This is a genomic window from Guyparkeria hydrothermalis, from assembly GCF_023555385.1.
GTDB lineage: Bacteria > Pseudomonadota > Gammaproteobacteria > Halothiobacillales > Halothiobacillaceae > Guyparkeria > Guyparkeria hydrothermalis_A.
This window is the reverse complement of sequence record NZ_JAJSED010000001.1, coordinates 1,371,686-1,427,406: the sequence shown is the minus strand read 5'-3', so window position 1 is coordinate 1,427,406 and position 55,721 is coordinate 1,371,686. Positions and strand designations below refer to the sequence as shown.

56 protein-coding genes (2 of these 56 running past the window's edge) are annotated in these 55,721 nt (G+C 66.0%); 41 read left to right on the top strand and 15 right to left on the bottom strand.

Annotated features, from left to right (window positions below; all coding sequences use genetic code 11):
- Positions 1–466, top strand: partial view of a universal stress protein gene (locus LV476_RS06550; RefSeq protein WP_250074587.1) — the 3' portion only. Its footprint begins 398 nt before the window's first position; 466 of the gene's 864 nt are visible here — the last part of the coding sequence; its start codon lies off the left edge, out of view; the stop codon is at positions 464–466.
- Positions 467–547: 81 nt separating this feature from the next.
- Here the strand turns inward: LV476_RS06550 and bioD are convergent, their stop codons facing one another.
- Entirely contained in the window at positions 548–1,258 is a 711-nt protein-coding gene (gene bioD / locus LV476_RS06545) for a dethiobiotin synthase (RefSeq protein WP_250074585.1), read from the bottom strand.
- A complete protein-coding gene (locus LV476_RS06540; RefSeq protein ID WP_250074582.1) occupies positions 1,255–2,172 on the bottom strand; it encodes a phosphoribosylaminoimidazolesuccinocarboxamide synthase in 918 nt (305 codons plus the stop codon). Before LV476_RS06540 ends, bioD begins: the two co-directional genes overlap by 4 nt.
- A 94-nt stretch (positions 2,173–2,266) precedes the next feature.
- Between LV476_RS06540 and LV476_RS06535 the strand changes: the two genes are divergently transcribed.
- Positions 2,267–3,634, top strand: a complete 1,368-nt coding sequence (locus tag LV476_RS06535; RefSeq protein ID WP_250074581.1) for a TlpA family protein disulfide reductase — start codon at positions 2,267–2,269, stop codon at positions 3,632–3,634.
- 8 nt (positions 3,635–3,642) lie between these two features.
- Here LV476_RS06535 and mutM read toward each other — a convergent pair whose 3' ends face one another.
- From mutM to rpmB, 3 genes are all read right to left on the bottom strand, one after another.
- Positions 3,643–4,467 carry a bifunctional DNA-formamidopyrimidine glycosylase/DNA-(apurinic or apyrimidinic site) lyase gene (gene mutM / locus LV476_RS06530; protein WP_250074579.1) on the bottom strand — a complete coding sequence of 275 codons (825 nt, stop codon included), beginning with the start codon at positions 4,465–4,467 and terminating at the stop codon, positions 3,643–3,645.
- 111 nt (positions 4,468–4,578) lie between these two features.
- On the bottom strand, positions 4,579–4,734 hold the full coding sequence (rpmG, locus tag LV476_RS06525) for a 50S ribosomal protein L33 (RefSeq protein ID WP_058574604.1): 156 nt from the start codon (positions 4,732–4,734) through the stop codon (positions 4,579–4,581).
- 36 nt (positions 4,735–4,770) lie between these two features.
- Positions 4,771–5,007 carry a 50S ribosomal protein L28 gene (gene rpmB, locus LV476_RS06520; protein ID WP_058574603.1) on the bottom strand — a complete coding sequence of 79 codons (237 nt, stop codon included), beginning with the start codon at positions 5,005–5,007 and terminating at the stop codon, positions 4,771–4,773.
- A 315-nt stretch (positions 5,008–5,322) separates the two neighbouring features.
- Between rpmB and LV476_RS06515 the strand changes: the two genes are divergently transcribed.
- A complete protein-coding gene (locus LV476_RS06515) occupies positions 5,323–5,937 on the top strand; it encodes an HAD family hydrolase (protein ID WP_250074577.1) in 615 nt (204 codons plus the stop codon).
- Positions 5,938–6,009: 72 nt separating this feature from the next.
- On the opposite strand, the gene LV476_RS06510 is transcribed toward LV476_RS06515, so the two are convergent.
- Positions 6,010–6,798: a TIGR01458 family HAD-type hydrolase gene (locus LV476_RS06510; RefSeq protein WP_250074575.1), complete on the bottom strand. Its 789-nt coding sequence runs from the start codon at positions 6,796–6,798 to the stop codon at positions 6,010–6,012.
- 175 nt (positions 6,799–6,973) lie between these two features.
- Between LV476_RS06510 and trpS the strand changes: the two genes are divergently transcribed.
- The 22 genes from trpS to LV476_RS06400 all read left to right on the top strand — a co-directional run bounded on the left by trpS (position 6,974) and on the right by LV476_RS06400 (position 28,590).
- Entirely contained in the window at positions 6,974–7,996 is a 1,023-nt protein-coding gene (gene trpS / locus LV476_RS06505; protein ID WP_250074573.1) for a tryptophan--tRNA ligase, read from the top strand.
- Between the two features lie 4 nt (positions 7,997–8,000).
- A complete protein-coding gene (locus LV476_RS06500) occupies positions 8,001–9,593 on the top strand; it encodes an NAD(P)H-hydrate dehydratase (protein WP_250074572.1) in 1,593 nt (530 codons plus the stop codon).
- Positions 9,580–10,074, top strand: coding sequence for a tRNA (adenosine(37)-N6)-threonylcarbamoyltransferase complex ATPase subunit type 1 TsaE (gene tsaE / locus LV476_RS06495; RefSeq protein ID WP_250074570.1), 495 nt, complete (start codon positions 9,580–9,582; stop codon positions 10,072–10,074). The genes LV476_RS06500 and tsaE overlap by 14 nt, the downstream gene beginning before the upstream one ends.
- 226 nt (positions 10,075–10,300) lie before the next feature.
- Complete coding sequence (locus LV476_RS06490) at positions 10,301–11,557, top strand: N-acetylmuramoyl-L-alanine amidase (protein WP_250074568.1); 1,257 nt, start codon at positions 10,301–10,303, stop codon at positions 11,555–11,557.
- 94 nt (positions 11,558–11,651) lie between these two features.
- On the top strand, positions 11,652–13,463 hold the full coding sequence (gene mutL / locus LV476_RS06485) for a DNA mismatch repair endonuclease MutL (protein ID WP_250074566.1): 1,812 nt from the start codon (positions 11,652–11,654) through the stop codon (positions 13,461–13,463).
- Between the two features lie 2 nt (positions 13,464–13,465).
- Entirely contained in the window at positions 13,466–14,419 is a 954-nt protein-coding gene (gene miaA / locus LV476_RS06480) for a tRNA (adenosine(37)-N6)-dimethylallyltransferase MiaA (RefSeq protein ID WP_349666001.1), read from the top strand.
- Between the two features lie 202 nt (positions 14,420–14,621).
- Entirely contained in the window at positions 14,622–14,873 is a 252-nt protein-coding gene (hfq, locus tag LV476_RS06475; protein WP_250074563.1) for an RNA chaperone Hfq, read from the top strand.
- A gap of 5 nt (positions 14,874–14,878) precedes the next feature.
- Positions 14,879–16,231 carry a ribosome rescue GTPase HflX gene (gene hflX, locus LV476_RS06470; RefSeq protein WP_250074561.1) on the top strand — a complete coding sequence of 451 codons (1,353 nt, stop codon included), beginning with the start codon at positions 14,879–14,881 and terminating at the stop codon, positions 16,229–16,231.
- Between the two features lie 147 nt (positions 16,232–16,378).
- Positions 16,379–17,521 carry an FtsH protease activity modulator HflK gene (gene hflK / locus LV476_RS06465; RefSeq protein WP_250074559.1) on the top strand — a complete coding sequence of 381 codons (1,143 nt, stop codon included), beginning with the start codon at positions 16,379–16,381 and terminating at the stop codon, positions 17,519–17,521.
- Positions 17,518–18,420: a protease modulator HflC gene (hflC, locus tag LV476_RS06460; RefSeq protein ID WP_250074557.1), complete on the top strand. Its 903-nt coding sequence runs from the start codon at positions 17,518–17,520 to the stop codon at positions 18,418–18,420. The genes hflK and hflC overlap by 4 nt, the downstream gene beginning before the upstream one ends.
- Positions 18,421–18,432: 12 nt before the next feature.
- On the top strand, positions 18,433–18,615 hold the full coding sequence (locus tag LV476_RS06455) for a DUF2065 domain-containing protein (RefSeq protein WP_250074555.1): 183 nt from the start codon (positions 18,433–18,435) through the stop codon (positions 18,613–18,615).
- Between the two features lie 151 nt (positions 18,616–18,766).
- The gene (locus LV476_RS06450; protein WP_250074553.1) at positions 18,767–19,957 is read left to right on the top strand and encodes an ATP phosphoribosyltransferase regulatory subunit; all 1,191 of its coding nucleotides are present in this window, start codon (positions 18,767–18,769) and stop codon (positions 19,955–19,957) included.
- Positions 19,950–21,245 carry an adenylosuccinate synthase gene (locus LV476_RS06445; protein WP_250074551.1) on the top strand — a complete coding sequence of 432 codons (1,296 nt, stop codon included), beginning with the start codon at positions 19,950–19,952 and terminating at the stop codon, positions 21,243–21,245. Before LV476_RS06450 ends, LV476_RS06445 begins: the two co-directional genes overlap by 8 nt.
- Positions 21,246–21,449: 204 nt before the next feature.
- Complete coding sequence (gene rpsP / locus LV476_RS06440) at positions 21,450–21,716, top strand: 30S ribosomal protein S16 (RefSeq protein WP_250074548.1); 267 nt, start codon at positions 21,450–21,452, stop codon at positions 21,714–21,716.
- A 3-nt stretch (positions 21,717–21,719) separates the two neighbouring features.
- Positions 21,720–22,241: a ribosome maturation factor RimM gene (gene rimM / locus LV476_RS06435; protein ID WP_250074545.1), complete on the top strand. Its 522-nt coding sequence runs from the start codon at positions 21,720–21,722 to the stop codon at positions 22,239–22,241.
- Positions 22,241–23,017, top strand: a complete 777-nt coding sequence (gene trmD, locus LV476_RS06430; protein ID WP_250074543.1) for a tRNA (guanosine(37)-N1)-methyltransferase TrmD — start codon at positions 22,241–22,243, stop codon at positions 23,015–23,017. Before rimM ends, trmD begins: the two co-directional genes overlap by 1 nt.
- A gap of 16 nt (positions 23,018–23,033) precedes the next feature.
- Positions 23,034–23,381 (top strand): 50S ribosomal protein L19, encoded by a 348-nt coding sequence (gene rplS, locus LV476_RS06425; RefSeq protein WP_250074542.1) that lies wholly within the window; start codon positions 23,034–23,036, stop codon positions 23,379–23,381.
- Between the two features lie 233 nt (positions 23,382–23,614).
- Entirely contained in the window at positions 23,615–25,498 is a 1,884-nt protein-coding gene (gene htpG / locus LV476_RS06420; RefSeq protein WP_250074539.1) for a molecular chaperone HtpG, read from the top strand.
- 180 nt (positions 25,499–25,678) lie between these two features.
- Complete coding sequence (gene lpxC / locus LV476_RS06415; RefSeq protein ID WP_250076279.1) at positions 25,679–26,596, top strand: UDP-3-O-acyl-N-acetylglucosamine deacetylase; 918 nt, start codon at positions 25,679–25,681, stop codon at positions 26,594–26,596.
- 196 nt (positions 26,597–26,792) lie between these two features.
- A complete protein-coding gene (locus LV476_RS06410; RefSeq protein ID WP_250074537.1) occupies positions 26,793–27,296 on the top strand; it encodes a response regulator in 504 nt (167 codons plus the stop codon).
- A 59-nt stretch (positions 27,297–27,355) separates the two neighbouring features.
- Positions 27,356–27,913 carry a flavin reductase family protein gene (locus LV476_RS06405; RefSeq protein WP_250074535.1) on the top strand — a complete coding sequence of 186 codons (558 nt, stop codon included), beginning with the start codon at positions 27,356–27,358 and terminating at the stop codon, positions 27,911–27,913.
- An 86-nt stretch (positions 27,914–27,999) separates the two neighbouring features.
- Positions 28,000–28,590 carry a DUF2846 domain-containing protein gene (locus LV476_RS06400; RefSeq protein WP_250074533.1) on the top strand — a complete coding sequence of 197 codons (591 nt, stop codon included), beginning with the start codon at positions 28,000–28,002 and terminating at the stop codon, positions 28,588–28,590.
- 6 nt (positions 28,591–28,596) lie between these two features.
- On the opposite strand, the gene LV476_RS06395 is transcribed toward LV476_RS06400, so the two are convergent.
- Positions 28,597–29,049 (bottom strand): DciA family protein, encoded by a 453-nt coding sequence (locus tag LV476_RS06395; protein WP_250074531.1) that lies wholly within the window; start codon positions 29,047–29,049, stop codon positions 28,597–28,599.
- 146 nt (positions 29,050–29,195) lie between these two features.
- Here LV476_RS06395 and secA point away from each other — a divergent pair, with 146 nt between their 5' ends.
- From secA to LV476_RS06360, 6 genes are all read left to right on the top strand, one after another.
- Positions 29,196–31,997 carry a preprotein translocase subunit SecA gene (gene secA, locus LV476_RS06390; RefSeq protein ID WP_250074529.1) on the top strand — a complete coding sequence of 934 codons (2,802 nt, stop codon included), beginning with the start codon at positions 29,196–29,198 and terminating at the stop codon, positions 31,995–31,997.
- Positions 31,998–32,110: 113 nt separating this feature from the next.
- Positions 32,111–32,863, top strand: a complete 753-nt coding sequence (locus LV476_RS06385) for a hypothetical protein (RefSeq protein WP_250074527.1) — start codon at positions 32,111–32,113, stop codon at positions 32,861–32,863.
- Positions 32,864–32,952: 89 nt separating this feature from the next.
- Positions 32,953–34,275: a DUF945 family protein gene (locus LV476_RS06380; RefSeq protein ID WP_250074525.1), complete on the top strand. Its 1,323-nt coding sequence runs from the start codon at positions 32,953–32,955 to the stop codon at positions 34,273–34,275.
- A 30-nt stretch (positions 34,276–34,305) separates the two neighbouring features.
- Positions 34,306–35,535 carry a bifunctional glutamate N-acetyltransferase/amino-acid acetyltransferase ArgJ gene (gene argJ / locus LV476_RS06375; RefSeq protein ID WP_250074523.1) on the top strand — a complete coding sequence of 410 codons (1,230 nt, stop codon included), beginning with the start codon at positions 34,306–34,308 and terminating at the stop codon, positions 35,533–35,535.
- A 2-nt stretch (positions 35,536–35,537) separates the two neighbouring features.
- On the top strand, positions 35,538–36,521 hold the full coding sequence (locus tag LV476_RS11190) for a thiamine phosphate synthase (protein ID WP_349666000.1): 984 nt from the start codon (positions 35,538–35,540) through the stop codon (positions 36,519–36,521).
- 17 nt (positions 36,522–36,538) lie between these two features.
- A complete protein-coding gene (locus LV476_RS06360; RefSeq protein WP_250074521.1) occupies positions 36,539–37,045 on the top strand; it encodes a hypothetical protein in 507 nt (168 codons plus the stop codon).
- A 1-nt stretch (position 37,046) separates the two neighbouring features.
- Here LV476_RS06360 and LV476_RS06355 read toward each other — a convergent pair whose 3' ends face one another.
- Positions 37,047–37,595, bottom strand: coding sequence for a Smr/MutS family protein (locus LV476_RS06355; RefSeq protein ID WP_250074519.1), 549 nt, complete (start codon positions 37,593–37,595; stop codon positions 37,047–37,049).
- A gap of 158 nt (positions 37,596–37,753) precedes the next feature.
- On the opposite strand from LV476_RS06355, the gene surE reads away from it, so the two are divergent.
- The 6 genes from surE to LV476_RS06325 all read left to right on the top strand — a co-directional run bounded on the left by surE (position 37,754) and on the right by LV476_RS06325 (position 42,586).
- Positions 37,754–38,494: a 5'/3'-nucleotidase SurE gene (surE, locus tag LV476_RS06350; RefSeq protein ID WP_250074517.1), complete on the top strand. Its 741-nt coding sequence runs from the start codon at positions 37,754–37,756 to the stop codon at positions 38,492–38,494.
- Positions 38,495–38,504: 10 nt separating this feature from the next.
- Positions 38,505–39,158, top strand: a complete 654-nt coding sequence (locus LV476_RS06345) for a protein-L-isoaspartate(D-aspartate) O-methyltransferase (protein ID WP_349665999.1) — start codon at positions 38,505–38,507, stop codon at positions 39,156–39,158.
- A gap of 33 nt (positions 39,159–39,191) precedes the next feature.
- Positions 39,192–39,773 (top strand): YqaA family protein, encoded by a 582-nt coding sequence (locus LV476_RS06340; protein ID WP_250074515.1) that lies wholly within the window; start codon positions 39,192–39,194, stop codon positions 39,771–39,773.
- Positions 39,774–39,776: 3 nt separating this feature from the next.
- Complete coding sequence (locus LV476_RS06335) at positions 39,777–40,556, top strand: peptidoglycan DD-metalloendopeptidase family protein (protein ID WP_250074513.1); 780 nt, start codon at positions 39,777–39,779, stop codon at positions 40,554–40,556.
- Positions 40,557–40,860: 304 nt separating this feature from the next.
- The gene (gene rpoS / locus LV476_RS06330; RefSeq protein ID WP_250074512.1) at positions 40,861–41,862 is read left to right on the top strand and encodes an RNA polymerase sigma factor RpoS; all 1,002 of its coding nucleotides are present in this window, start codon (positions 40,861–40,863) and stop codon (positions 41,860–41,862) included.
- 202 nt (positions 41,863–42,064) lie between these two features.
- Entirely contained in the window at positions 42,065–42,586 is a 522-nt protein-coding gene (locus LV476_RS06325; RefSeq protein ID WP_250074510.1) for a MarR family winged helix-turn-helix transcriptional regulator, read from the top strand.
- Positions 42,587–42,660: 74 nt separating this feature from the next.
- On the opposite strand, the gene LV476_RS06320 is transcribed toward LV476_RS06325, so the two are convergent.
- Together LV476_RS06320 and LV476_RS06315 are read right to left on the bottom strand one after the other, a co-directional pair.
- A protein-coding gene (locus tag LV476_RS06320; RefSeq protein ID WP_434062819.1) for an IS3 family transposase occupies positions 42,661–44,033 on the bottom strand; the annotation gives its coding sequence in 2 pieces (ribosomal slippage) (positions 42,661–43,562 and positions 43,562–44,033; 1,374 coding nt in all).
- A 105-nt stretch (positions 44,034–44,138) separates the two neighbouring features.
- Positions 44,139–45,662 carry a leucyl aminopeptidase gene (locus LV476_RS06315; protein ID WP_250074509.1) on the bottom strand — a complete coding sequence of 508 codons (1,524 nt, stop codon included), beginning with the start codon at positions 45,660–45,662 and terminating at the stop codon, positions 44,139–44,141.
- A gap of 176 nt (positions 45,663–45,838) precedes the next feature.
- Here LV476_RS06315 and LV476_RS06310 point away from each other — a divergent pair, with 176 nt between their 5' ends.
- The gene (locus tag LV476_RS06310) at positions 45,839–46,144 is read left to right on the top strand and encodes a hypothetical protein (RefSeq protein WP_250074507.1); all 306 of its coding nucleotides are present in this window, start codon (positions 45,839–45,841) and stop codon (positions 46,142–46,144) included.
- A gap of 110 nt (positions 46,145–46,254) precedes the next feature.
- Here the strand turns inward: LV476_RS06310 and LV476_RS06305 are convergent, their stop codons facing one another.
- The 3 genes from LV476_RS06305 to LV476_RS06295 all read right to left on the bottom strand — a co-directional run bounded on the left by LV476_RS06305 (position 46,255) and on the right by LV476_RS06295 (position 50,350).
- Entirely contained in the window at positions 46,255–48,015 is a 1,761-nt protein-coding gene (locus LV476_RS06305; protein WP_250074505.1) for a sodium:solute symporter family protein, read from the bottom strand.
- A 21-nt stretch (positions 48,016–48,036) separates the two neighbouring features.
- On the bottom strand, positions 48,037–48,297 hold the full coding sequence (locus LV476_RS06300) for a DUF4212 domain-containing protein (RefSeq protein WP_058574563.1): 261 nt from the start codon (positions 48,295–48,297) through the stop codon (positions 48,037–48,039).
- Positions 48,298–48,463: 166 nt separating this feature from the next.
- Complete coding sequence (locus LV476_RS06295) at positions 48,464–50,350, bottom strand: DUF294 nucleotidyltransferase-like domain-containing protein (RefSeq protein WP_250074502.1); 1,887 nt, start codon at positions 50,348–50,350, stop codon at positions 48,464–48,466.
- 89 nt (positions 50,351–50,439) lie between these two features.
- Here LV476_RS06295 and LV476_RS06290 point away from each other — a divergent pair, with 89 nt between their 5' ends.
- Positions 50,440–50,946 (top strand): GlcG/HbpS family heme-binding protein, encoded by a 507-nt coding sequence (locus LV476_RS06290; protein WP_250074501.1) that lies wholly within the window; start codon positions 50,440–50,442, stop codon positions 50,944–50,946.
- 7 nt (positions 50,947–50,953) lie between these two features.
- Here the strand turns inward: LV476_RS06290 and LV476_RS06285 are convergent, their stop codons facing one another.
- Positions 50,954–51,847 (bottom strand): cation diffusion facilitator family transporter, encoded by an 894-nt coding sequence (locus tag LV476_RS06285; RefSeq protein WP_250074499.1) that lies wholly within the window; start codon positions 51,845–51,847, stop codon positions 50,954–50,956.
- 31 nt (positions 51,848–51,878) lie between these two features.
- Positions 51,879–52,742, bottom strand: coding sequence for a thioredoxin (gene trxA / locus LV476_RS06280; protein ID WP_250074496.1), 864 nt, complete (start codon positions 52,740–52,742; stop codon positions 51,879–51,881).
- 196 nt (positions 52,743–52,938) lie between these two features.
- Here trxA and parE point away from each other — a divergent pair, with 196 nt between their 5' ends.
- Together parE and LV476_RS06270 are read left to right on the top strand one after the other, a co-directional pair.
- Complete coding sequence (parE, locus tag LV476_RS06275) at positions 52,939–54,843, top strand: DNA topoisomerase IV subunit B (RefSeq protein ID WP_250074494.1); 1,905 nt, start codon at positions 52,939–52,941, stop codon at positions 54,841–54,843.
- A gap of 105 nt (positions 54,844–54,948) precedes the next feature.
- Positions 54,949–55,721: the 5' end (the start) of an autotransporter assembly complex protein TamA gene (locus tag LV476_RS06270; protein WP_250074493.1), read on the top strand. 907 nt of this gene lie beyond the right edge of the window; only the first 773 of its 1,680 coding nucleotides appear in the window; it begins with the start codon at positions 54,949–54,951; its stop codon lies off the right edge, out of view.

Sequence of the window (55,721 nt, the reverse complement as noted above, 5' to 3'; positions counted from 1 at the left end):
GGAAGGCGATGCCGTGGCCATGCATGTCGGCAGCCATCTGGCCGGCATCCTGTCGATGATCCACAAGCCGACGCTGGTCACGCCGCTCGAGTTCCAGCGCCCCGAGAGCTTCCTGATTGCCTACGACGGCAGCCCGACGGCCTACAAGCTGGTCGAGATGGCCGCGCGCACCCCGCTGCTGCAGGGCCTGCCCGTGCATATCCTGATGGTCGGCGAGGAGAAGCAGGGCAACTGGGACAAGCTCCAAGTGGCCAACACGCGCCTGCAGAAGGCGGGTTTCGACACGCAGGTGGCCATCCGTCAGGGCAAGGTCGACCGCGCGGTCTCTGGCTACATCGACGAGAAGGGCATCGATCTCCTGGCCATGGGCGCCTACGGCCACAGCCCGATCCGCTATCTGGTGCTGGGCAGCACCACCACCAAGATGATCATGAAGGCCAAGGTGCCGCTGCTGGTGGTCCGCTAGGCGGCGGGACGCCTGTGGCAGTGCGAAAGCAGAAGGCCGCGCCGTTGGGCGCGGCCTTTCTCGTTTGGGGTATCGCTGAGCTCAGTCGGTCTGGCCGAGCAGGGGGGCGAGGCGCTGCACGTCGTTGTCGAACCGCAGGACAGGAGGTGGGTGCGCTACCAATCGCGGCAGCCACTCGGCGAGCGAGCTGAGATTGTCCGGCGTGTCGGCATCGTCCGGGTCCTCCGGACGGCGGTTGAGGATGATCGCCGCCACGCGAATGCCGCGATGCTGGAGGGATTCGACCGCCGATAGTGTGCTCGACAGGGTGCCGAGCTGATCCGGGGTGACCAGCAGGGCCGGCAGGCCGGTGTGTTCGGCCAGACGGGTGTTGAGGGCATCCTCGGCCAGCGGTGAGAGCAGGCCGCCGGCGCTCTCGATGATCACGCGCTCGTCGTCGGCCAGATCACTGAGCGACTGGTCGAGAATCGGGACAAGGTCGCGTCCGAATTCCAGCGTCTCGCCTTCGCGCCGCGCCGCCTCGGGGGCGGCGACCGGCGTGAGGTAGCGGATCGGGCAGACGGTCGCCAGCGGTTCGCGCCCACCGCCGGCCTCGTGCAGGGCGGTGCCGTCGGCGGGCAGGCGCTCGCCGTCCCGGACCTCGCAGCCGGTCTCCACCGGCTTTCGCACCCGGGCGTCGAGGCTGTGCTCGCGCAGGAGCCGGGCCAGCGCGCAGGAGACCACGGTCTTGCCGACGCCGGTGTCGGTGGCCAGCACCACCCAGCCGCGCGGATCGCGAGTCGGTGTGCTCATGCGATGCCGGGCAGGTCCTCGCCGGTCAGCCGGCGGTAGGCGGTCAGGTAGCGCTCGCGGGTCTGGGCGACGATCTCGTCGGGGATGGCCGGCCCGGGGGCGGTCTTGTCCCAGTCGAGTGTCTCCAGCCAGTCGCGGATGAACTGCTTGTCGAACGACGGCGGGCTGATGCCCGGGCGGTATTCGTCGGCCGGCCAGAAGCGCGAGGAGTCCGGCGTCAGGGCCTCGTCGATCAGGTGCAGCGTGCCATTTTCGTCGAGGCCGAACTCGAACTTGGTGTCGGCGATGATGATGCCGCGCTCGGCCGCGTAGTCGGCGGCCATGCGGTACAGGCGCATGGCGGTGTCGCGCACCTGGGCAGCCATTTCCGGGCCGACCAGTTGTTCGGTCTCGGCGAAGTCGATGTTCTCGTCGTGATCACCGACATCGGCCTTGGTCGCCGGCGTGTAGATCGCCTCGGGCAGCTGGTCGGCCAGTTGCAGCCCGGCGGGCAGGGTGATGCCGCAGACCGCGCCGCTGGCCTGGTAATCCTTGTAGCCCGAGCCGATCAGGTAGCCGCGGACCACCGCCTCGATCGGCAGCGCCTTGAGGTTGCGTACGATCACGCTACGGCCCTCGAGCTGGGCGCGCTGGCCCGCGTCGGTCACGATGCTGCTGAGATCCTGGTTCTCGCAGAGGTGATTGGGAACCAGGTCGCGGCTTTTCTCGAACCAGAAGCGCGAGATCTCGGTCAGGACCCGGCCCTTGTCGGGGATCGGCGTCGGCAGGATCACGTCGAAGGCCGAGACCCGGTCGGTGGTGACGATCAGCATCCGCTCGTCGTCGATGCGGTAGAGATCGCGCACCTTGCCGCGATGGATCAGTTCCAGGTCGTCGATCTGCGTCTCGAAGACGGCGGGGGCCGAGTGTGTCATTGGGTGCTCAACTGCTAGCATGCTAAGGAATTTCCCGTCCGGCCATGCCGGCTCGAACGGGTGGGTATTGTACGAAAGCGCGAGGCGTGACGCGATGTATCCGGAAAATGACCCGAATCCGAGCCGCAAGGCCACGAGGCGGAGGGCATGGCAGGGGCTGCTGGCCGCCCTGCTGCTCCCTCTCGTCGGCCCGACTGCCCAGGCGGCGGACATTGCCGTTCCGGTGGGCGAGGGCGGTGATCGGCTCGAGGTGCAAGTCATCGCGCCCGCGGACGGCGCGGCGACGGACGGGCCGCTGGTGCTGTGGATGGTCAACCAGTACGGCGACATGCCCGGTCCGACCAGTATCGCCCACGCCCTGGTGCGGCAGGGGGCGACGGTCTGGATGGTGGACCTGCTCGACTCGCTGTTCCTGACCCGTTCCGACACGGTGGTGCGCGAGCGCGACGGGACGGCCGTCGCCGCGCTGATCGGCGAGGCGGTGAAGCGCTTCGGCGGTGAGCGCGATATCGCCATCGTCGGCAGCGACCGCATGGCCGTGCCGATCCTGCGCGGCATGCGGGCCTGGCAGCAGGGCGTGAGCGACACGTCGGCGCTGGCCGGTGCCGTGTTGCTGTTCCCGAATCTCTATCGCGGCACGCCCGTGGCCGGTGAGGAGCCGGAGTTCTTCGGCATCGTGGATGCCACCAACCTGCCGGTCATGGTCTTCCAGCCGGAGCGGGGCGTGTACATGAATCGCGTCGACCGGCTGTGGCAACGCCTCCTCGATGGTGGCAGTGACGCCTTCGTACGCGTGATTCCCGAGACCAAGGACTACTACTTCATCGAGATGGAGGCGGCGCGCACCGAATCGCTCGACACGGTCGCCGAAGTCTTGAAAAGCCCTGACGACGCCGCGGCGGTGCGGGCATTGCCGCGGCAGATACGCGAGTCGATTCCCCTGCTGGCCGGCGCCCGGCATCCGGCCCAAGCGGCCGAGCTGGACGGCGGGCGGGCCGAGCCGCTGGAAAAGCAGGTGGGCCTGACGCGCGTCGAGCCCGAGCCCGCCCCCGACTTCGAGCTGACCGACCTGCAGGGGCGCACCCAGCGCCTCGACCCGGACTTCGACGGGGTGCAGATCGTCAACTTCTGGGCCACCTGGTGCCCGGCCTGCGTCGAGGAAATCCCGTCGATGGAGCGCCTGGCGCAGCGCTACCCCGATCGGCTGCGCATCTATGCCATCGACTTCAAGGAGTCCCCGGAGCATGTCCGGGACTTCATGCAGGACTTCGATATCTCGTTCCCCGTTTCCACCGATGTCGATGGCGAGGTCGCGGAGCGCTACGGGGCCTTCGCGTTCCCGACCTCCTTCATGGTCGCCCCGGACGGGCGCATCCACTACTCGGTCAACGCCGGCATCATCTGGGATACGCCGGAAGTGGACGCGATCATGCGTGAACTGCTGGCGATCGAGCCGGACTGAGCGGGAGGTTAGCCGTCCTTCGGCTGGCAGTTCGGGCAGAACCAGGTCGAGCGCTGGCCGATCACGAGGCGTTCGACGGGTGTGCCGCAACGCCGGCAGGGTTCTCCGGTCCGCTCGTAGACATTGAGCGTCTGGCGGAAGTAACCCGGGTCACCCGAGGGCGAGAGGAAGTCGCGCAGGGTGGTGCCGCCCTGGGCGATGGCCGCCTCAAGTACCTGGCGGATGGCAGCGGCGAGCGCGGCGCATTCCTCGTGATCGAGGCTGCCGGCCGGGCGCTGCGGGTGGATGCCGGCGATGAACAGCGCCTCGGAGGCGTAGATGTTGCCCACGCCCACCACGATGGCCGCGTTCATGACGGCCTGCTTGATCGCCACCCGTCGCCCGGCGAGGCGTTCGGCGAGATAGTCGCCGTCGAAGGCCGGGTCGAGCGGCTCGGGGCCGAGCGCGGCCAGCCGCACGTGGGGTGTGTCGACCCGATCGGTGAGCACGGCGCCAAAGCGACGCGGATCGTGCAGGCGCAGTGCCTGCCCGCTGTCGAGCAGCCACTCGACGTGGTCGTGCTTGCGAAATGGGCTGGCCGGGTCGTCGAGACGCAGGCTGCCGGACATGCCCAGATGGATCAGCACCCGGTCGCCACGGTCCAGCAGGAGCAGCAGGTACTTGGCGCGCCGCGCGACCGACTTGATCAGGCGGCCGGCGAGAAACTCGGGCAGATCCTCGCGCACCGGCCAGCGCAGGCGCGGATCGCGCACGGTCACCGCCTCGATGTGCCGGCCGGCGAGATGGGGCTCGAGGCCGCGGCGGGTGGTTTCGACTTCGGGAAGTTCGGGCATGGTCCGCTCGGTCGGGTTGTCGCCACGAAGAAACCCCGCGGGAAAATTCCTCGCGGGGTCCAGGTGCCGATCAGGACAAGACGGCGGCCGCCGCAGCGGCCGAGGCACGTCTTACTTGATCTTGGCTTCCTTGTAGATGACGTGCTTGCGTACTACCGGATCGTACTTCTTGATCTGCATCTTTTCCGGCATGTTCCGCTTGTTCTTGTCGGTGGTGTAGAAGTGGCCGGTGCCGGCGCTGGATACCAGTCGGATCTTGTCGCGCATATCGTATTACCTGTTAGACGTTATGGTGAGCGGTGTTCAGACCTTCTCGCCGCGCGCACGCATCTCGGCGATGACCGTGTCGATGCCGACCTTGTCGATCGTGCGCAGGCCGTGGCTGGAAACACGCAGGCTGACAAACCGCTGCTCGCTCTCTACCCAGAACCGCTTCTTGTGCAGGTTGGGCAGAAACCGACGCCGGGTCTTGTTGTTCGCGTGCGATACGTTGTTACCGACCGCCGGGCGCTTCCCGGTTACTTGGCAAACTCGGGCCATGATTGTCTCCTGAGCGACTCGTCTTGTTTGCGCGCGTACCGAGAATACGGTGCCTGTCAGGCGGCCGGCACGCGGGCGGGTCAATTCAAAGGTCGCGTAGGATAAAAGAACCTTGCCGGCTTGGCAAGCACCGCCCGTGTGGATGGCATCAAGGCTCGCGCGATCGGCGATCGGCCATGGACGGGCGGGGGCGGCACCGGAGTTTCGGGCTCTGGTCCGGCGGCGGAATGCGAGCAGGCCGATGCTAAGTCCTGGATATTTGGCCATCGGGTGGACCCCGCGCCATGAGGTCCGAAGGGGAGGTCGAGGAGAGCCATGGAGAAGAGTGACGTGCGATGCGTCTTGTTTGATTTCGGTGGGGTGATCGCCGAGGAAGGCTTTCGTCGCGCTCTGGTGGCTGCCGCGCAGCGGCATGGCCTCGACCCGGAGGCGCTTGTCCGGCAGGCGATGGATGCGGTCTACGACTCGGGTTTCGTGCTCGGGACGGGCGGGGAGGCGGCCTTCTGGCAGGTATTGCAGGAAAAGATGCCCTTTCCGGAGCGTTTCGAGGCCTTTCGTGCCGAGGTGATGCGCAGTTTCGTGCTGCGCCCCGAGATGATCGCCCTGGTCGACGAGCTGCGCTCGGCCGGGCTGACCGTCGCCATCCTCTCCGATCAGACCCACTGGCTGGACGAGCTCGATCAGCGCGACGGTATCTACCGTCACTTCGATCGCGTGTTCAACAGCTACTACCTCGGCAAGGGCAAGCGCGATCCCAGCATCTTTCGTGACGTGATCGGCGAACTGGGTTGCCGCGCCGCCGAGGCGCTGTTCGTCGACGACAGCGAGGGGCACGTGAGGCGGGCCCGGGGTGAAGGGTTGCAGGCCATCCATTGCCAGGAGCCCCGAGCATGCATCGATGCGGTGCGTCGCGCGGCGGTGGCGGGGTGAACTTTTTCGAGGTGGTCGTCCTCGCGTCACCCCGGTCCGGCTGAGGCGGTCGCGCTTTACCTGCGCTTGTCGTCAGCTCGATCCGTCGCGTCGCTGCCACCATCTCGGCAGCTCGGCGATACTCTCGAGCACGTCGTCGGGCGTGATGCCCCGCTCCAGGTCGTCGGGGTGGAACTTGCCGGTGCGTACCTGCAGCCCCGTCAGTCCGGCCCGCTGGGCGCCGCGGATATCGCCGGCAATGTCGTCGCCGATCATGACCGTCTCCGCCGCACCCACGCCCAGTGCTTCCAGCGCGGTATGAAAGAAGGCCGCGCTGGGCTTGCCCAGCACGACGGCCTCGCGACCCAGCGCGTACTCCAGCCCGCGCACGAACGGGCCGACGTCCAGCCTGGGGCCGTCCTCGGCTTGCCAGAAGCGCGTCATGCCCAGTGCCACGAGCGTTGCTTCGGGGTTGGCCTGCAGCCAGCGGAAGGCCCGGTTGTAGGTGGCGAAGTCCCAGCCCTCGCCGAGATCGCCCATGACCAGGGCGCCGATGGGTTCGTCGACCGAGTGGGCTTCAGCCAGCCGGCCGAATTCGATGGCGGTGGCTTCGGGTACGAACAGGGCGACTGGTTCGCCGTCGTTGGTCGACAACCACTGCCGGGCGGCTACTGGCGGGGTGAGGATCTCGTCGATGGTCGCCTCGATGCCCATCGCGGCGAGCTTGTCGACCAGCGCATCGCGTGGTTTGGAGGTGGTGTTGGTGACGAAGCGGAACGGGATGCCCTCGCGGCGGCACCAGCCGAGGGTCTCCGTGGCACCTTCGATCGGCCGGTCGCCGACGTAGAGCACGCCGTCCATGTCGAAAAGAATCGCTTTCATCGGCGGAGGTCCAGCGGTTGGCGTTCGGTCGCGGTTCCTCTTTCTATAGCAGGAACCGGCCCTGACGACCGGCACGCAGCCTTTGCTATGATGAGCCGCCTTGTCCGGCCGGGTGAAGGATGCGTCCCGGTCGGCGCCGAATACGTCGCAATCACCCCTTACAAGAAATCACCTTATGTCCAAGAACGACAAGCCGCCGGTGGTGCTCTCCGGCATCCAGCCTTCGGGGCAACTGCTGATCAGCCACTACGTCGGCGCGATCCGCAACTGGGTCAACATGCAGGACACGCACGATGCGCTGTTCATGCTGGTTGACCTGCACGCGATCACCGTGCGCCAGGACCCGGCCGAGTTCCGCTCGCGCTGCTACGACTTCCTCGCGCTTTACCTCGCCTGCGGACTCGACCCGGACAAGAGCACGCTGTTCGTCCAGTCGCACGTCCCGGCGCATGCCGAGCTCGGGTGGGTGCTCAACTGCTACACCTACATGGGCGAGCTCGAGCGCATGACCCAGTTCAAGGACAAGTCGCAGCGCCACCAGGCCAACATCAACGCCGGCCTGTTCGACTACCCCGTGCTCATGGCCGCCGACATCCTGCTCTACCAGGCCACCCACGTGCCGGTCGGCGCCGACCAGAAGCAGCACCTCGAGCTGACCCGTGATCTCGCCATGCGCTTCAACAAGCTCTACGGCGACATCTTCACGGTGCCCGAGCCGTTCATCCCCAAGGCGGGCGCGCGCGTGATGTCGCTGCAGGACCCGACCGCCAAGATGTCGAAGTCCGATCCCAGCGAGGCGAGCTACGTCGCGCTGCTCGACGAGCCGAAGAAGATCCTCAAGAAGTTCAAGAAGGCGGTGACCGACTCGGACATGGACATCCGCTTCGACCCGGAGAACAAGCCGGGCGTCTCCAACCTGCTGACCCTGCTGTCGATCTTCGGCGACGAGTCGATCGAGTCGATCGAGAGCCGCCTGTCGGGAGAGGGCTACGGCAAGCTCAAGGTCGAAACCGGCGAGGCGGTCATCGCCCACCTCGAGCCGATCGTGGCGCGCTATCGCGAGATCCGCGCCGACGAGGCGGGCCTCGATGCGATCCTCGCCCAGGGCGCCGAGCGCGCCGCGGCCCGTGCCCGCCCGACGCTGCAGCGCGCCTTCGACGCGCTCGGTTTCCTGCCACGCCCGGACATCCTGGGCTAAAGCGATGCCGGCCCGCGCGCCACAGCTGATCCGAACGCCGGTCGCGCCCGGCCTGATGCGGGCCTGGTCGGTCGAGGCGGTCCAGGCCCACGAACGCGAGCTCTTCGCCGGCGGGGTGGATGCCTACGGGCTGATGGAGCGTGCCGGCGAGGCGGCCTTCCTTGAGCTGCGCCGTCGCTGGCCCGAGGCCGGGCGGCTGGCGGTGCTTATCGGCCCGGGGCAGAACGGCGGTGACGGGCTGGTGATCGCCCGCCTGGCACATCAGGCCGGTCTCGATGTGAGTTTGCTGGGCTGGCAGCAGCCCGAATTTCACGGCAGCGCCGCGCATGCCTGGGCCGCACTGCGGGAGGCCTTGCCGGCGATCGAGGTTGCAGTGGCCCCCGAGGCTGTGGCCAGCGCGTTCGAGCGGGCCGAAGTGGTGGTCGATGCTCTGTTCGGCGTCGGCCTGTCGCGGCCGATCGCCGGCGATGCGGCCGAGTTTCTCGAGCGGGTCGGAGACGAACTCGACGGCCTGCGGCAATGCCCGGGCGTGCTGGCGGTGGACCTGCCGTCCGGCGTGAATGCCGATACCGGTGCGCTCGACCCGTTGACACTGACCGCGGATGTCACCGTGACCTTCCTCGGCATCAAGCGCGGGTTGACCACTGGGCCGGCACTGGCCGCCTGTGGCGAGCGCGTGCTGGCCGAACTGGGCCACCCGGTGAGTGAGCGGGCAGGGGGCGTGCCATTGCTGCCGGGTGGTCTGCGTCTGGCAGCGCGCCCACGTGACGGGCACAAGGGGAGCTTCGGCACGGTGCTGATCGTCGCGGGCAATCGCGGCATGCCCGGCGCGGCACGGCTCGCGGCCGAGGGTGCATTGCGGGTGGGGGCTGGCAAGGTCATCGTCGCCACTCACCCCGCGCATGCGGCAACCCTCAATATCGGCCGTCCCGAACTGATTGTCCACGGCATCGAGAATGCCCGCGACCTGCTGCGGCTGGCGGGTGAGGCCACGGCCGTGGTTGTCGGGCCGGGGCTGGGACGCGATCGCTGGGCTGTTGAGGCCTGGCGGGCGCTGCGGGACTGCCCGTTGCCGCTGGTCGTCGATGCCGATGCCCTGCGACTGCTGGGACCGCAGTCGCTCGAGGGACGCGAGGCGATTGTCACACCGCATCCGGGCGAGGCGGCTGCAATGCTCGAGTGTGGCGCGACCGACATCAATGCCGACCGCCTGCGCTCTGCGCGCGCGCTGTCGGAGCGATTCGGTTGCGCGGTAGTGCTCAAGGGCGCCGGTACCGTGCTGACCGGCGGCGAGCGTCTGGCCGTATGCCAGCGCGGTACGGCCGCTCTGGCGACCGCCGGCAGCGGCGACGTGCTGGCCGGCGTGCTGGGCGCCTTCGTCGGCATGGGCATGGCGCGATTCACGGCGATGGAAGCGGCGGTCTGCGTGCACGCCGAGGCTGGCGAAATCGAGGCCGAACGTCATGGCGAATGGGGCATGGCAGCCGGCGAGCTGGGCGATTCGATTCGTGCCGTCGTCAACGGCCGATCGGCTGCGGCCGGCGGCTGGCGCATCCTTCAATCGACCTCGGACGAGGGTGGCGATGGCGACGGCTGAGAATCGCCGCGAGGCCCAGGCCCTGGAGCAGGCGGCCGTCGAGGATCTGGCTGCCCGCCTGGCTTCCCTGGCGCCACCTGCCGGCATCCTGTCGCTGCGCGGGGAGCTGGGCGCGGGCAAGTCGACCTTCGCGCGGGCCTTCCTGCGCTCGCTGGGTGTCACGGGCACCATTCGCAGCCCCACCTACACGCTGATCGAGCCCTACGACGTCGATGCGCCGACCGGCGGCCCCGCACGGGTATTGCACCTTGATCTCTATCGCCTGGCCGACCCCGAGGAGCTCGACTACCTCGGCCTGCGCGACGAGCTCGACGAGGCCCTGCTGCTGATCGAATGGCTTGGGCAGGCGCAGGGCGAACTGGTCGCCGATCTCGAGCTCTCGCTGGCCGGGGAGAGTACCCAGCCGACCTGTCGCGATGTCGTCCTGCAGGCCAAAACGCCGCGCGGCGAGGCCTGGATGGCGCGGCTAGGCGACATCTGAGTCGGCTTGCCGTCCCGAGTGTGGTGTTTTTTCAACGTCACGCAAACCACATCATCTAGTGCTTTTCTTGATGCGTTGGCGCCACATTTGGTGAATCGGGATCGTGTATCGGGTTTAGGAATGCCCGCTATCCTCTTGCATTTGTTGAAAAAATTCCCTTTTGGCGCACACTGTAAGGGCCGTGTGATGAAACACGATCTTGGGGCTGTGTTGCCAGAGGTGGAACATGAACAACTCAACCCAATCTGCCCGTGAAGCGCTCGCCTTGCTGGACGCCGAGCGTCGACGTTTTCTGCGTTCCGCGATCGGAAGCGGGGTAGCCGCCTTCGGCCTGCCGTTCGCCGGTTCGGCGTTCGCGGCGAGGTCGGTGGCGGTCTCGCGCGTCCAGGCCGGGCGCCACGAGCGTTTCACCCGCTATGTATTCGCGATCTCCTCGCCGGTCGATTTCGACACCCTGCTGCTCGACAATCCCGCGCGTGCCGTGATCGACGTGCGTTCCGCGCATCTGACCGGTGCCTCGCTGCCGTCGGCGCCGGACTCGCCGGTGGTCAAGGGGCTGCGGGCCGGCGTGCGCAACGGTCACGACCTGCGTCTGGTATTCGACCTCAAGAAGCGGGCCCGTCCCCAGATCATCATTTTGCCGCCGACCGACGGCGGTGATTATCGGCTCGTGGTCGACCTGCCGCATGGCGGTGGCGAGGAGACCGTAATTGCCGAGCGTCCCGATGTGCCGCAGCAGGAATCCGCGGCGCAATCCGGTTCCGGCGCATTCCGCGACCTGGTGGTCGCGATCGATCCCGGTCATGGCGGCAAGGATCCGGGCGCGATTGGCCGTCGCGGCACCCGCGAGAAGGACGTCGTCCTCAACATCGGTCTGCAACTGCGCGACCTGATCGCCGCCACGCCGGGCCTCACGCCGGTGATGACGCGCGACGACGACCGCTACATTCCCTTGCGCGGGCGCACCGAGATCGCCCGCAAGCACGAGGCGGACCTGTTCATTTCGGTGCACGCGGATGCCTTCCGCCTCTCCTCGGCCAAGGGAGCATCCGTCTATTGCCTGAGCCAGAACGGCGCAAGCTCAGAGGCGGCCCGCTGGCTGGCGGCCAAGGAGAACAGTGCGGATTTCGTCGGTGGGGCGTCGCTGGCGGCTCACGACAAGGACGTCGCCTCGGTGCTGCTCGACCTGGCACAGACCAAGACACTGGAATCCAGTCTCGATTTTGGTGATCGCGTGCTGCAGCACATCGACAGCGTCGCGGAGCTGCACAAGGAAACCGTGCAGCAGGCCGGTTTTGCGGTGCTCAAGTCGCCGGACATTCCCTCGATTCTCGTCGAGAGCGCCTTCATCAGTAATCCGCACGAGGAAAAGCGTCTGCGCAGTTCCTGGTATCAGCGCAAGATCGCCGAATCGATCCTCGAGGGTGTGAACAGCTACTACACGGCACACGCGCCGCAGGGCACCCGTTACGCCATGCTCTGACGGCGTCGGCCGAGGGCCGACGTCGCGCTTGTCACCGCGCCACCGGGCGGGGGACAATGAGGGTTTCGCTTCGTGCAGAGCCCTTGGGAGTCCCATGCCCGAAATCCGCCAGTTGCCCCAATCCCTGGTCAACCAGATCGCCGCCGGCGAGGTGGTGGAGCGGCCGGCCAGCGTCATCAAGGAGCTGGTGGAGAACGCCCTGGATGCCGGCGCCGACCGGATCGACGTCCAGGTCGCCGGCGGCGGGGTCAAGCAGCTGTCCGTTCGCGACAATGGCCACGGTATGACGCCCGAGGAAATGCCGCTGGCGATCGCGCCGCATGCCACCTCCAAGATTCGCGACCTCGACGACCTAGAGGCGGTTGCCAGCTTCGGTTTCCGCGGCGAAGCGCTCGCGAGCATCCAGTCCATCTCCCGTCTGCGGCTGGTGTCGCGTACGGCCGACATCGACCACGGCTGGGAGCTGACCCCCGGGGTGATTGACGAGCCTCGGCCAACGCCGGCGAAGCCCGGCACGCTGGTCGATGTGCGCGATCTCTTCTTCAACGTGCCTGCCCGGCGCAAGTTCCTGCGCACTGAACGCACCGAGTTCGGTCACGTCGACCAGTTGTTGCGCAAGCTCGCGCTGGCCAACCCCTCGGTGGCCTTTCGCCTGATCAACAACGACAAGGGCGTGCTCGACCTGCCGGCGGCGGATGCCGATGCCATCGAGGCGCGCATTGCCAAGGTCCTCGGACGCGCCTTTCTCGACCAGGCCCGCGAGATCGACTCGGCCGCTTCCGGCTTCGCGCTGACCGGCTGGGTGGCCAGCCCGCAATACGCGCGTGCCTCGACCGACCAGCAGTTGTTCTTCGTCAATGGCCGGGTGGTGCGCGATCGCCTGATCGCCCACGCGGTGCGTCGCGCCTACAGCGATGTGCTGCACCACGGTCGACATCCTGCCTACGTGCTCTCGCTCACGCTCGACCCGGCGGCGGTGGACGTCAATGTCCACCCGACCAAGGCGGAGGTGCGCTTTCGCGACGCCCGCAGCGTGCACGACTTCCTGTTCCAGACGGTGCACCGGGCACTGGCAGCCCCGGGCGGTGCGTCGGCCGCTGTCGAATCGGTCCCGCACGCGCCCTCGACGAGCGTGCCGGGTGGCGAGATGTCGGCGGCCCGGCCGGCATTCGGTTCCCCGGCGGGCGGTGCGACGACGGGCCGGGGCTCGCAGGGCTACCTGTCGCTGCTCGCCCACGGTCAGCAGCCGCAGGGCGTCCCGTCGGGCCTGGGTGTCGCCGAGCCGTTGCCGGCGGACGAGGAAATCCCGCCGCTGGGCTACGCGGTCGAACATCTGGGCGAGATCTACATACTGGCGCGCAACCGTGACGGGCTGGTGATTGTCGACGCCCACGCGGCCGCCGAGCGGGTCACCTACGAGCGTCTCAAGAGCACCTATCGAGAGCGGGGCCTGTCCGGCGCGCCGCTGTTGCTGCCGGTCGATCTGGCCGTGTCGCCGTCGGAGGCCGAGGCGTTCGAAAACTGGCAGGAGGCGTTCAGTGCGGCCGGCGTGATGATCGACCGGATCGGTCCGGAACGGGTCCGGGTGCGAGAGGTGCCGGCCATGCTGCGCGAGGCGGATATCGAAACCCTGGTGCGCGAGATGCTTGCCGAACTGCGGCGGGTACCGATGGCGGAGGACACTGTGCCACGGGCCATCGTCGACGAACGCATCGACGAGATTCTCTCGACCATGGCCTGTCACGGCTCGGTGCGCGCCAACCGCCGCCTGACGGTCGCCGAGATGAACGCGCTGCTGCGCGACATGGAGCGCACCGAGCGTTCGGACCAGTGCAACCACGGCAGACCCACCTGGCGGACGCTGTCGATCGACGAGCTCGACCGCTGGTTCATGCGGGGGCAGTGAGGGTGGCGTCGATCGACCGTTCCCCGCCCATCGTCGCCATCGCCGGCCCGACGGCTTCGGGCAAGACCGCGCTTGCCATGCGACTGGCCGATCGCTTGCCGGTGTCGATCATCTCGGTCGACTCGGTGATGATCTATCGCGGCATGGACATCGGCTCGGCCAAGCCGTCGCCCGACCTGCTGACTCGCTACCCGCACGAATTGGTCGATATCTGCGACCCGGCCGAGGCCTACAGCGTCGAGCGGTTCACACGCGATGCGCTCCATGCCATCGCCGCGGCGCGGGCAGCCGGCCGGGTGCCTCTGCTCGTCGGTGGGACCATGATGTACTTTCAGGCATTGCTGCGCGGCTTGTCGCGTCTGCCGCCGACCGAACCCGCGGTCCGCGAGGCTGTTCGCGAGGAGGCCGAGCGGGTGGGCTGGCCGGCGATACACGCGCAGCTCGCCGAGGTCGACCCCGAGGCCGCCGCCCGCATTCATGCCACCGATCCGCAGCGTATCGGCCGGGCGCTCGAGGTCCATCGGGCCACCGGGCAGAGCCTGACCGAGTGGCAGCGCCGTCATCCGCCGGTCTCGCCACTGGCCGACGAGCAAACGCTGCCGATCGCCCTGTGGCCGCGCAGCACCGCCCACACCCGTCAGGCAGTCGCCGAACGATTCGACGCGATGCTGGCCGCGGGTTTTCTCGACGAAGTCGAGGCGCTCTACCAGCGAGGCGATCTGCATGCCGGCATGCCGTCCGTGCGCGCGGTCGGTTATCGGCAGGCCTGGGCCTATCTGGCCGGCGAGACCGATCGGGCGACGATGCGCGAGCGCGCGATCACCGCCACGCGCCAGCTGGCCAAGCGCCAGCGCACCTGGCTGCGAGGCGCGAGCGAGTGGCAGGCGATGGATGCCGAGGCGACCGTCGCCGCCGAGGAGCGGATACTGAATTTTGTCGACCTGTGCCAATCTTGACGGGCCGGCGTGCATGGCCGAGTCGGGGCGCTACACTAGGCTCGCTGGCGGTGCGGGATTGAAAATGTCGGGCGTGCCCCCACTTCTAGGGGCTGAGCCAGGCGTCCGTGCCGCAAGGCGAGGATTGCCGGTTGTCGAAAGGCCGCCGAGAACGGCCCACCGGCCGACGGTATCGGTCGGAAGAATCACAAGAGGAAGAATCATGGCCAAAAGCCAGTCACTACAAGAACCGTTTCTCAACACGTTGCGTCGTGAGCACATTCCTGTGTCCATATATCTTCGCAATGGTATCAAACTCCAAGGTCAGATCGACTCGTTCGACAACTTCGTCGTGCTGCTGAAGAACAACGTCAGCCAGCTGGTCTACAAGCACGCCATCAGCACCATCGTGCCGACCCGGCCGGTCAACATCGACCCGGAGCCGAAGGGGCGTGACAACGGGGGTGACGAATAACCCCGATGGAGTTCTTCGAGCGCCACAAGGGCGGTGAACGGGCCGTGCTGCTGCACGTCGAGCAGCGGGCGGTGGATTCCAACGAGGATCTTTCCGAATTTCGTGAGCTGGCTCATTCGGCCGGAGCCGAGGTTCTCGCCGAGAGCACGGTCAACCGGCAGACGCCGGACCCGCGCCTGTTCATCGGCAAGGGCAAGGCCGAGGAGCTCGCGGAGATGGTCGCCGCTCACGAGGCCGAGCTGGTGATCGTCAACGCTCAGCTATCGCCGTCCCAGGAGCGCAACCTCGAAGCGCTGGTCAAATGCCGGGTGCTCGATCGCACCGGCCTGATCCTCGATATCTTCGCCCAGCGGGCACGCTCCCACGAGGGCAAGCTTCAAGTGGAGCTCGCCCAACTGAATCACCTTTCCACCCGGCTGGTGCGCGGCTGGACCCACCTCGAGCGCCAGCGCGGCGGCTCGATCGGTCTGCGCGGCCCGGGTGAAACCCAGCTGGAGATGGACCGCCGCCTACTCGGCGGTCGCATCAAGCAGCTCAAGGAGCGCATCGCGCGCGTCCGTCGGCAGCGTGCCGAGGGGCGCAAGGGGCGTCAGCAGTCCGATGTCCCGACGGTGGCGCTCGTCGGTTACACCAACGCCGGCAAGTCGACACTGTTCAACGCGCTCACCGTGGCCGAGTCCTTTGCGGCCAACCAGCTGTTCGCCACCCTGGACACCACCCTGCGTCGCGTCGAGATGACGCCGCAGTTGACGGTGGTCTTTGCCGATACGGTCGGCTTCATCCGCCACCTGCCGCACGAACTGGTCTCGGCGTTTCGCTCGACCCTCGAGGAAACGCTGGAGGCCGACCTGCTGCTGCACGTTGTCGACGCCGCCTCTCCCGAGCGCGACCGGCAGATCGAGGATGTCGAAGCGGTGCTCGAGGAAATCGGCGCGGGCAAGCTGCCGATGCTGACCGTGATGAACAAGATCGACCGCCTCGACGATGGTGCCGTGCGGATCGATCGCGACGCGACCGATGCGCCGACCCGCGTCTGGGTGTCGGCCAAGGAGAGCCTTGGGCTGGACGAGTTGCGCGAGGCGCTCGGCGAGCGGCTCGAGCCGAGCACCGTCAACCGTCGGCTGTTCATCCCCATGGCCGATGGCCGGCTGTACGCGATGCTGCAGGGCGAGGGCGGCGTGATCAGCGAAGAGGTCGACGAGAGCGGCTGGCACCTCGAGATCGGCCTGCCCGTCGCCCGCTGGGGGCAGATGCTGAAGAAGGAGCCTGGGCTGGCGGACATGGTGCTTGACGCACCACCGCAGGCCGAGCCCGAACCCTTCGAGCAGGTGCTGGCCGAACGCGACGAGCGACACTGACCGGCCGGTGCACGCGGTTGCCTCGCCTGCCGGCGAGCACTACACTTTGGCGCTGCCTTGCGCGCCCGCTTGTCGGCGCGGACAGGGCAGGATGTATCGAATACCCATTCCCGCCGGGCTCCCCGGCGGCAATCATTGGAGAAGCCCATGGCCTGGAATGAGCCGGGTGGCGGTAAGGATCCCTGGTCAAACCCTCGCGGCCGGGGCAAACCGCCCAACATCGACGATGCCCTCGGGCGCCTGAAAGATCGCTTCGGCGGTAGCGGTGGCGGCGGCATGGGCAATGCCGGCGGATCCAAGGGGATCCTTGCCATCATCGGGATCGTGCTGATCGGCTGGCTGATCTCGGGCATCTACATCGTCGATGAAGGCCAGCGCGGCATCGTGCTGACCTTCGGTAAGTACACCAGCACTGCCGGCCCCGGGCCGCACTGGCACCCGCCGTATCCGATCTCGGACGTGGTCACGGTCAACGTCGACCAGTACCGCGACCGCGAGCTGAGCATGTCGGTGCTGACCAACGACGAGAACATCGTCGAGGTCGATCTGGCGAGCCAGTTCACTGTGCTCGATCCGGTGTCGTTCCTGTTCAACGTGCGTGATCCCAACGGCACGCTGCAGGACGTCATGCAGAGCGCGACCCGTGAGGTGATCGGTTCGAGCCGCATGGACTACGTCCTCACCGACGGCCGTGTCGAGATCGTCGACGCGGTGCGCACCCGCATGCAGGAACTGCTCGATTCCTACCAGACCGGCCTGAACGTCCGCTCGGTCAACCTGCAGGACGTCCAGCCGCCCGAGCCGGTGCAGCCGGCCTTCGAGGATGCCATCCGGGCCCGCGAGGACGAGCAGCGCTACATCAACGAGGCGCTGGCCTACGCCAACCAGGTGGTGCCGCGTGCCCGTGGTGACGCTGCCCAGATCCTCGAGCAGGCGAAAGGCTACAAGGCGCGCGTGATGAACAAGGCCCAGGGTGAGGCAGCCCGCTTCGACGCGCTGCTGGAGTCCTACCGCATCGCGCCGTCGATCATCCGCGAGCGGATGTACATCGAGACGCTCGGCGACATCTACGCCAAGGGCAACAAGATCATTGTCGATCCGGAGAATGCCAACAACATTCTCAATCTGCCGGCCGGCGTGAAGGGTAGCGTCGTCCAGGAGACGGACAGCCGTAACACGGCGCCGCTCGCCGTGCCGTCGCTGACGACCGGACAGACCTTCGGTAGCGACTCGTCGAGCTCGTCCTCCAACAACAACCGCTCCGGTCTGCGCACGAGGGGGTCCGAATGAACTGGGTGACACGTCTGCTGCTGCCGCTGATCGTCGTGGTCGTGTTCCTGTACGCGACCGCGACCTTCCAGGTGGCCGAATACCAGGAGGGCGTGAAGTTCCGTCTCGGTGAGATCGTCGAGACCGACTTCGACCCGGGCCTCCACTTCAAGCTGCCGTTCGTCAACTCGGTGCGCCTGTTCGACACGCGCATCCTCTCGCTGTCCACGCCGCCCGAGCGGTTCCTGACCAGCGAGAAGAAGAACCTGATCGTCGACTACTACATCAAGTGGCGCATCACCGATCCGGCGAACTTCTACCGGGCGACCGGCGGTCAGGAAGGCGTGGCCGAGAGCCGGCTCAACCAGATCGTCAAGGACAGCATGAAGAGCCAGATCTCCAGCCGGACCATCGCCGAGGTGGTCTCCGGGGATCGTGACCTGTTCATGCGCAACGTGATCGAGACCACCAACCAGGACATCGAGGGCCTGGGTCTGGCGATCGTTGACGTGCGCATCATGCGGATCGAACTGCCGCAGGAAGTGCGCGAGTCGGTCTACTCGCGGATGGAGAAGGAGCGTTCCACGGTGGCCAAGGCGATCCGTTCGCGCGGTGAGGAGCAGGCCAAGCGCATTACCTCGGATGCCGATCGCCAGCGTGTGGTCATCCTGTCCGAGGCCGAGCGCGAGGCCGACCAGATCCGAGGCGAGGGCGATGCCAAGGCGGCCGAGACCTATGCCGAGAGCTACGGTCAGGACGAGGAGTTCTTCTCCTTCTACCGCAGCATCCAGGCGTACGACCAGGTGTTCGCCAACGGCAACGACACCTTCATCCTGAATCCGGCCAGCCCGTTCTTCCGCTACTTCCGGTCGCCGAACGGCGAGGGCGAGTCGGAAGGCGGCGCGCTGCCGGCGAAATAAGGTTTCGCCGGGATGATGGACGACCTGCTGCGGGTGTTCGGCCTGGTGCTGATCATCGAGGCGCTGCTGCCGTTCATCAGCCCGCGGGCCTATCGGCAGGCGGTCGCTCAGCTCGCCCTGACCCCGGACTCGCGGATGCGAGGCATCGCGTTGGCCGTGCTGTTGCTCGGCCTGGCGTTGTGGGTCTGGGGCTAGTTCCCGTCTCCGGCCATTGCAGGAACCCCAGCCCGGGCTGGGGTTTTTTGTGCGCCGCGTTTACAATACGCGGGTTTTGCCCGTGCCGTGACGGCCGATTCCGGTCGGCTGCGGCGCATCTGCCCACGAACCACTCGTAACCAGCAACAGCATGAGCAATCAGTCCCCCTGGATTCTGCCGGCCGGCATCGACGAGGTCCTGCCGGCACAGGCACGCCGTATTGAGCGCGTCCGCACCCGTATGCTCGAGACCTTCGATCGCTGGGGCTACGAGCTCGTGGTGCCGCCGATGGTCGAGTTCATCGACACCCTGCTGGTCGGTACGGGCGAGGATCTCGACCTCGATACCCTCAAGGTCACCGACGGCCTGTCCGGCCGTCAGCTGGGCGTGCGGGCGGATATGACCCCGCAGGTCGCCCGGATGGACGCACACAGTCTGCCGGCCGTCGACGAGCGTCGCCTGTGCTACATCGGCACGGTCATTCGCGCCAAGACCGACGGCCTCGGTGGCTCTCGTGCGCCGATGCAGGTCGGGGCCGAACTGTTCGGCTGTGACGGGCCCGAGGCGGACGTGGAAGTGATCTCGCTGATGACCGAGGCGCTTGCGGTGGGCGGCTGCCGGCAGCTGACCCTCGACCTGGGACACGTCGGTGTCTTCCGGGCGCTGGTGCGGGCGGCCAATCTGGACGAGGCCCGGGAAGACCAGCTGCGCGACGCGCTGTCGCGCAAGGCCGTCCCCGAAATCCGCGAGACGCTCGCCGGCTGGTCGTTGGATCCGTCGATTGCCCGCGCCATCGAGTCGCTCTGCGACCTGCACGGCCCCTGGCAGAAGATCCTCGACGAGGCGAAGGGACGGCTGTCGGACGTGCTCGATGCCGACGGTCAGGCGGCACTGGAACGCCTGGCCACCGTCGCCGAGGCCATCCAGGCACGCATGGCCGGCGAGGTGTTGGTGGACCTCTCCGAACTGCACGGCTATCACTACCAGACCGGGCTGGTCTACGCGGCCTACTCGCCGCGTATGGGGCGCGAGATTGCCCGTGGTGGTCGTTACAACGACATTGGCCAGGTGTTCGGCCGTTCGCGTCCGGCACTGGGCTTCTCGCTCGACCTGCGCGATCTGCTCGGTGAGGGTGGCGACGAGGAGTCGTCCCGTCAGACGGTCTACGCACCGGCGCGGTTGAACGACGAGGCCCTCGATCGGGCCGTCGCCGAACTGCGCGAGCAGGGCTATCGTGTGATCACGACCAAATCGATTCCCGACGGCGCGCCGCAACTGGTCGCCGTCGACGAAGGACAGAAACAAACTTGGCAGCTAACGGGTGAATTGGACCATGGGTAAGAGTGTGGTCGTCCTCGGGTCCCAGTGGGGCGACGAGGGCAAGGGCAAGGTCGTCGACCTGCTGACGGAAAACGTCGGCGCGGTCGTGCGCTTCCAGGGCGGGCACAATGCCGGCCATACCCTGGTGATCGACGGCGAGAAGACCGTGCTGCACCTGATCCCCTCGGGGATTCTGCGTGAAGGCGTCAAGTGCCTGATCGGCAATGGCGTCGTGCTCGCCCCCGACGCGCTGATCGAGGAGATCGAGCAGCTCGAGTCCCGTGGCGTGCCGGCCTCCGATCGCCTGATGCTCTCCGAGGCCTGCCCGTTGATCCTGCCGCATCACGTCGCTCTGGATAAGGCGCGCGAGCATGCCCGCGGCGAGCAGAAGATCGGCACCACCGGCCGCGGTATTGGGCCGGCCTACGAGGACAAGGTCGCCCGGCGCGGCATTCGCCTCGAGGACATCTTCCACCGCGAGCGGCTGGCCGCGAAGCTTGGCGAGGTGCTCGATTATCACAACTTCGTGCTGCGCCAGTACTTCGGCGCCGAGCCGATCGACTTCCAGCAGACGCTCGATCGCCTGCTGGCCCAGGCCGAGATCCTCGCGCCGATGGTCGGTGACGTGCCGGGCACGCTTGCCCAGATGCGCTCGCAAGGCCGCAATCTGATGTTCGAGGGCGCGCAAGGCACGCTGCTGGATATTGATCACGGCACCTACCCGTACGTGACTTCCTCGAACACCACTGCCGGCGGCGCCTCGACCGGCAGCGGCGTGGGCCCGCTGGAGCTCGATTACGTCCTCGGCATCACCAAGGCCTACACCACGCGTGTCGGTGGCGGGCCGTTCCCGACCGAGCTCGAGGACGAGGTCGGCGAGCGGCTGGCCAAGCGCGGCCACGAGTTCGGTTCGACCACGGGCCGGGCGCGTCGCTGTGGCTGGTTCGATGCTGTCGCCCTGCGTCGCGCGGTGCAGATCAACAGCCTCTCCGGCCTGTGTCTGACCAAGCTCGACGTGCTCGACGGCATGGAAGAGGTGCGGATCTGCATCGGCTACGAGATCGAAGGGCAGCGCATCGAGAGCGCGCCGTTCTCCGCGGACACCTACTCGCGCTGCGAGCCGATCTACGAGACCATGCCGGGCTGGCAGGACACCACGGTCGGCATCAAGGAAGTCGACGGGCTGCCGCAGGCCGCTCGCGATTACATCCGCCGGATCGAGGAATTGACCGGCGTGCCGGTGGACCTGATTTCCACCGGTCCGGACCGTGAGGAAACCATCGTTCTGCGGGACCCGTACGACGCCTGAGCGTTCGCCGAGTCCCGCTTTTGACCTGCCCGCCGGAAAATCGGTGGGTTGCAGGTCTTTATTTCTGCGAAAAAATCCGTAAAATCGCGCCACTTGAATTTCCCTCGGTGAATTGCCGAGGCTGCGAGATCGGTCAACTGGCTGGCCGGCGTCGTCGTCGACGCAGTCTGGCAGTCACTACTCCAACAGGAATCGTTAAGCGTTATGGTCAAGATTCGTCTGGCTCGTACTGGTGCCAAAAAGAAGCCCTTCTACCACGTCGTCGTTACCGACAAGCGCAATGCGCGTGATGCCGGCTCGTACGTCGAGCGCATCGGGTTCTTCAACCCGGTAGCCCGTGGTCAGGAAGAGCGCCTGCGCCTGGACCTGGATCGCGTTGCCTTCTGGCAGGAACGCGGTGCTCAGACCAGCGAGCGCGTTGCTTCCCTGGTTCGCCAGAGCAAGAAGCAGGCGACGGCCGCCGCCGAGTAAGGCGTGACGGCGTCGGCGGGACCGGCCGATCCGGTCGTCATCGCCCAGCTCGGCCGTCCCTACGGCATCAAGGGCTGGGTATGGCTGCAGGTGTTTACCCGGCCGGTCGAGAACATCAAGCGCTACCGGGACGTCTACCTGCGGGATGACCGCGGTCAGGTCCGCCCGGCGCGCATCGAGAAGCTGGCGGTGCATCCCAAGGGGGTCACCGTCAAGCTCGACGGGGTCGAGGATCGCACCGCCGTCGAACAGCTCGGTCGGGTCGAGCTCGTGGTGGGGCGCGAAGCGTTGCCGCCGGCCGGCCCGGAGGAGTACTACTGGCGCGATCTGATCGGTTGCGAGGTAGTGCACGTGTCGGGGCAGTCGCTCGGGCAGGTGCGGGAAATGATGGAAACCGGTGCGAACGACGTGCTGGTGGTCGACGGCGACCGGGAGCGGTTGATTCCGTTCCTGCCGGACGAGGTGATCCTGGCCGTCGATCTGGACGCCCGGCGTATCGAGGTCGACTGGGACCCCGAGTTCTGATGCGGATCTCGGTGGTGACCCTGTTCCCCGAGCTGGTGGACGCGGGGAACCAGTGCGGCATGGTCCGTGCGGCGATCGAGAAGGATCGCCTCAGCGTCTCGGGTTACAATCCGCGCGACTGGTCGACCGACCGCAATCGGCGGGTCGACGACCGCCCCTTCGGCGGCGGTCCGGGGATGCTGCTGCAGCCGGAGCCCATCAGTCGCACGATCGATGCGGCGGTGGCGGATGCCGGGGCGCAGCGGCCTCTGGTCGTCGCGCTCTCGCCGCAGGGCAAGCGGCTCGATCGGCATGTGATTGCCGACTGGGCCGAGCGGGAACAACCGCTGGTCCTGGTCTGCGGTCGCTACGAGGGCTTCGACCAGCGGATACTCGACTCCCGCGTGGACGTCGAGTATTCCCTCGGGGACCTGGTGCTCTCCGGGGGCGAACTGGCGGCGATGGTCGTGGTCGATGCGATCGCCCGCCGCCTGCCCGACGTGGTCGGGGATGCGCAGTCGGTGGTCGAGGACTCGTTCGAGGCCGACCGGCTGGATCACCCGCACTACACGCGGCCGCCGGAATGGGAAGGCCGCGACGTGCCGGCGGTGCTCGCCAGCGGTGACCACCGGCGCATCGCCGACTGGCGGGCCGAGCAGGCACTGCTGACAACGGCCCGGCGGCGACCGGACCTATTTTTGCAACACGGGCCGTCCGCAAAGGAGCGGGCGGCGCTGGAAAGACACTGGCTCGCGGGACGCGATGAAACCCCGGGCAGCCAACAGACACGCGATTGATAACAGGTGGCGGAAAATGAACGAGATCATCAAGCAAATCGAAGCCGATCAAATGACCCGCGAGGTGCCGGAGTTCGGTCCCGGCGACACGGTTTCCGTCGACGTCCGGGTAAAGGAAGGTGACCGCGAGCGCCTGCAGGCGTTCGAGGGCGTCGTGATTGCCAAGCGCAACCGCGGCCTCAACTCTTCCTTCACCCTGCGCAAGTTCTCGTACGGCGAGGGCCTGGAGCGTGTCTTCCAGACCTACAGCCCGCAGATCGCCGCCATCAAGGTCAAGCGTCGCGGTGACGTCCGTCGCGCCAAGCTGTACTACCTGCGTGGCCGTACCGGCAAGGCTGCCCGTATCCGCGAGCGCCTCGGCTGATCGGATCCGGATTGACCGGATCAACCCCCGCACCGCTGGTGTCGGGGGTTTTGCTTTTTCTGGGGCGGTGATTTGCGGCGCGGCACTCGAGCATCACCGGTGACGTCACTGACCCGTTCCGGGACTTGAAAATCCCCGCAGGCGCCCCCATCTCCATCGCGTCGACGAGGCCGGCGTGTCGTTGGTCCGTCATCCGTATTCGAAACCGAGTGACAACACGGAGACCCGCTTCCATGAGTCAAGCCCAGACGCATGCCTTCCAGACCGAGGTGAAGCAGCTGCTTCGCCTGATGATCCATTCGCTGTACTCCAACCCGGAGGTATTCCTCCGCGAGCTGATCTCGAATGCATCGGATGCCTGCGACAAGCTGCGTTTCGAGGCGCTCGCCGATGACGGCCTGTACGAGGACGACCAGGATCTCCGCGTTCGGGTGTCGTTCGATGCCGAGAAGAAGACCGTCACCATCGACGACAACGGCATCGGCATGAACCACGAGGAGGTGGTCGAGCACATCGGCACCATCGCTCATTCGGGCACCAAGGCCTTCCTCGAGCAGCTGGAGGCGGACAAGCAGAAGGATGCCAACCAGATCGGCCAGTTCGGCGTGGGCTTCTACTCGGCCTTCATCGTCGCCGACCACGTCGAGCTGACCACCCGCCGTGCCGGCGTCGGCGCCGAGCACGGCGTGCGCTGGACCTCCAACGGCGAGGGCGAGTACACCATCGAGACGGTCGACAAGCCCGAGCGCGGCACCCGCATTGTGCTGCACCTGCGCGAGGACCAGCAGGAATTCGCCGACGACTTCCGCCTGCGCTCGGTGATCCGCAAGTACTCCGACCACATCAACTTCCCGGTGCAGATGTGGGTGCCGCCCAAGACCGAGAAGGACGACGAGGGCAACGAGACGGAAATCCCGGGCCGCTGGGAGACCGTGAATGATGCCAACGCCCTGTGGACCCGGCCGAAGAGCGAGATCTCGGACGAGGAATACACCGAGTTCTACAAGCACGTCTCGCACGACTGGGAGCCGCCGCTGACCTGGGCGCACAACCAGGTCGAGGGCAAGGTCGAGTACACCTCGCTGCTCTACATCCCCAAGCGCGCGCCGTTCGACCTGTTCGAGCCGGAGCAGAGCCACGGCGTCAAGCTGTACGTCAAGCGCGTGTTCATCATGGACGACGCCGACAAGCTGATGCCGCGCTACCTGTGCTTCGTTCGCGGCGTGATCGACTCGGCCGATCTGCCGCTGAACGTCTCGCGCGAGATCCTGCAGTCCAACCGCGTGCTCGATACCATCCGTTCGGGCTCGGTCAAGCGCGTGCTCTCGCTGCTGGAGAAGATGGCCAAGAACGAGCCGGAGAAGTACGCCGAGTTCTGGCAGACCTTCGGCCGGGTGCTGAAGGAGGGCGTCGGCGAGGACCCGGCCAACAAGGAGAAGATCGCCGGCCTGCTGCGCTTTGCCTCGACCAAGGGCGAGGGGAGTGACGAGACGGTCTCGCTGGCCGACTACATCGAGCGGATGCCCGAGGATCAGGACGAGATCTACTACATCATCGCCGACTCCTACCAGGCCGCGCTCGCCTCGCCGCATCTCGAGATCTTCCGCAAGAAGGGCATCGAGGTACTGCTGCTCTCCGATCGCGTCGACGAGTGGGTGATGGCGCATCTGACCGAGTTCGACGGCAAGACCCTCAAGTCGGTCACCAAGGCCAAGGTCGATGTCGACGAGGAAGACGAGGACGAGTCCGAGGAGGAGAAGCAGGAGCACGAGGCGCTGATCAACCGGCTCAAGGAGACCCTGGGCGAGGAGGTCAAGGACGTGCGCCGCTCGCGCCGTCTGGTCGACTCCCCGGCGTGTCTCGTCACCGACGAGGGCGATGTCAGCCTGCATCTGCAGCGCATCCTCGAGCAGGCGGGTCAGGCGATGCCCGAGACCAAGCCGATCCTCGAGATCAACCCGGACCACCGTCTGCTCAAGCAGGCGGAAAAGGAATCCGACGATTCCCGCTTCGCCGACATCGCGCATGTGCTCTACGGTCAGGCGATGCTGGCCGAGGGTGGCAAGCTGGGGGATTCGGCGGACTTCGTCAGCCGACTGAACCGCCTGCTGGCCTGACGGTCAGATATCTCGGCGCCCGTGAGAACCCCCGGCATGCCCGGGGGTTTGTCGTATGGGTGCCCTGTCCACGGACGGAAGCCTGTCGCAAGGGCGGGGGAATCCACCACGAACGTCGTGTTTTTCTGCGTCCATTAGCATGCGATAATTACCCGATTTACCGGCTTGGGTTCTTCGATCTTGGTTCAGCAACGCACACTCCGAAACACCATCCGCGCCACGGGCATCGGTCTGCACACCGGCGAGCAGGTCCGTCTGACGCTCCGTCCTGCGGACGTGGATACCGGTATCGTCTTCCACCGGGTCGACCTCGGCGAGAACGCGATCATTCCGGGTCATGCGTTCAATGTCGGCGAGACCCAGTTGTCCACCACGCTGGTGAAGGATGGTGTGAAGATTTCCACCGTCGAACACCTGATGTCCGCCCTCGCGGGTCTGGGTATCGACAACTGCCGCGTGGAGATCGACGGCCCTGAAATGCCGATCATGGACGGCAGCGCCAGCCCGTTTGTCTTCCTGATCCAGTCGGCGGGCATCGAGGAGCAGGATGCGCACAAGCGCTTCATCCGCATCCTCGAGCCGGTCGAGGTGGTCGACGGCGACCGCTGGGTGCGCTTCGACCCGCACGAGGGCTTCCGCGTGGCGATGTCGATCGACTTCAATCACCCGGTGCTCGACAAGTCCGCGCGCCTGGCCGAGATCGACTTCTCCTCGACCACCTTCGTCAAGGAAGTGGCTCGTGCCCGCACTTTCGGCTTCATGAGCGACCTCGAGATGATGCGCTCGCGCAACCTTGCCCTGGGCGGCTCGGTCGACAACGCCATCGTTGTCGGCGAGGAGCACATCCTCAACGAGGACGGTCTCCGCTACGGCGACGAGTTCGTCAAGCACAAGATCCTGGATGCGATCGGCGATCTCTACCTGCTCGGCTGCAGCGTGATCGGCAGCTTCACCGGCCACAAGTCGGGGCACGCGCTCAACAACCAGTTGCTGCGCGCGTTGCTGGCGAAGGAGTCGGCCTACGAGACGGTCACCTTCGAGAACGAGGAGCCACCTCCGGTGTCGTTTTCCCGCCCGGCGGCGCAGGTCGCCGAGTGAAGCAAGGCGGTTGAAGAAACGCCCGGTTCGCGCCGGGTTTTTTCTTGCTCGGTGGAGTCGTTGTTACGGCCAGTGCCGGGTTGCTGGACAACCCCAGTGGATTGGGCAAAACTGTTTTCCGGTTTCGACAGGATCGTCGAGCCAGTGACCGGCCAGGAGGGCCGGCACGAACAACCACAGCACAGGGAGAAGTGTCATGGGCTACATGCCGCGACTGGGCAGCCTGCTGGGGCTGCGTACGTCTGCCGACCGTCGCCGAGGTCGTCGTTGGGAGGCCTCGCGCGGGCTGCGGATCCTGGTGATCGATGACTCGCGCACGGTGGTCAAGATCTTGAGCCGGATGCTCAGCCAGAACGAGTTCGAGCCGATCGGTGCCGGCGATGCCGAGGAGGGCCTGCAACTGGCCCGTCAGTCCCCGCCGGACCTGATCTTCCTCGACATCATCCTGCCCGGCATGAACGGCTTTGCGGCCCTGCGGCGCCTGCGTCAGCACCCGGCCACCGCGGACATCCCGATCATCATGATCAGCGGCGACGAGCAGTCGATGGCCAAGATGGTGCTTGACCGGCTGGGCTCGGACGACTTCATGAAAAAGCCCTTCGGTCGCGCCGAGGTGTTCACCCGCATCGAGCGGCTGGTTCGTGATGGCCGGCTGCCGCAGCGGCGCAAGCCCTCGGCCTTCGATCCGCAGGCGATCTGAACGTCTGATCGGCTGCGGCGTGGTTCGCATCCCGCCGGCAGCTGGCCTAGATTTTCCGTATGGAGAAATCACGCAAGGCCGATTTTCCCGTCGAACGCGTGCGCCACTACCTCGAGCCCGGCCCGGTGGTGCTGGTGTCGTCGGCCTGTGACGGCGAGCGCGACATCATGACGCTGGGCTGGCACACGGTGATGGAGTTCTCGCCATCGCTGGTCGGCTGTCTGATTTCGGCGGGCAATCACAGCTTCGAGCTGGTTCGCCGCTCAGGAGAATGCGTGATCAACCTGCCGACTGCCGCGATGGTTGATACGGTGATCGGAATCGGCAATACCCACGGTGACGCGATCGACAAGTTCGACCACTTCGGCCTCACTGCCGAGTCATCCGATAGGGTGGCCGCGCCGGCCATCGCCGAGTGCCATGCCCAGTTCGAGTGCCGCCTCGTCGATGATCGCCTGGTGACCGACCGCAACTTCTTCGTCTTCGAGGTGATTCGTGCGCGGGTCGCCCCCGAACCGGCCTGGCCGGAAACCCTGCACTACACCGGGGACGGGGTGTTCATGATTTCCGGACGGCACATCGATCGGCGCCAACAGTTTCGTCCGGGCATGCTCTGACGCGCATAAAGTCGTTCCCCGTCCTCCGGGATCGCAGTAAAGTCGGGCTGACGATTGGTACATGGGCGCATGCGAGGGACGACGATATGACGCGACTCTACGGACTCTTCACCCTGGTGGCGGCGCTCCTGTTGCTTGGCGGTTGTGCCTCGGTGCCGATGGCATCCATGGAGGCGGATGCCGAGGCAAAGGCCTTCACGCCCGCTGCCGACAAGGGCGCGCTGTACATCTTCCGTGACGAGGTGTTCGGTGCGGCAATCCCCATGACCGTGTCGGTCAATGGCCACGTCATCGGTCAGACGGCGGCCAACAGCTATTTCTGGCTGGAACTCGAGCCGGGGCGCTACCGGGTCGAGTCACACACCGAGAACGTCTCGACTCTGCCGGTGACCGTGGCGACCGGCGAGAACACCTACGTCTGGCAGGAAGTGAAGATGGGCATGTGGATGGCCCGCAGCCTGCTGCAGGAGGTCGATGCCGAACGCGGTCGCCAGGGCGTGGTGGACTCGAAGCTGGTCGAGGCGGATCTGCCCGCAGGCGGCATCCAGCCACTCAACGGTGACGCTCCCGATTCGCCGGGCGAGCGTTTGCGCGAACTCAAGCAGTTGCGCGACGAGGGGGTAATCACCGGTGAAGAATACGAGCGCAAGAAGACCGAGCTGCTCGATGCGTTGTAGGCGGGCCTACTCGGCGTCGGGGTCGAGCAGCCGGGCGAGCCGGCCGAGTGAGCGCGACAGGGCCGGGTCGGCCTGTGCCTCGGCCAGGCAGCCCAGCGCCTGGCTGCCGGAGCGCGATGGCGGGCGCTCGCGCTTCTGCGGCGGATTGCCGGGGGTGGGGCGGTCGGCAACGACACGCACACGAATGCTGGCCGGCTTCGGCGCCCCCGGGTGATCCTTGAGCGCCTCGTGCAGGCGCGCAAGCAGATCGTTCGCCTCGAAGCGCATCCGGCTTGCCATGGCCGCGCTGCCCACGCCGAGGGTCAGCATGTGCTCGTCGACATTGAGTACCTGCACCGATTGGCCAGCCCGCCCCGATACCAGTCCGTCGACGATCGCCTGGTAGCCGCGGATCAGGGCGACGCGGTCGAGTATCCCGGCCAGGGCGGGGTTGTTCCGGCGGTACTGTTCGAGCTTCATCGCGCGGCCTTTCTGCTGCGAGTGTGGCGGGCGTGCGGCCCGGCTCAGTACCTATCATTATCCACGCATCTGCCGTAAGATTCAGCGCATTTACTTCCATTTGCCGCGCGGCTTCCGGCGTGGTTTTCGCTTTTCACGGGAATGACATGATTGGATCGCTTGCAGCCAAGGTTTTCGGTACGCGCAATGACCGCCAGGTCAAGAAGCTGAGGAAACGCGTCACGGAGATCAACGCCCTCGAAGAGGCGACGCAGGCCCTGTCCGATGAGGAACTGAAGGGACGCACCGAGGAATTTCATCAGCGCTGGAGCGACGGCGAGAGCCTCGACTCGCTGCTGCCGGAGGCATTCGCCGTCTGTCGCGAGATGAGCCGGCGCGTCATGGGCATGCGCCACTTCGACGTGCAGCTGATCGGCGGCATGGTGCTTCACCAGGGCAAGGTCGCCGAGATGAAGACCGGTGAGGGCAAGACACTGGTCGCGACACTGGCCGTCTACCTCAACGCCATCACCAAGAAAGGCGTGCACGTGGTTACGGTCAACGATTACCTGGCCAAGCGTGACGCGGAATGGATGGGGCGCATCTATACCGCGCTGGGCCTGACCGTCGGCACGGTGGTGCCGGGGATGGATGCGCGCGCCAAGCGTGACGCCTATCACTGCGACGTCACCTACGCGACTAACAACGAGCTCGGCTTCGACTACCTGCGCGACAATATGGCGTTCTCGACCGAGCAGATCATGCAGCGTGAGCCGGCGTTTGCGATCGTCGACGAGGTTGACTCGATCCTGATCGACGAGGCGCGTACCCCGCTGATCATTTCCGGCCCGGCAGCCGATTCCTCGGACACCTACCTGAAGATCAACGGCCTGATTCCGGAGCTGGAAAAGCAGGCGCGCGAGGAGCCGAAGGACGACGAGCCGCCGCTGACCGAGGATGAGATCGGCGATTTCACGGTCGACGAGAAGAACAAGCAGGTCTTCCTCACCGAGCGCGGTTTCGACAAGGCCGAGGAGCTGCTGATCCAGGCAGGCCTGCTCGAGGAAGGCGAGTCGCTGTACGACTCGCACAACATCATGCTGCTCTCGCACCTGACCTCGGCCCTGCGAGCACACGCGATCTACAAGCGCAACGTCGACTACATCGTCAAGGGCGACGACGTGGTGATCGTCGACGAGTTCACCGGCCGTACGCTCGCCGGTCGGCGCTGGTCCGAGGGGCTGCACCAGGCCGTCGAGGCCAAGGAAGGCGTGACGATCAAGCCGGAGAACCAGACCCTCGCCTCGATCACCTTCCAGAACTACTTCCGCCTCTACCCCAAGCTTGCCGGCATGACCGGTACCGCCGAGACCGAGGCGCGCGAGCTGGGCGAGATCTACGGCCTGGACGTGATCCAGATCCCGACCAACCGGCCGATCCAGCGTGTCGACCACGGTGATCTGGTCTTCCTGACCGCGCAGGAAAAATACGACGCGATCACCAAGGACGTCCAGGCGGCGCGCGATCGCGGTCAGCCCACGCTGGTGGGCACCGCCTCGATCGAGGCCTCGGAGATCATTTCCGAGGCCCTCAAGAAGGCCGGCATCCCGCACAACGTCCTCAACGCCAAGAACCACATGAGCGAGGCGGAGATCATCGCCGAGGCCGGGCGCCCGGGGGCGGTGACCATCGCCACCAACATGGCCGGTCGGGGCACGGACATCGTGCTGGGCGGCAACCTCGAGCAGGAAACCCTGGCGTTGGGTTCCGAGGTATCGGACGAGGAAAAGCGCCGCGTCGAGAAGTCGTGGGAGGAGCGCCACCAGCAGGTGCTCGAGGCCGGTGGCCTGCACGTGGTCGGTACCGAGCGCCACGAGTCGCGTCGGGTCGACAATCAGCTGCGCGGCCGCGCCGGTCGTCAGGGCGATCCGGGCTCCACCCGCTTCTTCCTGTCGCTCGAGGACAGCCTGATGCGGGTATTCGCCTCCGACCGCGTTTCGGGCCTGATGAAGAAGCTCGGCATGAAGTCGGGCGAGGCGATCGAGCACCCTTGGGTCTCGCGTGCGATCGAGAACGCCCAGCGCAAGGTCGAGGGCCACAACTTCGACATGCGTAAGCACTTGCTCGACTACGACAATGTTGCCAACGAGCAGCGCAAGGTTATCTACGAGCAGCGCCGGGCGGTCATGGCGACCACCGACACCCGGCCGATCGTCGAGTCGATGCGCCGCGAGGTGCTTGCCGACCGCTTCCGTCGCTTCGTGCCGACCGGCGCGCTCGAGGAAATGTGGGACATCGAGGGGCTCACCGCCCACCTCAAGGAAGATTTCGGTCTCGACTTCCCGCTGCAGAAGTGGCTGGACGAGGACGACGAGCTGACCGACGACACCCTGCTCGACAAGATCATCGAGACCGCGCAGCGTCACTACGAGGCCAAGGAAAAGCTGGTCGGCGAAGACAACCTGCGCCAGTTCGAGAAGGGCGTGCTGCTGCAGGTGCTCGATGCCCAGTGGAAGGAGCATCTCGCGGCGATGGACTACCTGCGCCAGAGCATCGGCCTGCGTGGATATGCGCAGAAGAATCCGACGCAGGAGTACAAGCGCGAGGCCTTCGAGATGTTCGGCAAAATGCTGGACGACATGAACTACGAGATCATCCGCACGCTCACCCGCCTGCAGATCGCCGCGCCGGAGGGCATGGAGCAGGACGACATCAATTCGATGCTCGACGAGTTGGTCGACAACCCGCGGGTTGATCCGAGCCAGTTGCGCACCCGCCACGAATCGGTCTCGACATTCGACGAATCCGAGGAGCCGGCTGCCCCGGCCCGTCAGGCAGGGCAGGGCGAGGCGGCCGGTGAGGCGCCGACCCGGCCGGTGCGTCGCGAGAATCCCAAGATCGGCCGCAACGACCCCTGTTACTGCGGCTCGGGCAAGAAGTACAAGCACTGCTGCGGCCGCCTGTCGTGACTGGGGCGCCCGGCCGTCCTGCACGCCGGGTCCGTGCTGCCTGAAAAGGCCCGCCTGTGCCGCGTATTTTCAAGAGACGGAAAGGGCGCATCACGTTCCTCTCGCGGCACGTGATGCTCGATCATCTGGCCTGGGAGGTCCTGGGCGGGCTGCCCGCTGATCTGCAGACATGTCACGAGCGGGTGCTCGTGTTCTGCGGCATCCACAAGGGGTTCGGGCTGGCCTGGCTGCGTCGCGGCTACAAGGTCGCGCTGCAGACCGAGCAGATGTACGACCAGAACGGCAAACCGCTCTGGGGGCAGTCCCGCAAGCGGGCACGGCGCCTGTCGTTCGCCGCCCGGCATGCCGATCTCGTTCTGGATCTCTCGCCGGCCAACCGACCGTTCTACGAGACGCATTACCCGGGCGCATTGGCTGAGGGCAAGGTCCGCTTCGGGCCGTATCTGTTTCCCAGCCAGCCGCTGGCGTTCGACCCCGATGGTGACGAGTGTGTGGCGTTCTTCGGCTCGATTGGTGACGGGCGCCGGGCGGACGTGATCGATCGTATCGACGGGTTTCAGGTGCGCCAACTGGTGTCCGGCACCTTCTTCGACGATCTCTACCGCCAGGTGGGTGCTTGCTCGGCGGTCCTTAATGTCCACTTCGAGGACGGGGTGTACACCGAGGCGCCGCGGTTGCTCACCAGCCTCTACTGCGGCAAGCCGCTGGTCTCCGAGCCACTGGGCAAGCCGTTCGTTTCGGGCGAGCATTACATTCCGATCGAGGCGTACGGCACCGTCGACAACCGGGCGGTGTTCGAGCGGCTGTCGCGTTTCGTGAGCGACAACCTGTCGTTCGAGCGGTTTTTGCGGGACAACCGTATCTAGGGCCATGTGGCACACTCGTCCCCAGCGGGTTTCGCAGGGATGACCGCCGTGGTGGTCAGGAAACAACAACCGAGAAAGAGAGACAGGGAATGAAACGTCTGATACTTGCCGTGGTGGTCGTGCTGGCCGCCGCTGTCGCGGCCGCCCCGTTCGTGACCGGGCATGTCATGGAAAGGACTCTGGCCGAGGTGAAACACTTCCCGGGCACGCGACAGGCTCTGAGCCTTGAAGTGTCCGACTACCAGCGCGGTTATCTCGAGTCCCGTGCCGAGTCCGAGCTGTTGCTGCATCTGCCCGAACAGGAGCCGGTGCGGGTGAAGCTGACCCATCGCATCGACCAGCTGCCGGGACTCGACGGACGCTACGCCACCGTGCATACCCGTTGGGAGCCGGCCGATCCGCTGCTGCGTGGTCAGCTGGCCGAGGTGTTCGGCGATGAGGCGGAGTTCACTCTCACCACCGCGTTGTATCCGACCGGTGGGACGCGCTCCACCGGGCGCGTGCCGATGGTCGACCGCGAAGGCGTTACGTTTTCCGGGGCCGACCTGATGCTCGAGACTTCGGCCGACGGCGGATTCGACTACGCCATCGAGAGCGAACGCCTCGCGGTCGACGAACAGGCCGAAGGGGTCGAGGCCGGTGCCCGTGCCACCGCCGAGGGACTGCGGCTGGTCGCCTCCGGCAAGGTTGCCGACGACGGCTTCGTCTGGGATAGCGAAGGTCGCATGTCGGTCGACAGCATGCAGGTCGCGGAGCCCGACGGCACCGCTTCGATCGAGGATCTGACCGTCGGTTTCGATTCGAGCCGCGAGGACGATCTGTTCCGTTTCGCGATCGACTACCAGGTGGGCGAGGCGACCATCGAGGGCGAATCGTTCCGCAATGCGCGGATGCGCCTGGCGGTCGAGCGTCTCGATGCCGAGGCGGTGCGCACCATCGCCGAACGCATCGAGGAGCTTCAGGAGCTGGCAGCCAGCGGTGCTGACGTCGAGCAGGCCGTTGCCCAGGTGATGCGCGAGGAACTGCCGGCACTGCTGAGCCGTGGTCCGCGCATTGCCATTGATCCGCTCCAGGCCACGACCGCGGAAGGCGATACCGAAATGGCGCTATCCGTCGAGGTGCCGGCCGGCGTGGTCAAGGGCGAACCCAACCCGATGATGTGGATGGCCCTGATCAGCGCGATGGCGGTCGAGGGCAGCCTGAAGATGCCGCTCGCCCTGCTGGAAAAGCAGGCAGCCGCACAGGGGCGTGCCGGGCAGGTCGAGGAGCAACTCGCCCCCTTGGTCGCCCAGGGCTGGATCGCGGTCGAGGACAACGTGGTCAAGACCACCGTCGACTTCCGCCAGGGCAATCTCGAACTGAACGGCACATCCGCCAACCAGTTGCTGAACATGGCGCTCGGTGGTGGCTGAGCGAGACAATCATTTAGGAGATAGTTAGGCATGAGCGTTGGATTGACCGCCCCGGCCGACGGGGAACTGCGGCCCGTTCCCGGTATCCGTATCGGCATCACCCGGGCTGGGGTACGCAAGGCCAATCGTGACGACCTCGCCGTGATGCTGTTGCCTGAGGGGGCGACCATGGCCGGTGTGTTCACGCAGAACCGCTACTGCGCCGCCCCGGTGATCATGTGCCGCGAGCGTCGCTTTAGCGATGTCGAGCCGCGCGCATTGGTGATCAACACCGGCAATGCCAACGCCGGTACCGGCGCCGACGGCATGGCGCGAGCCGAAGCCGTCTGTCACGCACTCGCCCACCGGCTGGGCTGTGATGACCGGGCCGTCTGGCCGTTTTCGACCGGCGTGATCATGGAGACCCTGCCGTCCGAGAAGATCATCGATGCGTTGCCCGCAGCGGTGGCCGAGGCCGTGGAGGACAACTGGCTGCGCGCCGCCTCGGCGATCATGACCACGGACACCATTCCGAAAGGGCGGTCGTTGACCCGCGTGATCGGCGGGGCGTCGGTGACGGTCACCGGCATTGCCAAGGGTTCCGGGATGATCCATCCGAACATGGCGACCATGCTCGGCTACATGGGCATCGACGCGCAGGTGCCCAAGCCGGTGCTGCAGGCCATGCTCCTCGAGATCACCGAGGAAAGCTTCAATCGGGTGACCGTGGATGGCGACACCTCGACCAACGATGCCTTCATGCTGATCGCGAACGGCCGGGAGGGCAGTCTCGAGGTCTCGAGCATCGACGACCCCAACTATGCCCCGCTGCGTGATGCGGTGGCCGAGGTGGCGGTGTTCCTCGCCCAGTCGCTTGCGCGGGACGGCGAAGGCGCGACCAAGTTCGTCACCATCGAGGTCAGTGGCGGGCGTGACCGCGCCGAGTGCCGGCTGGCGGGCAAGGCGATCGCCCACAGCCCGCTGGTCAAGACGGCGCTGTTCGCCTCCGATCCCAACCTCGGGCGTATCCTCGCTGCCGTGGGCAATGCCGGTATCGACGATCTGGATGTGGGCAAGGTCAGCCTCTGGCTGGGTGACGTGCGTGTCGTGGTGAATGGTGGCCGAGACCCGGAGTACGTCGAGGCCGAGGCCGCCGCGGTGATGGCAGAGCCCGAGATCACCATGCATGTCGATCTCGGCCGCGGCTCGGCCGTCGATCAGGTCTGGACCTGCGACTTCTCCTACGACTACGTCAAGATCAACGCCGAGTACCGTTCCTGATCGTGACGGCAACGCCACGGATCGACATCGTCCTCGGCCTGCTGCGCCAGCCGGACGGCCGCGTCTGGACGGAAGTCCGCCCGGACGACAAGCACCTGGCGGGCATGCGCGCGTTCCCGGGTGGCAAGCGCCGGCCCGAGGAGACCCTGCGCGCGGCGCTCGACCGTGAGTTGGCCGAGGAGATCGGTATCCGCGTGCGTCGGGCGAGGCGATTGATCACGCTTGACTGGGATTATCCCGACCGGCATTTGCGACTGATTGGTTTTGAGGTGACCGACTGGCTCGGCCAGCCTCGCTCGGCCGAGGGGCAGGCGCTCGCGGCCGAGCCACTCGGCCGCGATGACCGAGGCGAGTGGCTGGCCGCGATGCCGCCGGCCAATCGTGGCCTGATCAACGCGCTCGTATTGCCGCGTTGCCTCGCCATCACGCCGCCTGTCGGCGCGGACGGGTTCGTGGCATGGCAGGCTCGAGTCGAGTCGCAACTGCGCTCGCTGCCCGCGCCGATGCTGGTCAACCTGCGTCCCGGGGCGTCGGTCGGCGCAATGGAGGTGCCCTGGCCGGCGCTGGCCCGGGCGGTGCTGGCGGCGGGCCACTGGCCGCTGGTCAATCCGTCCACTGAACGGCCGCTTCCGGAGGGGCTCGACCCCCGCGTCGGGCTGCATCTGAATCATGCCCGGCTCACGTCCGTCTCCGTCGCGAAGGTGCGGGAGTGGCAGGCGTCGGGTCATCTGGTTACCGCGGCCGTGCACGATCGGGCCACGCTTGACCGTGCCGTTGAGCTGACCGTCGATCTCGTCACCGTCTCGCCCGTACGGGAAACGGGAACGCATCCGGGCGTGCCGGGCATTGGCTGGTCGGCCTTCGCCGAGCTGGCTGCGGCCGCCTCCATGCCGGTCTATGCGCTCGGTGGTGTCGCTACCGATGATCTGCCGCGTATCTGGCGCCGCGGCGGGTTTGGCGTGGCCGGCATCTCGGCCTTCTGGTGAGTCGTGAGGAGAGACGAATGAGCATGAAGCAGGCGAAGTGGCTGGTCGCCACCCTCCTGATCCTGGGCGTGATGACCTATCTGTGGGGGCGGGCGCCCAGCAAGCTATCCACGGACGTGCCGGTCACCGGGACGCTGACTCAGGTCGAGACGCCGGACGACTGCCAGCTGAAAGGCGAGGGCTGTACGATCACGATCGACGACCTGGGCGACTTCCGAGTCGCCATGCCGGCGACGGTGGCGCCCCTGAAGAAGTTCGACTTTACCGTCGAACCGCTGGGCGAAGCAGCCCGTTCGGTCGGCTCGGTCCGAGTCGATTTCGAGATGGTCGACATGGACATGGGGATCAACGCCTACCGGCTGGAGCGGCTCGCCGATGGCCACTACCAGGCGACCGTCATCCTGCCGGTCTGCACCACGGACCGCAGTGACTGGCTGGCGAACCTGACCATTCACAGTACCGAGGGCGCCTACCTGTTGCGGTTGCCGTTTGCCGTGGATCGGTCGCGGCCGTCAGAGGGCTAGGTCAGTCGCCCGGGTTGAGGCGGCGCAACAACACGTAGAGCGCGCCGGTGCCGCCGTCGTGCGGCGGGGCGGAGCAGAAGGCGACCACGTCGTCGCGCTGGGGAAGCCAGCGATTGAGCAGGGTCTTCAGGACCGGCTGGCCATCGGCGGAGCGATAGCCCTTGCCATGGACGATGCGTACGCAGCGACGGAGCTCGCCTCGCTCGCTGCGGATGAAGGCGCCCACCTCGTTGCGGGCCTCGTCGACGGTCAGGCCGTGCAGGTCGAGCGAGGCCGCGACGCTATAACCGCCGCGCTTTAGCTTGCGCAGTATCGCCTTCTGCACGCCCGGACGGACATACTGGACCTGTTCACCCTGTTCCGGTGCGTCGGCCAGATCGCTGAAGGCCACTTCGTCGATCATCTCGTCGAAGCCGGCCTCGCGTCGCGGACGGGCGCTGACGCGCGGGCGCTCGGGTTCGACGCGCTCGTCCTCGACCGGGTCGACAGGGCCGACGGCATCGAGAAACAGGGCGCGATCCTCGGGGTCGATGCGTGACTGGTCGCTCATGGAGGCATGATAGCGCCCCGGTGAGGGTCGGTGCCATCAACGACGGGTGCCGAGGTCCCACTTTCGGGCTGAATTGCCGACCGGCAGGCGGTATCCTTGCGGGAGCACCCGTCGCGGCCCGTTTGGGTCGCGACCTTCGGAATCGAAACGAGCAATCCATGCATATTCTTCTAAGCAACGACGACGGCTACCTTTCCCCGGGACTCAACATACTTGCCGAACGACTGGCCCGGTTCGCCACTGTCACCATCGTTGCCCCGGACCGCGATCGCAGCGGTGCCTCCAACAGCCTCACGCTCTCCCGCCCGCTGCGTCCGCGTCAGCTGGAGGAGCGGCTGTGGGTGATCGACGGCACACCGTCCGACTGTGTGCACCTGGGCATCAAGGGGCTGCTGCCGGAAATGCCGGACCTGGTGGTCTCGGGCATCAACCACGGTGCGAACCTCGGTGACGACGTCCTCTACTCGGGTACCGTGGCCGCGGCCAGCGAGGGTCGTGCACTGGGCCTGCCGGCGATCGCCGCCTCCTGCCAGTCGTTCGCCCCGGAATACCTCGAATCGGCGGCACATTGGGTGGAATGGCTGATCCGCCGGCTGGGCAACCATCCGTTGCCCGCCTACACGCTGCTCAATATCAACGTGCCGGATGCGCCGCTGGACGAGATCGGTGGCGTCAAAGCGACGCGGCTCGGGCGCCGTCACCCCTCCGGGCAGCTGGTGCGGGACACCGATCCACGTGGTCGCGAGATCGTCTGGATCGGTGCCGCCGGCGAGGCGGAGGATGCCGGCGAGGGCACCGACTTCCACGCGTTGGCGTCCGGTTGGGTCTCGGTGACGCCGATCCATTTCGACATGACGCGTCACGAGACAATGCCTGCACTCGAACATTGGCTGGCTTGAGGGAGAGCCGGTGATTCAACGCAACTACCAATGGGCTCGCCAGACGATGCTCGAACGGCTCGAGTCGCAGGGTATTCGGTCGAAGCCGGTGCTCAAGGCGATGGCGTCTGTGCCACGCGAGGCGTTCGTCGACGAGGTGCAGAGCGTGCGCGCCTATGAGGATTGCTCCCTGCCGATCGGCCAGGGGCAGACCCTCTCGCAACCGTATATCGTGGCGCGCATGACGGAACTCGTGATGGCCGGTGAGCGTCATCTCAAGCGTGTGCTCGAGGTGGGGACCGGCTCGGGCTACCAGGCGGCGGTGCTCGCTCAGCTGTGCCAGTCGGTGTTCACCGTCGAGCGGATCGGGGCGTTTCTCGATCAGGCGAAGGCCCGTCACCGGCAACTGGGGCTGCTCAATATCCGCTACATGCACCGGGATGGTTTCAAGGGCTGGCCCTCGCAGGCGCCGTTCGAAGCCATCGTGGTGACGGCCGCCCCCGATGCGGTACCGCCGGAACTCAAGGAGCAGCTCGCGATCGGCGGCCGGCTGGTGATACCGGTCGGTGCGCAGGGTGGTGGGCAGAAGCTGACCGTGATCACCCGGCTTTCCGATACCGAATATCAGACGCGCTGGTACGATCTGGTGTCGTTCGTTCCACTGCTGCCGGGGTCCTTGGCTTGATCCGCGGCATGACCCTGTTGGCGTGAGGTGCGCATGAGGCTGTTTGGCCCGCTCTACGACCGTGTCCTGGCCTGGTCCGCCCACCGCCGCGGGCCGGCCGTGCTCGGCGTATTGAGCTTTGCCGAATCCTCGGTCTTCCCCGTGCCACCGGACGTGATGCTCATGCCGATGACCCTCGCGCGGCCACGCTGCTGGTGGGGGTTTGCCCTGATCGCCACGGCAGGCAGCGTGCTCGGCGGGTTGCTGGGTTATCTGATCGGACTGTGGGCGATCGAGGCGATCCAGCCCTGGCTGGCCGAATCCCATTACGCGGCAGGCTTCGAGCGCGCGCGCGAATGGTTCGCTGCCTGGGGTTTCTGGGCGGTGCTGGTCGCCGGCTTTTCGCCGATCCCCTACAAGGTCTTCACCATCGCCGCCGGCGCCATGGCCATGAATCCACTGGGATTCGTCCTCGCCTCATTCGTCGGTCGAGGTGCACGTTTCTTTCTCGTCTCGGGGCTGGTGGCCTGGGCCGGTCCGCGCGTCGCGCCGAAGCTCCGACAGTACATCGAGTGGCTCGGCTGGCTGTTCGTGGCCTTGCTGCTGATGGCCATCGGAATCTGGCAGACGATGTAAGCCATGCGTACCGGCCTGCCAGCCCGCGAGTGCCGTATCCCGTCGAGTCTGGCGCCCCGCTGGTCGAGGTTGCTGGCGGCATTCGCGGTGGTGTTCCTGCTTGCCGGTTGTGCCTCCTCCACCGACTACCGCAGCTGGGAGCAGGGGCAGCCGGTCTATTACGTCAAGGGGGGCGACACCCTCTATTCCATCGCCGTGGCCAACGATGTCGACTGGCAGCGACTGGCGCGCTGGAACGGGATATCCAACCCTCGGCACCTGCGCATCGGACAGCGGCTGCGCTTGAGTCCGCCGAACAGCGCGGGATCGACGTCACGGTCGCCGTCGCGCTCGGTCGCCGCGCCCAGCCGGAAGGCCGACTCCTCGACAGCCGTGAGGGTGTCGCGACCCTCACCGGCCGCTTCGCCGGTCAACTGGCGCTGGCCACTGGAGGGCAAGGTGCTGCATCGCTTCTCGGAAGGCGCGCCGGCGCAGAAGGGTTTGATCCTTGCGGCGCGCGTCGATACGCCGGTTCGGGCCGCTGCCGCGGGCAAGGTGGTCTATTCGGGCGACGGCCTGCCTGGCTATGGCAACCTCGTTATCGTCAAGCACAACGCCCAGTGGCTGTCGGCCTACGCCTACAACAAGAGTCTGTCCGTATCGGAGGGGCAGCAGGTTCGGCGGGGCGAAACGATCGCCCGGGTCGGCCCGCGTGACCATCGCCAGCCCGACAAGGGTGGACACCTGCTGTTCCAGATCCGCCGACAGGGCAAGCCGGTCGACCCGGAGCGCTACCTGCCCTGATCCCCCCTCGGTGGTCGCCGCCTGCTCTTGAAAACGTTTGACCCGTGTCCATGTCCAAGGGACATGCCCTGAATGGGGCCGCCCGTTACGCAAGTTATATATGCGTGTACATGTCTTGTACATGAATCGGGCCGGCCAAACGCATTCCTGGCCGACTTCGAGCCTCTCAGGGTAAATGATCTCAAGAAATCGAATATGTCATGTTGTTTTATTCGATTTCGTGGGGATTGATCGCCTCATCTCACTGTGCAAAGGTTGTACACAGATCGTTTCGGCAACAGCGCAATCGAGCGAGGGACACGACATGGCACAGGCAATCGTTCACGACAGCATTCCCCAGGTCGAGCCCAGCAAGGTGGACGAGCTGGCTGCCGACCCGGCCACCCCGGCGACCGACCCTCGAGCGGCTCGTCGGGAGAGCGCGCCGGAAGCGGCAGAATTCGCCCGCAACTTCAATGTGGATGACTCGGAATCTCCGGATCCGGTCCGACTTTACCTGAAGGATGTCGAGACCGAACGACTGCTGACACCGGCCGAGGAGGTCGACTACGCTCGCCGCGCCCAGGCCGGTGAAGAGTGGGCACGTCAGAAGATGATCGTCTGCAACCTGCGACTGGTCATCAAGCTTGCCCGCCGTTACATCAATCGTGGCCTCGACCTTCTCGACCTGATCGAGGAGGGCAACCTCGGTCTGATGCGAGCGGTCGAGAAGTTCGACCCCGAGCGTGGTTTCCGCTTCTCGACCTACGCGACCTGGTGGATCCGTCAGACCATCGAACGCGCCCTGATGAACCAGGCGCGGACGGTGCGCCTGCCGGTGCACGTGGTCAAGGAAGTGCATTCCTACAACCGCGCCGCGCGTCGAATCGCGCAGAACCAGAACGGCGACGTGCGCCCCGAGCAGATCGCCGAGCATCTGGAAAAGCCGGTCAAGGACGTACTCAAGGTGATGTCGTACAACGAGCGCGAGTCGTCGTTCGACAGCCCGCTCAAGGGTGACGGCGAGTTCTCGCTGCTGGACATGGTGCCCGACGAGAACAGCCAGCTGCCCGAGGACGAATTGCAGGACAACGGTGTGCTGCAGCTGCTCGACCGGCTGATCGACAAGCTCGAAGGCAAGCAGCGCGAGGTGCTCATGCGCCGCTACGGTCTGCGTGGCCACGAGCCGGCCACCCTCGAGCAGGTGGGCAGCTTGCTCGGTTGTACCCGCGAGCGGGTCCGCCAGATCCAACTCGAGGCGGTGCGCCGCCTCAAGCAGTTTGCCGTCAACGAGGGCGTGACGTCCGACGTCATCTTCAGCGAATGACTCTCCGGCCGCTTCGGCGGCCAGATGGAGCCTGGTGAGGCCTGACCGCCTTCTGTCTTCGGGCAGCGAGGCGGTTTTTTTGTGGCTGCAAACACGACGTTAGCAAGGCTAATAGTTGGAGGGGCCGGGCCGGGGTGGCAGAATGAATGTCCCGGTCAGGACGTCCGGACAAGACCGTTTCCCTCCCACGAAGGGGCCCCGCATGGCCGACTTGAAAACCGAATTCGACATCTGTGCCGAGGACCGCGTGCCGGTGCTGCTGCACCGCGTCGACCAGTTGTGGCGCCAGCTGCTTGATCATGAGCTTGCCCACCACGGCTTGAGTCAGGCCAAGTGGCGGACGATGGCGATTTTGTCGCTGTATCCCGAGGGCCTCATCCAGTCGGAATTGGCCGAGGAGCTGGGTATCGAGGGCCCGTCGCTGGTTGCCATGGTCGATCGCCTGTCACGCGATGAGTGGGTCGAGCGGGTCCAGTGCGGTACCGATCGCCGCTGCAAGATCATCCGTCTGACCGAACGCGCCCTGCCGCTGATCGACGAGATACGTGCCAGTGCCGAGAAGCTCTATGCCCGCACTTTCACCGAGGTGGATGTTCCCGGCGTGAGCATTCAGGATGTGGAGCGCTTCATGATCGCCCTGCGTGATCGGCTCTACGAGAATCTGCCGGAGCGAAAGCGCCAGCAGCGACGCCGTAATTTGGCGCGTGCCGCTGAGCAGGGCTGATCCGCCCCATTTTTTTCCGGCCCGACACAAAACGCCCCCGATGATGAACTGACCCCCAAAAGTTGGACGGTTAGTTAGCCGGGCACCAAGGCCTGAGTCCTGTATTCCACGGGGCTCAGGCCTTTTAGTTTGTCCTTGATCCGGTCGTGGTTGTAGTAGTGGATGTAGCGCTTGAGCTCGGCGACGAACGACTCGACGCTACTGAACCGCTGCCCATGGAAGCATTCCGTCTTCAGAATCCCGAAGAAATTCTCCATGACGGCGTTGTCGAGGCAATTGCCCCTTCGGGACATGCTCAGCTCGATGCCATGTCGGTGTAGCGTCTGTCGGTAAGGGGCCATCCGGTACTGCCACCCCTGATCGGAGTGCAACATCGGCGCCTCACCCGCATTCAGGCGCCTCAAGGCCCGGTCTAGCATCGTCATGACCAGCGGCAATCGAGGGCTGCGTGCGATTTCGTAGGCGACAATCTCCTGGTTGTAGAGATCCAGAACCGGCGATAGGTAGACGCGCTCACCCCGAACCTTGAACTCGGTCACGTCGGTGACCCACTTGTGGTTGGGCCGGTCCGTCTCGAAGCGACGCCTGAGATGGTTCGGGGCTGCCAGGCCCTCCTCGCCACGGTATGAGCGATACCGTTTCGGGCGAATGCGGGAAGCCAAGCCCAATTGCCCCATCAGGCGTTGCACGGTCTTGTGGTTCAGCGGCCGTCCCTGACGGCGTAGGGTCCAGGTGATACGGCGGTATCCGTAACGCCCCTTGTGCCGATGAAAGATGGCGGCGATGTGCCGCTTCTCATCGGCATATCGCTCCGGCCGGCGGGAGGCTCTCAGCCAGTAGTAATACACGCTGCGAGCCATTCGGGCTGCCTTGAGCAACCACTTGAGGGCGTGCCTTGGTCTCAGTTCGGTGATCAGTCGCGCCTTTTCTTCTCGGCGGATCGCTTTTCCTGGGCCAAGGCTTTCAGCTTTTTTAGATAAGCATTCTCCGCCTCAAGATAGGCCAAGCGCTCATGCAGCTCGTCCGTCGTCATGTTTTCCGTGGCCTTGCGGCGTTCGGGTAACGGTGGCGAATGAGGTTTGTGCTTGGCCATGAGAGTGCGCCTCTTGCTGCGTTTGGACTCCAGCGCTGCCATCCCACCCTGGACAAAGTCACGCTGCCATTTGCGCACCGTGGTCGATGCCGCAATCTTGAACATCGCACAGGTGTGCCGCACGGACCACCCTTCCGATTCCATCGTGGATAGCACCTGACGCTTGAACGTTGCCGAATAGCGGGCACCTGCGCAGCGAAGGCCTTCCGGCCCATGCTCTTCATAAGCCGCCGACCATCGTCGAACACTCCCGCTGTCGATACCGAACCGCCTTGCCGTCGCGGTGCTGCCTTCTGATGATTGTTGATAGTGCTGCACGACGGCGAGCCGGAATGACTCCGAATACTTGGTCATAAAGAAACCCCTGTCAGTTGGACTGTTGTCCAACTGACAGGGGTCACTTCAATGACCGGGGGCGTTCTTCGTTTCAGGGCCTTCCATGAGCCCTGGTCAGGCGGATCACCCGTTGTTGTTCCCTTCCTGCTGCTGGCGAGCGCGGTTCATCAGGAATTCGGTGAGCAACGGGACCGGCCGGCCGGTGGCGCCCTTCGCCTCGCCGGTCTTCCAGGCAGTGCCGGCAATGTCGAGGTGGGCCCAGTGATGTTCGCGCACGAAGCGTGAAAGGAAGGCGGCTGCGGTGATGGTTCCCCCTTCGCGTCCACCGATATTGGCCATGTCGGCAAAGTTGCTCTTCAGCTGGTCCTGGTACTCGTCCCACAGCGGCAACTGCCAGGCGCGGTCATTGGCAGTGTCGCCTGCCCTGAGCAGTTCCCGGGCGAGAGCGTCGTGGTTGGAGAGCAGGCCGCTGGGGTGACGGCCCAGGGCGACGATGCAGGCGCCGGTGAGCGTGGCGATGTCGACAATGGCTGCCGGCTTGTAGCCGGCCGCGTAGGTCAGCGCGTCGCAGAGAATCAGCCGGCCCTCGGCATCGGTGTTCAGAACCTCGATGGTCTGCCCGGACATGCTGCGGATCACGTCGCCCGGCTTGAGCGCCGCACCGCCCGGCATGTTCTCCACGGTGGGGACGATGCCGACGACGTTGATGGGCAGCTGCATCTCGGCAACCGCGGACATCACGCCGATGGTGGCCGCCGCGCCGCCCATGTCGAACTTCATCTGGTCCATGTCCGGTCCCGGCTTGAGCGAGATGCCGCCGGAATCGAAGGTGACTCCCTTGCCGACCAGCACGATCGGCGGGGTGTCGCTGTCCGCGCCCATGTGCTCCATCACGATCATCTTCGGCGGCTCGCTGCTGCCTTTGGCCACCGAGAGCAGGGCATTCATCCCCAGCGATTCCATGCGCGACTGGTCCAGCACTTCGACAGAGAGGTGCAGGTGGGTCTCGGTCATCTTGCGCGCATGCTCGGCCATGGTGGTGGGCGTGAGCAGGTTGCCCGGCATGTTGGCGAGGTTCTTCGCCATACGCATGCCGTTGCTGATCGCGGTGGCCTCGCGCACGTAACGCTCGGCTTCCATCAGTTCGCGACGCGTCGGCAGGATGAAGGTGACCTTGCGAAGAGGTCGACGCGGACCGAGCTCACGGTCGGTCTTCAGTTCGTCGAAGCGGTATAGCGCATCGTCGATCGCGACGATGCTCTGCCGCAGGACGTGCTCCATGCTGCTGCCGCGTACGTCGATTTCGGAGAGGTGGCTGACGCATTCGGCCGTGCCCCGATGGTGTAGGGCCTCGACAGCCGCGCGCGTCGCCTTGACCAGCCCACGCGTATCCAGCTCGCGTTCCTTGCCCAGGCCCACCAGCATGACCCGGTCGGCCTGGATGTTGGGCACGCCATGCAGCAACAGGGTGTCACCCAGTTCGCCGTCCATGTCCCCGCGCCGTGTGATCGCCGTGATGAACCCGTCGCTGACGCGGTCGATGGTCTCGGCCGCATCCGAAAGCCGCCGGGACTCGAATACGCCGACGATTAGGCAGGCAGTACGCTGTTTCTCCGGAGCGCCACTCTTTACCGAGAATTCGAGCACGGTGATATTCCTCGTCTCTGCTGTGCGTGGGGTGGGGCGCGGGACGTTAGCCACCATCCCGCGGTACGTTAGCCGGCAGTCTAGCAAAAAGGCGGGACCGGGCCGGTCGTGCTTCGGGTCCGGTGCCCGCTCCTGCTAGGATTCACACTCTTTCCCAGACGCCTGAGGGTGCCACGATGAGCGACCATTCCGACAAGCGACCCGACTCTCCTTCCCCCGAGGACGAATTCGAGCCGGGTATCGGCGATCCCTATCGCTTCGAGGCTCCCTCGCCTCAGCCCGGGTTCGCCCGGGCATCCAAGGTCATGCTGGTGATCGGTGCGATCCTCTCGGCCGTGGGCGTGATCGGCGGGCTGGGGCCTATCGTGTTTACCAGCGGCGAGGACAAGCGTCAGTTTATGGACCTGCTGATGCTCGCCCCGGCTGGGGTGATCCTAATGTTCACCGGCATCACCGGCTGGGTGATCGCTGGCGGGCGTTAACCGCTACAGGACGCCCCCACCGGGATAATCCCGGTCGCCAGACACAAAAAAACCCCGGGCCGAGCCCGGGGTTTTCTGTTTCATGGCCGGCATTTGCCGGCCTCTGTCGATCAGCTGGCGCGCGGGACGCGGACGTCCTCGACCAGCTCCTGGATCTCCGCCGGCGGCGGGGTGGTCATCTTCGCGACCAGAATCGCGACGATGAAGTTCACCGCAGCACCGATGGCACCGAAGGAGGTCGGGTTGATGCCCAGCATCCAGTTGTCGGCGTTGTCCGGCAACATGTTGGTGCCCGGGATGAAGAACCAGCCCTTGTACCAGAAGATGTACAGCAGGGTGATGGTCAGACCGGCCAGCATGCCCGCGATGGCGCCCTGCTTGTTCATGCGCTTGGAGAAGATCCCCATCATCAGCGCCGGGAACAGGGAGCTCGCCGCGAGACCGAAGGCCAGTGCCACCACCTGGGCGGCGAAGCCCGGCGGGTTGAGACCGAGGTAACCGGCGATGACGATTGCTACGGTCATCGAGATCCGGCCGGCCATCAGCTCGCCCTTCTCGGAGATGTCCGGCTTGATCACGCCCTTGAGCAAGTCATGCGAGATGGCCGACGAGATCGCCAGCAGCAGGCCCGCTGCGGTCGACAGCGCGGCGGCGATACCACCGGCGGCGATCAGCGCGATTACCCAGTTGGGCAGCTTCGCGATCTCCGGGTTGGCCAGCACCATGATGTCGCGGTCGACGTACAGCTCGTTGCCTTCCCAGCCGTACTGGGCTTCGGCCATAGCCGCGAACTCTTCGTTCTTGTCGTTGTAGTACTGGATGCGGCCGTCGCCGTTCTTGTCCTCGAACTGCAGCAGACCGGTGGTCTCCCAGTTCTTGAACCACTCCGGACGCTCGGCGTACAGCAGGTTGCCTTCCTCGGCCCCGATCGCGCCCGGCTGGACGGTCTTCAGGGTGTTCCAGATCGCCATGGCGCCAACGGCCGGGGCGGTGGTGTAGAGGATGGCGATGAACAGCAGGGTCCAGCCGGCCGATTTGCGGGCGTCACGGACGCGCGGCACGGTGAAGAAGCGCACCAGCACGTGCGGCAGACCGGCGGTACCGATCATCAGCGCCAGGGTCAGCAGGAAGGTGTTCATCAGGTCCGGCGTGCCGGTGTACTCGGCGAAACCGAGGTCGACCAGGATCATGTCCAGCTTCTGCAGCAGGTACTGGTTCGAGCCGTCGGTCAGCTCTGCGCCGGTGCCGATCTGCGGCAGGAAGTGGCCGGTCAGCTGCAGCGAGATGAAGATCGCCGGGACGGTGTAGGCGAAAATCATGATCACGTACTGCGCGATCTGCGTGTAGGTGATGCCCTTCATGCCGCCGAGTACCGCGTAGACGAACACGATGCCCATGCCCGCGAACAGGCCGACCTCGACCGAGGTCTCGAGGAAGCGGGAGAAGGCGACGCCCACGCCCTTCATCTGACCGATGACGTAGGTCAGCGAGATCACCAGCAGGGCGATGACGGCGATGACGCGCGCGGTCTTAGAGTAGAAGCGGTCACCGATGAATTCCGGCACCGTGAACTTGCCGAACTTGCGCAGGTACGGCGCCAGCAGCATCGCCAGCAGTACGTAGCCGCCGGTCCAGCCCATCAGGTAGGCGGAGGCCGAGTAGCCGTTGAAGGCGATCAGGCCCGCCATCGAGATGAACGACGCGGCGGACATCCAGTCGGCGGCGGTGGCCATGCCGTTGAGAACCGGGTTGATCCCCTTGCCGGCAACGTAGAACTCGCTGGTCGTGCCGGCACGCGCCACGATCGCGAGGATGAAATACAACACGAAGGTGGCGCCAACCACCAGGTAAATCAGTGTCTGAAGATCCATGTCTCTTTGGCTCCTGCTTTATTAGTCTTCGGCGACGCCGAATTTTTTATCGATGGCATTCATGCGCCAGGCGTAGAAGAAGATCAGCACCACGAAGGTGAAGATCGAGCCCTGTTGCGCGAACCAGAAGCCCAGCGGGTAACCGCCCAGCGAGATCTGGTTGAGCGTATCGACCAGCAGGATGCCGAATACGTAGGACACCAGGAACCAGACGACCAGGCAGCCGAACAGTACCTTCAGGTTGGCGCGCCAGTAGTCGGCGCGATTGGATGAGTGCTCCATGAGAGGCTCCTTGGGGTTTCGGTCGGATCCGAACGATTTTAGTTTTCCATCTCCAGCCAACATCCCGTCGCGCGCCATCAGGCGAGCGCAACAGAGGATGCCGACGAAGCGTAAGCGTACTGGAAGCGTGGGGGGAAAGTGAACCTTTGGTGCGCGCCAAAGGCGCTTACAGCTGGTAGGCAATGGCCAGATGGCGCTGAAGTTTGCGGGCGATGCGAAACGATTCCTTGAGAAGGCGCTGGGTCAGGCCGTCGAGCTCGTCCGGGTCGATCAGGTTGTCGGGGTCCTCGCCGCGCACGATCTGAGCGTGCTGGTGGCGCAGCCGTAGTCGCTGGATGAAATCGTAGGCGGCGGCCAGATCCTCGGCTGGCAGGGCGCGCTCGGGCACCAGCGCCAGCCGCTGGTCGGTGCGCGTGGCCGGCGAACCTTCGGCGAGTGCCTCGATGCGAGCGGCGTCGACGAACGGCGTGGCGCCGTCGGTCTTGATGTCGATGCCTCGCTGTCCCTGACGTTCGCGCGTACGAAAGCCGCCGAACAGGGTCAGCGGTGGCTGGTTGCGCATGGCGTTGGCAGCGAGCTGGCGGCGGAAGCGACTGTTCTTGCGGGCCGGTTCCCGCCAGGCTTCGGCCCAGCGGTCGAAAAGCGCCTCGCTGCCGGCGAGGCCGCGGGCGTCGAAGAAGATGGTGGCTTTGAGCAGGTGTTCGGGGGTGCCCTGGTCGATCCAGCCGCGGAAGCGTCGGCTCCACTCCTCGAACGACAGGCAAAGTTCCGGGTTGCCGGCCATGATGTTGCCCGGGCAGAGCGGGTAGCCCAGCTGGTCGAGTGCCTCGTTCACGCGCCGGGCCAACGGCAGAAGCAGGTCGCGAGCGGATTGTTCGTCCAGCGGTCCGGCAAACACCAGGCCGTTGTCCTGATCCGTTGCCAGGGTCTGCTCGGACCGGGCCTCGCTGCCGAACGTCAGCCAACACCACTCCAGTTCCGGTGGCAGGGGCGCATCCTCGAAGGTAAGCGCGATCACCCGCCGGGTAATGGCGTCATTGATGCCCGACACGATCCGGCTGATGGGGGCGAACCCCGAGCCGGATTCCAGCAGTGCGCCGACGATGCCGGGCACCTCGCGGCGGATGACGGCAAGCGACTCGATGTCCCCTGCACGCCGGATGCGCTGATGCATCAGGCCCGGTGTCATGGCGTTGACCCGGTACAGGTCACCTTCGTCGAGCACTCCAAGCGGTTCATTGCCGGCCGAGTCGGTGACCAGCAGGTGATGAAAGCCGTGTTCGGCGAGGCTGACGGCTGCCTCCAGCAGCGAGGTGTCGGCATCGATGCTGACCGGATCGCGCGTCGCGATCTCCGCTAGCGAGCGATCGTGGCCTTCCTTATGAGTCAGGCCACGGAAGGCCAGATCACGCAGGGTGACGATGCCCCAGCCCGAACCGAGGCGCACGATGATCGCCTCGCCGCCGTGGCCTTCCAGAGCGCGAGCCGCCTGGTCGAGCGGCGTGTCGCCGTCCAGTCGCAGAGGCTCGCCTTCCAGGCGTGAGCGGATGGGCGTGGTGGGGTCGAGCAGCGCCCCGGAGCCGCCCAGACCGGCGGTGTCTTCCTCGCCCACCGGGCCGCGCGCGAGCAGGTGGCCGATGCGGCGGGTGCAGAAATCGTCGAAGGCCTCGCTTTGTTCCCGCAAGCGCCGGAAGGCATCGACCGGTATCGCCACCGCCTCGCCGGGAGCGGCAACGCGCTGGATCGTGCTGACCGGGCGCTGCTCCATCAGGGCGCCCAGGGGGAAGGCATCGCCGCGACCCAGTGACCAGACCGGCTGTCCGTCCGAGCCGCCGGCCAGGCCATCGACGCGCCCGGCAAGCAGCACATAGAAGGTGTCGGGTGCCCCCATGCCTGGCTCGAGCAGCACCTCGCCGCGCTCGAGCGGCCGGATACGGGCTTCCGGGATCACCCGTTCGAGCAACTCGGGCTCGATGTGGTCGAAGGGAGCGATCTGCCGCAGGGCCTCGATCGGGTTGCGGCTATCGGCATCGTTTCGCTGGGCGTCACCCATGACTGACTCCGTGCAATGGTCCGGGCGGCTATGCTCGGCCTGTCCGTTTCGACAACCATAGCGGAGGTTCGGTCATGTGGGGAGGGCGAATGTACCCGTTGGCGCTGATGCTGGTCTGTCTGCTCACGGCATCGGTTGGTCGCGCCGAGAGCAATGCTGACGGCGCCGGCGATGTGGTGACGGCCGAGCGCATCGGCATGGGGCTGGCCGCGGACATCGCGGAGGAGGCGGTGGCGGCCTGTGCCGGGCAGGGCTACGCGGTCACCGCGGTGGTGGTCGACCCGTCGGGTGACCCGCAGGTGATGATGCGCGCGACGCATGCGCCGCGCTTCACTCGCCAGATTGCCGCCGACAAGGCCCGCGCGGTGATTCTCTCGGGCATCGACTCGGGCGCGTTTCGCGCCAATCGTGGTGACATTCGCCAGGAGATGAACCACGTCGACGGGGTGCTGATGCTCGACGGGGCGGTGCTGATCGAGTCGGCCGGCTCGACCATCGGGGCGCTGGGGGTAAGTGGTGCGCCGGGCGGCGACAAGGATGCCGCCTGTGCTCGTCAGGCACTCGATGCCTTTTTCGAGCGCCTGCAGTTGCGCTGATGGAACGTCAGCCGTCGATCGGGCATGGGAAGGTGCCGCGCTCGATCTGTACCGTGGCGTGCCGGATGTCGAAGCGTTCGTCGAGTGCCTCCTGCAGGTCACGCAGGAAACGGTCGCCATCCATCGGTGGTTCGGGCATTACCAGATGGACGCTAAGCGCCGTCTCGCGGGTGGACAGCGCCCAGACGTGCAGGTGGTGATGGTCGCTCACGCCGGGCAGGTCACTGAGGTAGCGATCGACCTCGTCGAGATCGACACCGGCCGGTACGCCATGCAGGATCAGTTGCAGGGCGCGGCGACTCAGTTCGAGGGCCGGGATCAGGATCACCAGGCTGACGAGGATGCTGAGTGCGGGGTCGATCCAGGTGAGGCCGGTCAGCAGGATCAGTAGGCCGGAGAGCGCGACGGCCACCGAGACCGCGGCGTCGGCGGCCATGTGCAGGAAGGCGCCTCGCAGGTTGAGGTCGTGCTTCTGCTGCGCCATCAGCAACCACGCAGTCCCCGCGTTGACGAGGACGCCGGCCAGCGCGACGGCAATCACCAGCATGCCGTCGACCGTCGGCGGGTCGAGCAGGCGCATGCCGGCCTCCCACAGGATCCACAGCGAGGCGAGGATCAGGGTGATGCCGTTGATCAGGGCGGCCAGCACGGTGCTGCTGCCCAGCCCGTAGCTGAATTGCCGGTCGGCCAGGCGCCGGCTCAGCCGGTTGGCGCCCCAGGCCAGCACCAGCCCGAGCACGTCGCCGAGGTTGTGGGCCGCGTCGGCCAGCAGGGCCATCGACTGCCCGAGAATGCCGGCCACCGCCTCGATCATCACGAAGCCCAGATTGAGCGCGATGCCGATGCCCAGCGCGCGGCCGGCGTGATCGATCAGCTCATCGGGGGCGTGGTGCTCGTGCATGGTTTAGCCGCCGGACGGTCGCACCAGCGCGTCAGTGCAGCAGGCCGAACATCTTGCGCCGGAACCGGCGGGTGAGGGGGTGCTCGGCACCGAGCAGCTCGAACAGGTCGATCATGCCGCGGCGGCCGGCGTCGTCGTTGTAGGAACGGTCGTGCAGCATCATCTGATAGTACTGCTCGAGCGCCTCCTCGTGGTCGTTGCGCAAGGCGAGCTTGGCGGCGAGTGCCTCGCGTGCCTCCATGTCCTTCGGATCGGCCTCGATCCGCGAGCGCAGCTCGTCCTCCGGCGGACCGGAATGGGCCGAGCGCGCCATGCCGATACGCGCCTTGAGCTCGCGCACATCGTCACGTGCCGCGGCGTCCATCGGCAGGGCCTCGAGGATCTGCCAGGCCTGGTCGAAGTCGCCCTCGGCGGCAATCAGGTCGGCCAGGTCCAGCAGCACCTCGACATTGCCGGGCTCCTGCTGGTTGGCCTGCTTGAGCAGATCCATCGCCTGCTCGATGGCGCCCGCGGCGCGCACCTGCTGGGCCTCGCGGCGCAGCTTGTCGATTTCGGACAGCACGTGGCGGGCGATGAACTCGCGAATCTGCCCCTCGGGCAGGGCGCCCTGGAACTGGTCGACCGGGCGGCCACCGACGAACATCATCACGGTGGGCAGGCTGCGCACGCCGATCTGCTGGGCGAGCTCCTGCTCGGCCTCCGTGTCGACCTTGGCGAGCTTTACCTGGCCACCCATGTCCTCGACGATTTGCGAGAGCAGCGGCATCAGCTGCTGGCAGGGGCCACACCACTCCGCCCAGAAATCCACCAGAACCGGTGTTTCGTGGGAGGCCTCGACCACCTTGTCGTGGAATTCCTGGGCAGTGACGGAAAAGACGTGTGCGCTCTCGCTCATGGTCAGCTTGTCCTCGTGTCGGGATAGTGAGACTGCCGCTGGACATGGCGGCGCCCGGGGCGGATTTCAACCCCGGTGTCACGCGCCGGGCGGGGGTGTACACTTTGCAGCGAGCCACAGGGGCTCGCTTCGACGGCCTGCCGGACGCCTTTCGGCACTCGCGGGCATCATTCTCAAGGGAATGTACGACTGAATTATGGCTGAACGATCCGACTATACCGCCGGCTCGATCGAGGTGCTGACCGGCCTCGATCCGGTAAAGAAGCGCCCGGGCATGTACACCGATACCTCGCGCCCCAACCACCTGGCGCAGGAGGTGATCGACAACAGTGTCGATGAGGCGATCAGCGGATACGCCGGATCGATCGACGTGGTCGTGCACGAGGATGGCGCCCTGTCGGTCTCCGACGACGGCCGCGGCATGCCGGTGGACGTGCATCCGGAGCACGGCATCTCCGGGGTGGAACTGATCCTCACGCGTCTGCACGCCGGCGGCAAGTTCTCGGACAAGTCGTACCAGTTTTCCGGCGGCCTGCATGGCGTGGGCGTCTCGGTGGTCAACGCCCTGTCGACCCGCCTGGTGGTGGACATCAAGCGTGATGGCAAGCTGCACCGGATCGAGTTCGCCCACGGCGACGTCACCCGGCCGCTGGAGGTCATCGACACGGTCGGCAAGCGCAACACCGGTACGACGCTCACCTTCTGGCCGGACACCAGCTACTTCGACCAGCCGCGTTTCAACATGGCCCGGCTGCGCCACGTCTTGCGCGCCAAGGCGGTGCTCTGCCCGGGGCTCAAGGTCAGCCTGACCGACCAGGCCAGCGGTGAGCGCGAGGACTGGTGCTATGCCGACGGCCTGCGCGACTACCTGCTCGAGAGCGTGCGCGACCAGGAGGTGCTGCCGCCCGAGGGCTTCGTCGGTCACATGAAGGCACCCGATGGTGGCCGGGCCCAGGAAGTTGCCTGGGCGGTGGTCTGGGCCACCGAGCCGGGCGAGGGGCTGACCGAAAGCTACGTCAACCTGATCCCGACCCTGCAGGGCGGCACCCACGTCAACGGCCTGCGCCAGGGGCTGACCGAGGCGATCCGCGAGTTCTGCGAGTTTCGCAGCCTCCTGCCGCGCGGGGTGCGCCTGTCGCCGGAGGACGTCTTCGACCGGGTGCGCTTCGTGCTCTCGGCCAAGTTGCACGACCCCCAGTTCGCCGGCCAGACCAAGGAGCGGCTCTCCTCGCGCGAGTCGGCCAGCTTCATCAGCGGCGTGGTCAAGGACGCGCTGTCGCTCTACCTCAACCAGCACCCGGATGTGGGCGAGAAAATCGCCCAGATCGCGATCGAGTCGGCCCAGAGTCGCATCAAGAGCGAGAAGAAGGTCGCCCGCAAGCGGGTCACCAGCGGCCCGGCGCTGCCCGGCAAGCTGGCCGACTGCGCTTCGACCGACCTCTCGCGCACCGAGCTGTTCCTGGTCGAGGGCGACTCGGCCGGTGGCTCGGCAAAGCAGGCCCGCGAGCGCGACTTCCAGGCGATCATGCCGCTGCGCGGCAAGATCCTGAATACCTGGGAGACCGACCCGGCCCAGGTGCTCGCCAGCCAGGAGGTGCATGACATCGCCGTGGCCCTTGGCCTCGAGCCGGGCTCGGACGATCTCTCCAAGCTGCGCTACGGCAAGGTCTGCATCCTCGCCGATGCGGACTCGGACGGCCTGCACATCGCGACGTTGCTCTCGGCTTTGTTCCTGCGCCACTTCCCCTCCTTGGTGGACGCCGGTCACGTTTTCGTCGCCATGCCACCGCTCTACCGCATCGACATCGGCAAGGAGACCTTCTACGCACTCGACGAGCATGAGCGCGATGGCATCATCGATCGCCTCGAGGCCGAGAAGCGCCGCGGCAAGATCCAGGTGACCCGCTTCAAGGGCCTGGGCGAGATGAATCCGGTACAGCTGCGCGAATCGACCCTTGCCCCGGCCACGCGCCGTCTGGTGCAGCTAAAGGTCGAGGGTGATGACACCATCGAGGTGTTCGACATGCTGCTCGCCAAGAAGCGTGCGGCCGACCGGCGTGCCTGGCTGGAGCGTAACGGCGACCTCGCCGAGGTGGTGTAGTTGGTCGCGCCGGGTCGGCGGTTGCCGTCCCGACCGCGTCCCGGCGCGGCCTGCCTGGCTGCAGCGTTGCTGTTGGGCGGGCTGGCGTCCGGGATGACGGGGGCGATGGCTGCGCCCACGCCGCAGCTGCAGCTGACGGGGCTGTCGGAGAAAGATCTGGTCACCAACGTCGGCCTGTCGGTTCCCCGGATCGGCTTTTCGTGTCAGGCCGGGACCGCCCAGATCCGCCGCTATCTCGACTCGGCCGCCGAGGCCGCCGAAGAGGCTCTGCAGGCCTACGGGCATTTCAATGCGCGCATCCGCACCTCGATCCAGTCGCGGGAGGATTGCCGCGACCCGGCCCTCGACATCGATGCCGGCCCGGTGACAAAGATCGAGTCGGTCAGCATCGAACTGCCGACGGCGATCGAGTCGCTCGAATCGGTCGAGACCTTCCTCGAGGACAACCGGCCCGAGGAAGGCGAGCCGCTCGACCAGGCGGCCTACGATGCCTTTCGCGACGGGTTGCTCTCGCGGGTGCAGAAACAGGGCTATCTCGATGCGCGCTTCACCACGCGTGAGTTGCGGGTCGACCCGGAACAGCAGGCGGCGCGGATCAAGCTGGCCCTCGATCCGGGGCAGCGCTATCGCTTCGGCGAGGTGACCATCGAGCAGTCGATCCTCGAGCCGCAGCTGGCGCGGCGCCTGGTCGGCGTGCCGTCGGGGACGCCGTACACCAGTGCGGACCTGCTGGCGATGAACCAGAACCTCACCGGCACCGAGTACTTCGAATCGGTCTCGGTCCGGCCGCGGCTGGACGAGCGCGAGGATCTCGAGGTGCCGGTCGACATCACCACGCGCCGTAACGCGCGCACCTCCTACGAACTCAGCGCCGGCTA

Bases quoted from the DNA above. Each gene is read 5' to 3' on its own strand.
- LV476_RS06510 (WP_250074575.1), bottom strand. From the start codon at position 6,798: ATGAAAGCGATTCTTTTCGACATGGACGGCGTGCTCTACGTCGGCGAC.
- tsaE (WP_250074570.1), top strand. From the start codon at position 9,580: ATGGCGACGGCTGAGAATCGCCGCGAGGCCCAGGCCCTGGAGCAGGCG.
- LV476_RS06285 (WP_250074499.1), bottom strand. From the start codon at position 51,847: ATGCACGAGCACCACGCCCCCGATGAGCTGATCGATCACGCCGGCCGC.
- LV476_RS06385 (WP_250074527.1), top strand. From the start codon at position 32,111: ATGCTCGATCATCTGGCCTGGGAGGTCCTGGGCGGGCTGCCCGCTGAT.
- trpS (WP_250074573.1), top strand. From the start codon at position 6,974: ATGTCCAAGAACGACAAGCCGCCGGTGGTGCTCTCCGGCATCCAGCCT.
- LV476_RS06515 (WP_250074577.1), top strand. From the start codon at position 5,323: ATGGAGAAGAGTGACGTGCGATGCGTCTTGTTTGATTTCGGTGGGGTG.
- LV476_RS06310 (WP_250074507.1), top strand. From the start codon at position 45,839: ATGAGCGACCATTCCGACAAGCGACCCGACTCTCCTTCCCCCGAGGAC.
- LV476_RS06380 (WP_250074525.1), top strand. From the start codon at position 32,953: ATGAAACGTCTGATACTTGCCGTGGTGGTCGTGCTGGCCGCCGCTGTC.
- parE (WP_250074494.1), top strand. From the start codon at position 52,939: ATGGCTGAACGATCCGACTATACCGCCGGCTCGATCGAGGTGCTGACC.
- LV476_RS06295 (WP_250074502.1), bottom strand. From the start codon at position 50,350: ATGGGTGACGCCCAGCGAAACGATGCCGATAGCCGCAACCCGATCGAG.
- LV476_RS06500 (WP_250074572.1), top strand. From the start codon at position 8,001: ATGCCGGCCCGCGCGCCACAGCTGATCCGAACGCCGGTCGCGCCCGGC.
- mutM (WP_250074579.1), bottom strand. From the start codon at position 4,467: ATGCCCGAACTTCCCGAAGTCGAAACCACCCGCCGCGGCCTCGAGCCC.
- trxA (WP_250074496.1), bottom strand. From the start codon at position 52,742: ATGAGCGAGAGCGCACACGTCTTTTCCGTCACTGCCCAGGAATTCCAC.
- secA (WP_250074529.1), top strand. From the start codon at position 29,196: ATGATTGGATCGCTTGCAGCCAAGGTTTTCGGTACGCGCAATGACCGC.
- LV476_RS06445 (WP_250074551.1), top strand. From the start codon at position 19,950: ATGGGTAAGAGTGTGGTCGTCCTCGGGTCCCAGTGGGGCGACGAGGGC.
- rplS (WP_250074542.1), top strand. From the start codon at position 23,034: ATGAACGAGATCATCAAGCAAATCGAAGCCGATCAAATGACCCGCGAG.
- rpsP (WP_250074548.1), top strand. From the start codon at position 21,450: ATGGTCAAGATTCGTCTGGCTCGTACTGGTGCCAAAAAGAAGCCCTTC.
- hfq (WP_250074563.1), top strand. From the start codon at position 14,622: ATGGCCAAAAGCCAGTCACTACAAGAACCGTTTCTCAACACGTTGCGT.
- rpmB (WP_058574603.1), bottom strand. From the start codon at position 5,007: ATGGCCCGAGTTTGCCAAGTAACCGGGAAGCGCCCGGCGGTCGGTAAC.
- LV476_RS06340 (WP_250074515.1), top strand. From the start codon at position 39,192: ATGAGGCTGTTTGGCCCGCTCTACGACCGTGTCCTGGCCTGGTCCGCC.
- LV476_RS06540 (WP_250074582.1), bottom strand. From the start codon at position 2,172: ATGACACACTCGGCCCCCGCCGTCTTCGAGACGCAGATCGACGACCTG.
- LV476_RS06400 (WP_250074533.1), top strand. From the start codon at position 28,000: ATGACGCGACTCTACGGACTCTTCACCCTGGTGGCGGCGCTCCTGTTG.
- LV476_RS06395 (WP_250074531.1), bottom strand. From the start codon at position 29,049: ATGAAGCTCGAACAGTACCGCCGGAACAACCCCGCCCTGGCCGGGATA.
- trmD (WP_250074543.1), top strand. From the start codon at position 22,241: ATGCGGATCTCGGTGGTGACCCTGTTCCCCGAGCTGGTGGACGCGGGG.
- htpG (WP_250074539.1), top strand. From the start codon at position 23,615: ATGAGTCAAGCCCAGACGCATGCCTTCCAGACCGAGGTGAAGCAGCTG.
- hflC (WP_250074557.1), top strand. From the start codon at position 17,518: ATGAACTGGGTGACACGTCTGCTGCTGCCGCTGATCGTCGTGGTCGTG.
- hflK (WP_250074559.1), top strand. From the start codon at position 16,379: ATGGCCTGGAATGAGCCGGGTGGCGGTAAGGATCCCTGGTCAAACCCT.
- mutL (WP_250074566.1), top strand. From the start codon at position 11,652: ATGCCCGAAATCCGCCAGTTGCCCCAATCCCTGGTCAACCAGATCGCC.
- LV476_RS06450 (WP_250074553.1), top strand. From the start codon at position 18,767: ATGAGCAATCAGTCCCCCTGGATTCTGCCGGCCGGCATCGACGAGGTC.
- rpoS (WP_250074512.1), top strand. From the start codon at position 40,861: ATGGCACAGGCAATCGTTCACGACAGCATTCCCCAGGTCGAGCCCAGC.
- LV476_RS06305 (WP_250074505.1), bottom strand. From the start codon at position 48,015: ATGGATCTTCAGACACTGATTTACCTGGTGGTTGGCGCCACCTTCGTG.
- rpmG (WP_058574604.1), bottom strand. From the start codon at position 4,734: ATGCGCGACAAGATCCGACTGGTATCCAGCGCCGGCACCGGCCACTTC.
- LV476_RS06535 (WP_250074581.1), top strand. From the start codon at position 2,267: ATGTATCCGGAAAATGACCCGAATCCGAGCCGCAAGGCCACGAGGCGG.
- LV476_RS06355 (WP_250074519.1), bottom strand. From the start codon at position 37,595: ATGAGCGACCAGTCACGCATCGACCCCGAGGATCGCGCCCTGTTTCTC.
- LV476_RS06405 (WP_250074535.1), top strand. From the start codon at position 27,356: ATGGAGAAATCACGCAAGGCCGATTTTCCCGTCGAACGCGTGCGCCAC.
- surE (WP_250074517.1), top strand. From the start codon at position 37,754: ATGCATATTCTTCTAAGCAACGACGACGGCTACCTTTCCCCGGGACTC.
- LV476_RS06490 (WP_250074568.1), top strand. From the start codon at position 10,301: ATGAACAACTCAACCCAATCTGCCCGTGAAGCGCTCGCCTTGCTGGAC.
- bioD (WP_250074585.1), bottom strand. From the start codon at position 1,258: ATGAGCACACCGACTCGCGATCCGCGCGGCTGGGTGGTGCTGGCCACC.
- LV476_RS06335 (WP_250074513.1), top strand. From the start codon at position 39,777: ATGCGTACCGGCCTGCCAGCCCGCGAGTGCCGTATCCCGTCGAGTCTG.
- LV476_RS06290 (WP_250074501.1), top strand. From the start codon at position 50,440: ATGTACCCGTTGGCGCTGATGCTGGTCTGTCTGCTCACGGCATCGGTT.
- LV476_RS06325 (WP_250074510.1), top strand. From the start codon at position 42,065: ATGGCCGACTTGAAAACCGAATTCGACATCTGTGCCGAGGACCGCGTG.
- hflX (WP_250074561.1), top strand. From the start codon at position 14,879: ATGGAGTTCTTCGAGCGCCACAAGGGCGGTGAACGGGCCGTGCTGCTG.
- LV476_RS06455 (WP_250074555.1), top strand. From the start codon at position 18,433: ATGATGGACGACCTGCTGCGGGTGTTCGGCCTGGTGCTGATCATCGAG.
- LV476_RS06360 (WP_250074521.1), top strand. From the start codon at position 36,539: ATGAGCATGAAGCAGGCGAAGTGGCTGGTCGCCACCCTCCTGATCCTG.
- argJ (WP_250074523.1), top strand. From the start codon at position 34,306: ATGAGCGTTGGATTGACCGCCCCGGCCGACGGGGAACTGCGGCCCGTT.
- LV476_RS06300 (WP_058574563.1), bottom strand. From the start codon at position 48,297: ATGGAGCACTCATCCAATCGCGCCGACTACTGGCGCGCCAACCTGAAG.
- LV476_RS06410 (WP_250074537.1), top strand. From the start codon at position 26,793: ATGGGCTACATGCCGCGACTGGGCAGCCTGCTGGGGCTGCGTACGTCT.